Origin of the sequence: Brevundimonas halotolerans (assembly GCF_003730275.1) — a bacterium.
Classification (GTDB): Bacteria; Pseudomonadota; Alphaproteobacteria; order Caulobacterales; family Caulobacteraceae; genus Brevundimonas; species Brevundimonas halotolerans.
In genome coordinates this window covers 1-57,671 of record NZ_QTTA01000016.1, presented here as the reverse complement: position 1 = coordinate 57,671, position 57,671 = coordinate 1, and the positions used below count along the sequence as shown (strand labels likewise).

The 57,671-nt window shown below is 66.8% G+C and carries 50 protein-coding genes (1 of these 50 running past the window's edge); 32 read left to right on the top strand and 18 right to left on the bottom strand.

Annotated elements, in window-relative coordinates; all coding sequences use genetic code 11:
• From EG854_RS06325 to EG854_RS06320, 3 genes are all read left to right on the top strand, one after another.
• On the top strand, positions 1-475 hold the 3' portion of the coding sequence (locus EG854_RS06325) for a TrmH family RNA methyltransferase (RefSeq protein WP_123287003.1). Its footprint begins 326 nt before the window's first position; the window shows 475 of its 801 coding nt (coding positions 327-801); its start codon lies beyond the left edge, outside the window; the stop codon is at positions 473-475.
• A gap of 93 nt (positions 476-568) precedes the next feature.
• The gene (locus tag EG854_RS13360; protein WP_260155315.1) at positions 569-691 is read left to right on the top strand and encodes a hypothetical protein; all 123 of its coding nucleotides are present in this window, start codon (positions 569-571) and stop codon (positions 689-691) included.
• An 88-nt stretch (positions 692-779) separates the two neighbouring features.
• Positions 780-2,414 carry an alpha-D-glucose phosphate-specific phosphoglucomutase gene (locus EG854_RS06320; protein ID WP_123287438.1) on the top strand — a complete coding sequence of 545 codons (1,635 nt, stop codon included), beginning with the start codon at positions 780-782 and terminating at the stop codon, positions 2,412-2,414.
• 76 nt (positions 2,415-2,490) lie between these two features.
• On the opposite strand, the gene EG854_RS06315 is transcribed toward EG854_RS06320, so the two are convergent.
• Positions 2,491-4,185: an amino acid permease gene (locus EG854_RS06315; protein ID WP_123287001.1), complete on the bottom strand. Its 1,695-nt coding sequence runs from the start codon at positions 4,183-4,185 to the stop codon at positions 2,491-2,493.
• 236 nt (positions 4,186-4,421) lie between these two features.
• On the opposite strand from EG854_RS06315, the gene EG854_RS06310 reads away from it, so the two are divergent.
• Complete coding sequence (locus tag EG854_RS06310) at positions 4,422-5,852, top strand: sodium-dependent transporter (protein ID WP_123286999.1); 1,431 nt, start codon at positions 4,422-4,424, stop codon at positions 5,850-5,852.
• A gap of 20 nt (positions 5,853-5,872) precedes the next feature.
• Positions 5,873-8,329, top strand: a complete 2,457-nt coding sequence (gene hrpB / locus EG854_RS06305) for an ATP-dependent helicase HrpB (protein ID WP_241153156.1) — start codon at positions 5,873-5,875, stop codon at positions 8,327-8,329.
• Here the strand turns inward: hrpB and EG854_RS06300 are convergent.
• From EG854_RS06300 to EG854_RS06290, 3 genes are read right to left on the bottom strand one after another with little or no spacing between them, the layout of a single operon-like run.
• Complete coding sequence (locus EG854_RS06300) at positions 8,326-9,123, bottom strand: TrmH family RNA methyltransferase (RefSeq protein WP_123287432.1); 798 nt, start codon at positions 9,121-9,123, stop codon at positions 8,326-8,328. The genes hrpB and EG854_RS06300 overlap by 4 nt on opposite strands.
• Positions 9,120-10,016: a class I SAM-dependent methyltransferase gene (locus EG854_RS06295; protein ID WP_123286998.1), complete on the bottom strand. Its 897-nt coding sequence runs from the start codon at positions 10,014-10,016 to the stop codon at positions 9,120-9,122. Before EG854_RS06295 ends, EG854_RS06300 begins: the two co-directional genes overlap by 4 nt.
• Positions 9,988-11,475, bottom strand: coding sequence for a glycosyltransferase family 2 protein (locus tag EG854_RS06290; protein WP_123286996.1), 1,488 nt, complete (start codon positions 11,473-11,475; stop codon positions 9,988-9,990). The genes EG854_RS06295 and EG854_RS06290 overlap by 29 nt, the downstream gene beginning before the upstream one ends.
• A gap of 129 nt (positions 11,476-11,604) precedes the next feature.
• Here EG854_RS06290 and EG854_RS06285 point away from each other — a divergent pair, with 129 nt between their 5' ends.
• The 4 genes from EG854_RS06285 to EG854_RS06270 are packed head-to-tail and all read left to right on the top strand — an operon-like array spanning position 11,605 to position 14,817.
• Positions 11,605-12,231 (top strand): TetR/AcrR family transcriptional regulator, encoded by a 627-nt coding sequence (locus EG854_RS06285; RefSeq protein WP_123286995.1) that lies wholly within the window; start codon positions 11,605-11,607, stop codon positions 12,229-12,231.
• Between the two features lie 14 nt (positions 12,232-12,245).
• Positions 12,246-13,070 carry an ABC transporter substrate-binding protein gene (locus EG854_RS06280; RefSeq protein WP_123287430.1) on the top strand — a complete coding sequence of 275 codons (825 nt, stop codon included), beginning with the start codon at positions 12,246-12,248 and terminating at the stop codon, positions 13,068-13,070.
• On the top strand, positions 13,067-14,053 hold the full coding sequence (locus EG854_RS06275) for a FecCD family ABC transporter permease (protein WP_123286993.1): 987 nt from the start codon (positions 13,067-13,069) through the stop codon (positions 14,051-14,053). Before EG854_RS06280 ends, EG854_RS06275 begins: the two co-directional genes overlap by 4 nt.
• A 2-nt stretch (positions 14,054-14,055) precedes the next feature.
• Positions 14,056-14,817 carry an ABC transporter ATP-binding protein gene (locus tag EG854_RS06270; RefSeq protein WP_123286991.1) on the top strand — a complete coding sequence of 254 codons (762 nt, stop codon included), beginning with the start codon at positions 14,056-14,058 and terminating at the stop codon, positions 14,815-14,817.
• Here EG854_RS06270 and EG854_RS06265 read toward each other — a convergent pair.
• Positions 14,814-16,889, bottom strand: coding sequence for a lytic transglycosylase domain-containing protein (locus EG854_RS06265; protein WP_123286990.1), 2,076 nt, complete (start codon positions 16,887-16,889; stop codon positions 14,814-14,816). The two genes, EG854_RS06270 and EG854_RS06265, sit on opposite strands and share 4 nt — an antisense overlap.
• A gap of 105 nt (positions 16,890-16,994) precedes the next feature.
• Here EG854_RS06265 and dapA point away from each other — a divergent pair, with 105 nt between their 5' ends.
• Together dapA and smpB are read left to right on the top strand one after the other, a co-directional pair.
• Positions 16,995-17,879 carry a 4-hydroxy-tetrahydrodipicolinate synthase gene (dapA, locus tag EG854_RS06260; protein ID WP_123286988.1) on the top strand — a complete coding sequence of 295 codons (885 nt, stop codon included), beginning with the start codon at positions 16,995-16,997 and terminating at the stop codon, positions 17,877-17,879.
• On the top strand, positions 17,879-18,382 hold the full coding sequence (smpB, locus tag EG854_RS06255; protein ID WP_123286987.1) for an SsrA-binding protein SmpB: 504 nt from the start codon (positions 17,879-17,881) through the stop codon (positions 18,380-18,382). The genes dapA and smpB overlap by 1 nt, the downstream gene beginning before the upstream one ends.
• Before the next feature lie 3 nt (positions 18,383-18,385).
• Here smpB and EG854_RS06250 read toward each other — a convergent pair whose 3' ends face one another.
• The 3 genes from EG854_RS06250 to EG854_RS06240 form a co-directional block, all read right to left on the bottom strand.
• The gene (locus EG854_RS06250) at positions 18,386-18,574 is read right to left on the bottom strand and encodes a hypothetical protein (RefSeq protein ID WP_123286985.1); all 189 of its coding nucleotides are present in this window, start codon (positions 18,572-18,574) and stop codon (positions 18,386-18,388) included.
• A gap of 127 nt (positions 18,575-18,701) precedes the next feature.
• The gene (locus EG854_RS06245; RefSeq protein WP_123286983.1) at positions 18,702-19,349 is read right to left on the bottom strand and encodes a uracil-DNA glycosylase; all 648 of its coding nucleotides are present in this window, start codon (positions 19,347-19,349) and stop codon (positions 18,702-18,704) included.
• Positions 19,346-19,894, bottom strand: a complete 549-nt coding sequence (locus EG854_RS06240; RefSeq protein WP_123286982.1) for a LabA-like NYN domain-containing protein — start codon at positions 19,892-19,894, stop codon at positions 19,346-19,348. The genes EG854_RS06245 and EG854_RS06240 overlap by 4 nt, the downstream gene beginning before the upstream one ends.
• A gap of 52 nt (positions 19,895-19,946) precedes the next feature.
• Between EG854_RS06240 and folK the strand changes: the two genes are divergently transcribed.
• The 11 genes from folK to EG854_RS06180 all read left to right on the top strand — a co-directional run bounded on the left by folK (position 19,947) and on the right by EG854_RS06180 (position 29,895).
• Complete coding sequence (folK, locus tag EG854_RS06235; RefSeq protein ID WP_241153155.1) at positions 19,947-20,447, top strand: 2-amino-4-hydroxy-6-hydroxymethyldihydropteridine diphosphokinase; 501 nt, start codon at positions 19,947-19,949, stop codon at positions 20,445-20,447.
• Between the two features lie 84 nt (positions 20,448-20,531).
• Positions 20,532-20,891 carry a DNA-directed RNA polymerase subunit omega gene (gene rpoZ / locus EG854_RS06230; protein ID WP_123286978.1) on the top strand — a complete coding sequence of 120 codons (360 nt, stop codon included), beginning with the start codon at positions 20,532-20,534 and terminating at the stop codon, positions 20,889-20,891.
• Between the two features lie 128 nt (positions 20,892-21,019).
• Entirely contained in the window at positions 21,020-23,176 is a 2,157-nt protein-coding gene (locus EG854_RS06225) for a RelA/SpoT family protein (protein WP_375782301.1), read from the top strand.
• A complete protein-coding gene (locus EG854_RS06220; protein ID WP_123286976.1) occupies positions 23,176-23,934 on the top strand; it encodes an LOG family protein in 759 nt (252 codons plus the stop codon). The genes EG854_RS06225 and EG854_RS06220 overlap by 1 nt, the downstream gene beginning before the upstream one ends.
• 51 nt (positions 23,935-23,985) lie before the next feature.
• Entirely contained in the window at positions 23,986-24,573 is a 588-nt protein-coding gene (gene pyrE, locus EG854_RS06215; RefSeq protein WP_123286974.1) for an orotate phosphoribosyltransferase, read from the top strand.
• Positions 24,574-24,576: 3 nt separating this feature from the next.
• On the top strand, positions 24,577-25,317 hold the full coding sequence (locus EG854_RS06210) for a pyridoxine 5'-phosphate synthase (protein WP_123286972.1): 741 nt from the start codon (positions 24,577-24,579) through the stop codon (positions 25,315-25,317).
• A complete protein-coding gene (gene acpS / locus EG854_RS06205; protein ID WP_123286970.1) occupies positions 25,314-25,715 on the top strand; it encodes a holo-ACP synthase in 402 nt (133 codons plus the stop codon). The genes EG854_RS06210 and acpS overlap by 4 nt, the downstream gene beginning before the upstream one ends.
• Before the next feature lie 386 nt (positions 25,716-26,101).
• Complete coding sequence (gene lepB, locus EG854_RS06195) at positions 26,102-26,998, top strand: signal peptidase I (protein ID WP_123286961.1); 897 nt, start codon at positions 26,102-26,104, stop codon at positions 26,996-26,998.
• A gap of 3 nt (positions 26,999-27,001) precedes the next feature.
• Positions 27,002-27,718, top strand: a complete 717-nt coding sequence (gene rnc / locus EG854_RS06190) for a ribonuclease III (RefSeq protein ID WP_123286959.1) — start codon at positions 27,002-27,004, stop codon at positions 27,716-27,718.
• On the top strand, positions 27,715-28,671 hold the full coding sequence (gene era / locus EG854_RS06185; RefSeq protein WP_123286957.1) for a GTPase Era: 957 nt from the start codon (positions 27,715-27,717) through the stop codon (positions 28,669-28,671). Before rnc ends, era begins: the two co-directional genes overlap by 4 nt.
• 6 nt (positions 28,672-28,677) lie before the next feature.
• On the top strand, positions 28,678-29,895 hold the full coding sequence (locus EG854_RS06180; RefSeq protein WP_123286956.1) for a serine hydrolase domain-containing protein: 1,218 nt from the start codon (positions 28,678-28,680) through the stop codon (positions 29,893-29,895).
• On the opposite strand, the gene rsmA is transcribed toward EG854_RS06180, so the two are convergent.
• From rsmA to EG854_RS06150, 6 genes are all read right to left on the bottom strand, one after another.
• On the bottom strand, positions 29,896-30,705 hold the full coding sequence (gene rsmA / locus EG854_RS06175) for a 16S rRNA (adenine(1518)-N(6)/adenine(1519)-N(6))-dimethyltransferase RsmA (RefSeq protein ID WP_123286954.1): 810 nt from the start codon (positions 30,703-30,705) through the stop codon (positions 29,896-29,898).
• A complete protein-coding gene (gene pdxA / locus EG854_RS06170; RefSeq protein ID WP_123286952.1) occupies positions 30,702-31,697 on the bottom strand; it encodes a 4-hydroxythreonine-4-phosphate dehydrogenase PdxA in 996 nt (331 codons plus the stop codon). The genes rsmA and pdxA overlap by 4 nt, the downstream gene beginning before the upstream one ends.
• Positions 31,697-33,016 carry a peptidylprolyl isomerase gene (locus tag EG854_RS06165; protein ID WP_241153154.1) on the bottom strand — a complete coding sequence of 440 codons (1,320 nt, stop codon included), beginning with the start codon at positions 33,014-33,016 and terminating at the stop codon, positions 31,697-31,699. The genes pdxA and EG854_RS06165 overlap by 1 nt, the downstream gene beginning before the upstream one ends.
• A 123-nt stretch (positions 33,017-33,139) precedes the next feature.
• Positions 33,140-35,569 (bottom strand): LPS-assembly protein LptD, encoded by a 2,430-nt coding sequence (locus EG854_RS06160; protein WP_241153153.1) that lies wholly within the window; start codon positions 35,567-35,569, stop codon positions 33,140-33,142.
• A 74-nt stretch (positions 35,570-35,643) separates the two neighbouring features.
• Positions 35,644-36,765, bottom strand: a complete 1,122-nt coding sequence (lptG, locus tag EG854_RS06155; RefSeq protein ID WP_123286948.1) for an LPS export ABC transporter permease LptG — start codon at positions 36,763-36,765, stop codon at positions 35,644-35,646.
• Positions 36,762-37,901 carry an LptF/LptG family permease gene (locus EG854_RS06150; protein ID WP_123286946.1) on the bottom strand — a complete coding sequence of 380 codons (1,140 nt, stop codon included), beginning with the start codon at positions 37,899-37,901 and terminating at the stop codon, positions 36,762-36,764. Before EG854_RS06150 ends, lptG begins: the two co-directional genes overlap by 4 nt.
• Positions 37,902-38,041: 140 nt before the next feature.
• Here EG854_RS06150 and EG854_RS06145 point away from each other — a divergent pair, with 140 nt between their 5' ends.
• The 6 genes from EG854_RS06145 to rpoC all read left to right on the top strand — a co-directional run bounded on the left by EG854_RS06145 (position 38,042) and on the right by rpoC (position 49,434).
• Complete coding sequence (locus EG854_RS06145) at positions 38,042-39,517, top strand: leucyl aminopeptidase (RefSeq protein ID WP_123286944.1); 1,476 nt, start codon at positions 38,042-38,044, stop codon at positions 39,515-39,517.
• Positions 39,518-39,551: 34 nt separating this feature from the next.
• Positions 39,552-40,013 (top strand): DNA polymerase III subunit chi, encoded by a 462-nt coding sequence (locus EG854_RS06140; protein WP_123286942.1) that lies wholly within the window; start codon positions 39,552-39,554, stop codon positions 40,011-40,013.
• Between the two features lie 50 nt (positions 40,014-40,063).
• Positions 40,064-40,354, top strand: a complete 291-nt coding sequence (locus EG854_RS13280) for a hypothetical protein (protein ID WP_241153152.1) — start codon at positions 40,064-40,066, stop codon at positions 40,352-40,354.
• 51 nt (positions 40,355-40,405) lie between these two features.
• Positions 40,406-40,687 carry an I78 family peptidase inhibitor gene (locus EG854_RS06130; protein WP_123286940.1) on the top strand — a complete coding sequence of 94 codons (282 nt, stop codon included), beginning with the start codon at positions 40,406-40,408 and terminating at the stop codon, positions 40,685-40,687.
• A gap of 300 nt (positions 40,688-40,987) precedes the next feature.
• Positions 40,988-45,103, top strand: coding sequence for a DNA-directed RNA polymerase subunit beta (gene rpoB / locus EG854_RS06125; RefSeq protein ID WP_123286938.1), 4,116 nt, complete (start codon positions 40,988-40,990; stop codon positions 45,101-45,103).
• A gap of 134 nt (positions 45,104-45,237) precedes the next feature.
• Positions 45,238-49,434, top strand: coding sequence for a DNA-directed RNA polymerase subunit beta' (gene rpoC, locus EG854_RS06120; RefSeq protein ID WP_123286936.1), 4,197 nt, complete (start codon positions 45,238-45,240; stop codon positions 49,432-49,434).
• Positions 49,435-49,491: 57 nt separating this feature from the next.
• Here rpoC and EG854_RS06115 read toward each other — a convergent pair whose 3' ends face one another.
• The 4 genes from EG854_RS06115 to EG854_RS06100 all read right to left on the bottom strand — a co-directional run bounded on the left by EG854_RS06115 (position 49,492) and on the right by EG854_RS06100 (position 53,890).
• Positions 49,492-50,283, bottom strand: a complete 792-nt coding sequence (locus EG854_RS06115; RefSeq protein WP_123286935.1) for a hypothetical protein — start codon at positions 50,281-50,283, stop codon at positions 49,492-49,494.
• Between the two features lie 69 nt (positions 50,284-50,352).
• Positions 50,353-51,633 (bottom strand): ABC transporter permease, encoded by a 1,281-nt coding sequence (locus tag EG854_RS06110; RefSeq protein ID WP_206423382.1) that lies wholly within the window; start codon positions 51,631-51,633, stop codon positions 50,353-50,355.
• On the bottom strand, positions 51,623-52,303 hold the full coding sequence (locus tag EG854_RS06105) for an ABC transporter ATP-binding protein (protein WP_123286932.1): 681 nt from the start codon (positions 52,301-52,303) through the stop codon (positions 51,623-51,625). The genes EG854_RS06110 and EG854_RS06105 overlap by 11 nt, the downstream gene beginning before the upstream one ends.
• A gap of 9 nt (positions 52,304-52,312) precedes the next feature.
• Entirely contained in the window at positions 52,313-53,890 is a 1,578-nt protein-coding gene (locus EG854_RS06100) for an efflux RND transporter periplasmic adaptor subunit (RefSeq protein ID WP_123286930.1), read from the bottom strand.
• 425 nt (positions 53,891-54,315) lie between these two features.
• Here EG854_RS06100 and rpsL point away from each other — a divergent pair, with 425 nt between their 5' ends.
• From rpsL to EG854_RS06080, 4 genes are all read left to right on the top strand, one after another.
• Positions 54,316-54,687, top strand: a complete 372-nt coding sequence (gene rpsL / locus EG854_RS06095) for a 30S ribosomal protein S12 (protein ID WP_123286928.1) — start codon at positions 54,316-54,318, stop codon at positions 54,685-54,687.
• A gap of 65 nt (positions 54,688-54,752) precedes the next feature.
• Complete coding sequence (rpsG, locus tag EG854_RS06090; RefSeq protein ID WP_123286926.1) at positions 54,753-55,226, top strand: 30S ribosomal protein S7; 474 nt, start codon at positions 54,753-54,755, stop codon at positions 55,224-55,226.
• A 148-nt stretch (positions 55,227-55,374) separates the two neighbouring features.
• Entirely contained in the window at positions 55,375-57,453 is a 2,079-nt protein-coding gene (gene fusA, locus EG854_RS06085; RefSeq protein WP_123286924.1) for an elongation factor G, read from the top strand.
• A gap of 91 nt (positions 57,454-57,544) precedes the next feature.
• A partial coding sequence (locus EG854_RS06080) for a GTP-binding protein (protein ID WP_231492570.1) occupies positions 57,545-57,671 on the top strand: 127 nt, incomplete at its 3' end.

Sequence of the window (57,671 nt, the reverse complement as noted above, 5' to 3'; positions counted from 1 at the left end):
CGCTGATGCGTTTCTGGCGACGCGACCGGAGCGTTCTGTGCTGGTCGGGGCGGTGGGCATCGGCAATGCTGACAATATGGGCGGCATCTTCCGCAATGCGGCGGCGCTGGGGGCGTGCGGGGTGATGATCGATCCCGGCTGCTGCGACCCCTTCTACCGCAAGGCCATTCGGGTGTCGGTGGGGGCGGTGTTGAGGACGCCGCTGATGGCCGGCCTGTCGGCCCTGACGATGGTCGAGCAGGCGGAGGCCTATGGCTATGTGCCGCTGGCGCTGACGCCGGGGGATGGCCCCGATCTACTGGAGCTGGAGCCGCCCGCGCGGTCGCTGGTGCTGCTGGGGGCGGAGGGTCCGGGGCTGTCGCCAGAGGTACTGGCCCGCGCCCGGCCGGTGCGCATTCCCATGGCGTCGGGCTTTGATTCGCTGAATGTGGCGGCAACCTCGGCGATCGTTCTGCATCACCTGATTCGCCGCTGAGGCGAATCACGCAGTTGTTAGGGCGTTAACCCTTTGTACACCTTGCTGAACGGCCCGGATTGTGTCGATATTGGGGCGTCCGGGGAGACTGCCATGTTCAGTGATGTCTTTGGTTTCGTAGTGCGTAACGCCCGTCTGGCGGTGACCGTCGGCGTGGTGACAGGTGCCGTGAGTGCGGCCAGTCTTCTGGGATGGTTGACGGCGCCCATCGCCTGAGTGCGGCCTGACCTTCGCCTGAAGCTCAAAACGCTCTAGACACATGGCTTTCGGGTGGCCGGGTGCCGCCGCAGGCCAAGGATATTTCGTGTCCATCCAGAGCGTCAGCATTACCCCGTGGCAGGATCAGGAGCCGGGCACGTCCGGCTTGCGCAAGTCCACGCGCGACTTCATGCGGCCCGGCTATCTGGAAGCCTTTCTGCAGTCTGTGTTCGATGAAGCGGCGCCGCAGCCGGGCGACGCCCTGTTAGTCGGCGGCGACGGGCGTTTCTTCTGTCGTGAGGCGGCCGCCATCGTGGTGCGGATGGCGCTGGCCAATGGCTTTTCCCGTGTCATCGTGGGCCGTGACGGCCTGATGTCGACGCCGGCGGCCTCACACCTGATCCGCAAGCGCGGGGCGAAGGGCGGGGTGATCCTGTCGGCCAGCCACAACCCGGGCGGCCCGGACGGCGATTTCGGCGTCAAATACAATACGGACAGCGGAGGCCCGGCGCCGACGACCTTCACCGCCGGCGTGTTCGCGCGCAGCAAGGCGCTGACGGCCTATCGCATCCTGCAGGACGAGGCGCCCGACCTGTCCGTGGTCGGTGAGACCCGGCTTGGCGACGGCGTGGTCGAGGTCGTCGATCCCATCGCCGACTATGCCGGTCTGATGGAGACGGTGTTCGACTTTGACGCCATCCGGGCGCTGGTCTCGCAGCCCGGCTTCCGCATGGCGTTTGACGCCATGAATGCGGTGACCGGCCCCTATGCGACCGAGATTCTGGAGCGGCGGCTGGGGGCGCCCGCGGGCACAGTGCTGCGGGGGGAGCCCTTGCCTGACTTTGGCGGCGGGCATCCCGATCCGCATCCGGACCACACGCCCGAACTGACGGCCCGGATGTTCGGCGAGGATCCGCTGGATTTTGCCGCCGCCTCGGACGGAGACGGGGACCGCAACATGATCATGGGGCCGGCGATGGTGGTGTCGCCCGGCGACAGTCTGGCGATCCTGGCGGCCCATGCCGACTGTGTGCCGCGCTACCGGGACGGTCTGAAGGGGCTGGCGCGCTCCATGCCGACCAGCCGCGCGGCGGACCGCGTGGCCGCAGCGCTGGGGATCGAGATGCACGAGACGCCGACCGGCTGGAAGTTCTTCACCAATCTGCTGGATGCCGGGCGGATCACCCTGTGCGGCGAGGAGAGCTTTGGCACCGGCTCCGACCATGTGCGTGAGAAGGACGGTCTGTGGGCCGTGCTGTTCTGGCTGAATGTGCTGGCGGCGACCGGGAAGGGCGTGGGCGAGGTGGTGGTCGGCCACTGGTCGCGATTCGGCCGGGACTACTATCAGCGGCACGACTATGAGGGGCTGGAGGTCGGCCCGGCGCAGGATTTCATGAAGGGGCTGCGCGAGGCGGCCGCCGGCGCAGAGGGGCGGCAGATCGCCGGCTATCTCGTGCAGTCGGCCGAGGACTTTGCCTATAGCGATCCGGTGGACGGCTCAGAGGTGAAGCACCAGGGCGTGACCGTTCGGCTGAGCCCGGACGCCCGCGTCACCTATCGCCTGTCGGGCACCGGGTCGTCGGGGGCGACGCTGAGGGTCTATCTGGAGCGGTTCGAGGATCCGGCCGGCGACCTGCACCGCGATCCGGCCGAGGCGCTGGCCGCTGTGGCCGAGGTCTCGCGCGCCTTTGCCGGCATCGAGGCCCGCCTGGGCCGGACGGAGCCTTCGGTCATCACCTGAGGCGACGCGGCCTCCCGAATACGAAAAGGCCCGGAGAGTGATCTCCGGGCCTTCGCGCGTCTGACGGAAAGGGTCGTCAGTCTTCCTTGATGTTGTCGACACCGTGGCCGAAAGCGTCGGCCGGAGAGTTGATGGTCGTCTCTTCGGTGATGTCGATGCCCTTGGCCAGCTTGGAGTGCCAGAAGCCGTAGGCGGCGTAGATGACCGCGCCGATGACGGCATAGCCGGCCAGCAGCTGCAGCGTCAACGGGTCGGAAACCGCCCCGTTTGCAATCTGCTCCTGCGTCGGGAAGGCCTGTTCGACCATTGGCTTGAAGTTGTTCCAGGCCAGGAAGAGACAGGCAGCGATGCCGAGGCAGGCGGTGATGATGCCGCCCGGCACCTTGAACGGACGCTCCAGCTCCGGGTGTTTGACCCGCAGATAGATGACCGACAGGCAGACGATCGAGAAGGCGACCGCCGTTCCGAACGACACCAGCTGACCCAGCAGGCTGATCGGCAGGAAGGCCGCTGCGATGGCGATCAGGACGCCCAGCACGATCGTCCCCATCCACGGCGTGCGGAATTTCGGGTGGATCTGCGAGAACACCTTGGGCAGCAGGCCGTCGCGCGACATCGTGTAGAAGATGCGCGTCTGGCCGTAGCAGAGCACCAGCATGACCGAGGACAGGCCGGTGATGGCGCCGATCTTGATCAGGAAGCTGATCAGGTTCAGCTGTCCCCCCGGCGCGGCGGCCAGCGGGACGTCGGCCCAGGTCAGGTTCATCCGGTCGATGGCCACGGCCACGGGGGCGGGGCTGGACAGCTCCATATAGGGCACCACGCCGGTCATTACGGCGGCCACGGCCATATAGATCAGCGTGCAGATGAACAGGGCGCCGAGGATGCCCACCGGGACGTCCCGCGACGGATTCTTGGCCTCGGCGGCAGCGGTCGAGACCGCTTCGAAACCGACGTAGGCGAAGAAGATGATCGCGGCCCCGCGGAAGATTCCGTCGACGCCATAGCGGCCCGGCTCGGCCGGGTCTGCAGGCGGGATGAAGGGCACCCAGTTGTCCGGGTTCACATAGGTGATGCCTACAGCGATGAACGTCAGCAGCACGATGATCTTGATGACCACGATGATGTTGTTGACGTTCGCCGATTCACTGACGCCCAGCACCAGCAGGGCGCAGACGGCGGCGATGCCGACGGCCGCGACCAGGTTGAAGGTGCCGGTCGCCTGCAGCGCCGTGCCGGCATCTCCGCGAACCGCTTCGATCATCGGGGTGGCCCAGCGGGCGCCCTCCTGTCCGGCGTAGGTCAATGAGGGGAAGAGGTTATCGGCCAGGCCGAAGTCGCCCATGATCGAGACGACATAGCCGGACCACCCCACCGCGACCGTGGAGGCGGCGATGCCGTACTCCAGTACCAGCAGCCAGCCCATGATCCAGGCGAAGACTTCGCCCAAGGTTCCGTAAGCGTAGGTGTAGGCCGAACCCGACACAGGCATGGTCGAGGCCAGTTCTGCATAGCAAAGTCCGGCCAGCGCGCAGGCAATGCCCGCCGCCACGAAGCTCAGCATTATGGCCGGACCAGCATAGTCTGCGGCTACCTGACCGGTCAGAACGAAGATGCCAGCACCGATGATGGCGCCGACGCCGAGACTCATAAGGTTGATGGGACCCAGGCTGCGCTTCAGCTCGCTCTTGGCGGCTTCATTCTGAATCTGGGCAATCGATTTCTTCAGGAACAGGCGGTTGCCGCCTCCCGAAACAGGGGGTGTACTCATGGGTGAACGTCGCCTCCAGCGGGCGGTCCGAAGGGGCCGCCACCGCTCCGGGGCGGAAGCTAGATCGGCCCCGGTCTTCACGCAATCGTCATCTTGAGGGTCGGTGAGAGTTATTTGGTAACGCCAAGGTCAGGGCCTGCGGGGTTGATTCAAGGGGGGGGCGCCTTCAAGGTCGCCGCAACGGTAACCAAACAGCGACGGGGCCGAGCCGGTCACCGACGCGGGGGAGTGTTTATATGGTCTCGTCTTCGCCCGCCGGTCAGGCGCAATGGTCGTCCAAGGCCGCCTTTATTCTCGCAGCGACGGGGTCTGCCGTCGGTCTCGGCAACCTCTGGCGCTTTCCGACCGAGGCGGGGACCAATGGCGGCGGCGCCTTTGTCATCCTGTACATTCTGTGCGTGGTGCTGATCGCCCTGCCGCTGCTGCTGGCCGAGAGCCTGATCGGTCGCCACGGCCAGCGTTCGACCATCGGCAGCGCCGTCCACCTGGCGCGCCAGTCGGGGGCCAGCCCGGCCTGGAGCCTGCTGGCCATCGTCGGCCTGATCGCCAACACCGCCATCCTGACCTTCTACGGCGTGGTGGCAGGCTGGGTGATCTACTTCGTCGGGACCAGCGCCGCCGATCTGGCCGGTGCCATCGGAGCCGGGGACCCGCTGAGGGGCGCCTATGCCGAACAGTCGGTCGCGCAGATCCAGGAGATGATGCCGACCCTGTTCGCCAACCCCGTTCTCCTGGTTGGGCTCCAGCTCGCCTTTGTGGTCCTGACGGTCTGGATCGTCGCCCGGGGCGTCAAGGGCGGCATCGAGGCGGCCGCGACCTGGCTGATGCCCGCCTTCTTCTTCCTGTTGATCGGCATCACCGTCTATGCCGCCATCATCGGCGACTTCGCTGCAGCCCTGACCTTCCTGTTCACGCCCGACTTTGAGCGAGCCTTGCAGCCGGGCGTGCTGAGCGCGGCGCTTGGCCAGGCCTTTTTCTCACTGAGCCTCGGCGGCGGCGCCATGATCGCCTATGGCGCCTATGCCTCGCGCGAGACCAACCTGGGCCAGACCTCGGGTATGATCGCCTTCGCCGATACCGGCGTGGCCATTATCGCTGGTCTCGCCATCTTCCCGATCGTCTTCTTCGTCGGGATGGAGCCGAATGCCGGCCCGACCCTGATGTTCCAGACCCTGCCGGCCGCCTTCAACGCCATGCCGGGCGGCGCCATCGTCGGTCTGGCCTTCTTCGTCCTGGCCCTGTTTGCGGCGCTGACGTCCTCGGTGTCGCTGCTCGAGATCTCGGTCGGCTGGGTGATCGAGAAGTTCGGCGTCGGGCGTGCCAAGGCCGCCATCGGCATCGGCGTGCTGGTGTTTCTGGTCGGTCTGCTGTCGGCCCTCTCGTTCAATGTGCTGGCCGACCAACGCCCCATTCCCTTCATTCCGGGATTTGAGAACGCGACCTGGTTCGACGCCATCGATGGGGTCACCGGAAAGCTGCTGCTGCCGCTGTCGGGCCTGATCACAGCCATCTTCATTGGCTGGGTCGCGGACCGCAAACTGGTCAACGCCGAGACCGGCCTGAAGGGCGGCGGCCTGGGCGCCTGGCGCTTCCTGATCGCCTGGGTGTGTCCCCTGGCGGTGACGGCCATTCTGGTGCTGGGCCTGTTCCCGCAACTGCTGGGCTGACGTTGGAGTAGCCGGACGCCGTGACGACCACGCCTGGCCGCCCTGCGGCGTCCGACCTGCCCATCCATGAGGTTCTGGACCGCCTGATTGCGGCGGTCCGGGACCACCCGGCCGTTGTGCTGGGTGCCCCGCCGGGCGCGGGCAAGACCACCGGCGTGCCGCTGGCCCTGCTGGACAGCGAGATCGGCCGGGCCGGGACCATCCTTGTACTCGAACCGCGACGGCTGGCTGCCCGGGCAGCTGCCGAGCGCATGGCCGACATGCGCGGTGAGCCGGTGGGCGAGACCGTCGGCTATCGCACCCGCCTGCAAAGCCGGGTCGGTCCGAAGACCCGCATCGAGGTCATCACCGAGGGCATCTTCACCCGCCGGATCATCGCCGATCCGGGGCTCGAGGGCGTGTCCGCCGTCCTGTTCGACGAGTTTCACGAGCGCAGTCTCGACGCCGATCTGGGACTGGCCCTGGCCCGCCAGACGCAGGAACTGCTGCGGCCTGACCTGAAGCTGGTGGTCATGTCGGCGACGCTGAATGTGGCATCGATGGTGCGGGTGCTGGACGGCCCGCCGGTGATCGAGGCCGAGGGCCGGGCCTTTCCGGTCGAGACTGTGCATCTGGGCAGCACTCCTTCGGAACGGCTGGAGGTGGCGGTGGCCCGGGCCGTGCGCCGGGCCTTGGGCGAGACGGGCGGGTCCGTGCTGGTCTTCCTGCCCGGCCAGTCGGAAATCCACCGGACCGGGCGGGCACTGTCCGAAGCGAAGCTGCCGTCGAATGTCGAGGTCGTGGCGCTGTACGGCGGGTTGGAGCGCGCGGCGCAAGACCGGGCCCTGTCCGCGCCACCGCCCGGCCAGCGCCGGGTGATCCTGGCCTCGGCCGTGGCCGAGACCAGTTTGACCCTGCCGGGGATTACAGCCGTGGTCGACAGCGGCCTGTCGCGGGTGCCGCGCTTTGATCCAGCCAGCGGACTGACGCGGCTGGCGACCGTGAGGGTCAGCCGCGCCTCGGCCGATCAGCGCCGGGGCCGGGCCGGGCGCGTCGGGCCGGGCACCTGCTACCGCCTGTGGGACGAGGAACAGAGCCGGGGTCTGATCCCCGAACAACCGGCAGAGATTCTGGAGGCCGACCTGACCGGGTTGGCGCTGGATCTGGCTCGGTGGGGGGCACGGTCGGCCGAGGGGCTGGCGCTGATCGACCCGCCGCCCGCGGGGGCCTTTGCCGAGGCGCGGGCGGTGCTAACCCGACTGGGGGCGCTGGACGACCGGGGCGATCTGACCCCGCATGGGCGGCGGATGGCCGAGCTGCCGATGAGCCCGCGGCTGGCGCATATGGTGGCGGTGGCGTCCGACCGGGGGGATGCCCTGACGGGTGCCCGTATCGCCGCGATCCTGGGGGAACCGGGTCTCGGCGGGACCTCGACCGATCTGCGCGACCGGCTGGAGGCGCTGGACCGCGACCGCTCGCCACGCGCCCGCGACGCGCTGAAGCTGGCCGACCGCTGGGCGCGGCTGGCGGGCGGCGGAAAGGGGGGCGAGGTTGATGCTGGCCTTCTGGTCGTCGAGGCCTTTCCCGAGCGGGTGGCGCGGGCGCGCGGCAAACCGGGCGAGGTGCGGTTGGCCTCGGGCCGGGGCGCCTTTCTGGAGCCGACCGATGCGCTGGCTGGGTCCCCCTGGCTGGCGGTGGCGGAGCTGAGCGGCGGGATCAGCGGCGACCGCATCCGTCTGGCCTGTCCGGTGGAAATCGCGGCGCTGGGCCACCGGATGATCGAGGAGGAGCGGATGGTCCGCACCCCGTCCGGCCGGATGGAGGTGCGCCGCCTCAAGCGGATCGGCGAACTGGTGGTCGAGGAGGTGTCGCTGGGTGCCCCCGACAAGGCGCAGATCGCGGACCTGCTGAAGGGCGAGATCGAGCGGGACGGCCTCAAGGGCCTGCGCTGGGGCGAGCGGGCCTCGGCGCTGCGGGCGCGGCTGGCCTTTCTGCGGGGGCTGGATGACGGCTGGCCGGATGTGTCGGATGAGGGGCTGCTGGCCGCGCGCGAGGTGTGGCTGTGGCCGCTGCTGGCCAGCGTGCAGGGGCTGGAAGGCATTGCGGATGGCGCGTTGGAAACAGGTCTGCGGACGCTGATCCCGTGGGACCGACAGCGCGACCTTGACCGGCTGGCCCCCGCGCGCCTCGAGACGCCGCTGGGCTCGACCGCCATCGACTATGCCGCCGAGGGCGGACCTCGCGTCGATATCCGCGTGCAGGAGCTGTTCGGGGTCAAGACCCATCCGACGGTCGGCGAGGGCCGGGTGCCGCTGACCCTGGCCCTGTTATCACCCGCGCGGCGACCGGTGCAGGTGACGAAGGACCTGCCCGGCTTCTGGAAGGGCTCATGGGCCGCCGTGCGCGCCGAGATGCGGGGTCGCTATCCCCGCCACCCCTGGCCCGAAGACCCCGCCGCCGCCCTACCCACGACCCGGGTCAAGCCGAGGGGGACCTAGCGGTCCTCCGTCGCGGCATAGGCCATGATGCCGGTGGCGACGGCGAGGTTCAGGCTGTCGGCGCGGCCGCGCATCGGGATTTTGACATTGACGTCACAGGCGGCGGCGAGGGCGTCGGTCAGGCCGGCCTGTTCATTGCCCATCAGCACCAGATTGGGTCGGGTGAAATGGGCCGAACCCGGGGCCTCGGTCGCGTCCAGCCGGGTACCGATGACGCTGCCGGGCCAGGTCTTTCGCCATTCGAGGAAGGCCTCGGGCGTGGTCCGGCTCAGGGTCACGGCGAACACCGAGCCCATGGTGGCCCGCACGGCCTCGACCGAATAGGGATCCACGCAGTCACCGATCAGGATGACGCCGCCACAACCGGCCGCATCGGCGGTGCGGATGATGGTGCCCAGATTGCCGGGGTCGCGGACCTGTTCCAGCGCGATCCAGGCCGGAGCCGAACTCGGGTCAATGGCGTCCAGCGGGGTATAGACCTGATCGAAGACGGCCAGCACGGTCTGGGGGTTATCGCGGCGGCTGATCTTTTCGAGGATGGGGTGGGTGACGACGACGATCTCGCCGCCGGCGGCCTCGGTGGCGGCGCGGGCCCGGTCGAGCAGGGCGTGGGGGCGGGCCTCCATCCCGACCATAAGCAGGCGGGGTGTGCGTCCCATATCAAGGGCTTCGCCGATGAACTTCAGGCCCTCTGACAGGAACTGACCGGTGAACTCGCGCTCCTTGCGCATGTGCAGGGCGCGGACCGACTTGACGGTGTCATTGGTCAGGGAGGTGATCAGGCGCTCGGTCATGTCGCGGACCACCGGGAAAAGAAGCTGAGACCGATGGCACGGCCGTTCTCGCCGGTTTCGGCCAGCGCCAGCTCGCCCCAGTCGATGCGGCCCTCGCGGCCGGCGGTCGCCTGATCCATCAGATGGGCCAGCGACAGGCCCGAGATGCGCGCGGCATAGGCATTGAGCAGCAGGAAATCGGCCTGCGGCTCCAGAATAGCAGCGCAGTCCGCCAGCAGGCCCGGCAGGTCCTCGAACAGGCGCCAGACCTCACCGGTCGGGCCGCGTCCGTATTTGGGCGGGTCGAGGATGATCCCGTCATAGAGCGAGCCGCGCTTGCGCTCGCGGGCGACATAGCGGCGGGCGTCCTCCACGATCCAGCGGATCGGCCGGTCGGCAAGGCCCGACAGTTCGGCATTCTCGCGCGCCCAGGCGACCGACTTCTTCGAGGCATCCACATGGGTGACTTCGGCTCCGGCGGCCGAACAGACCAGCGAGGCGACGCCGGTATAGCCGAACAGGTTCAGGATGCGGGTCGGCTGTTTGCGGGCGCGGATCCGCTGGTCCAGCCATTCCCAGTTGGCGGCCTGCTCCGGGAAGAAGGCGAGGTGGCGAAAGGGGGTGAAGCGGGCGGTGAACCGCGTCTCGCCCCAGCCGAGCGGAAAGGCATCGACCGGCTTGCCCGCAAAGCGCCAGCGGCCGTCGTCATCCTCGTCCTGCGGATCAAAGACGGCATCGGCCCGGTCGAAGGCCGAGGCATCGCGCGGCTCCCACACGCACTGGGGCTCGGGCCGGACCACGGTGTAGCGGCCATAGCGTTCCAGCTTGCGGCCATGTCCGGAGTCGAGCAGGGCGTAGTCGGCCCAGTCGCGCGTCATCAGGACATCAGGGTGGGGGGACAGTCTCGAGGCCATGGGGGCTGGTTAAGCGCACCGGCGGCCCTGCGTCCAGCGGGGCGGCCCCGGTTTCGGGCGTCAGGTCAGGCTCCGGGTCCGGTCGATGGCGGGTCTTGTCCCAGGCAAAGGGCTGGGTCACCAGCCGCCACGCCGCGTGGGCAAAGGCCAGGCTGAGCAGAGACCAGTAGGCCGGCGCCTGGATGATATCGATCAGGCTGTAGGGAATCCCGGCACGTTTAGCCCCGACAAAGGCCGAGACCCAGGCCATGCCCGCGCCGAGCATCAGGACACTGACCGCAGGGATCGGGGTCGAAGGCGAGATGCCAGCGACCGCGGCCACCAGAACCGAGGCCACGACCCAGGCGACCGAGGGGGCGTGCACGGCCGCCGAGGCCAGCGACACGCCGAGGGTCATGACCAGGGCCAGCAGCCCGCGCGGCCCCAGCGACAGGGGCTGGCGCGTGTGCACGCCCCAAGTCTGCATATAGCCCTTCATCCACCGGTTCCTTTGGGGCAGCCAGGCGTGCAGGCCTCCCGGCGGTGTCTCCCACGTCGGACGCGTCAGGACGCCCAGGCGATAGCCGGCGCGCCACAGGCGAAAGCCGAGGTCGGCATCCTCTGTGACGTTCCAGGCGTCCCAGCCGCCGACCTGTTTCAGGGTGTCGACGCGGAAGTGGTTGCTGGTGCCGCCCAGCGGAAAGGGCAGGCCCAGCCGGGTCATGCCGGGCAGGACGACTTCGAACAGGGCGGCATATTCGACGGCAAATTGGCGGTCGAGGAAGGGGGAGGCCTCCGGACTGCGGGCACGTCGACGAATGCGCAGGGGGGCCTGAAGACAGGCGAGGGTGCCGGTCGTGTCGTGCGCAAAGCGGGCCGCGGCCTCGCGCAACTGCAGGGAGTCGGGGTGATCCTCGGCGTCATAGACGGTGATCAGCCGGCCGGTCGCCCGGGCCAGGGCATGGTTCAGGGCGCGCGGCTTGGTGCGCGGCTCCCCCGGCGGAACGATCAGGATCGACAGCCAGTCGGGTCGGTCGGCCGCATAGGCGGCCTCGATGGTGGCGTGATCGTGGGCCTCGAGCGCCAGAAAGCCCTCCAGCCGGTCGGCGGGATAGTCGAGCGCCGCCAGATGCTCCACCAGCTGGGGCATGACCTCGGCCTCGTCATGGAGGGCGGCGACCACTGTATAGCGGGGCAGTGGACCGGGACCGGGCGTGGGACACGGCGGCCGCCTTGAGGTGAGGAGGAGCGCAAGGCGCCACAGGGCGCAGATCAGAAAGCCTGCGGGAACCACGACGGACACTGTGGTCTGAAAGCCGGCAGGATCGCGCCAGGCCCAGGCCGCCAGCCCTGTGCCCAAAGCGACCAGTCCAAGCCCCTGACCCCAGGTGAGGGATCGTCGCGCAGCGCTCAGCGCGCGAGCCGGGCCGAAATCTGCGCCCGGACCGGTTCGCTGCTCCTCGGTTGCATGGGCGTCCATGTTCCCTCCCCGGTATACGGGTAAACCATCCTGATCTCTCTGGACAAGCCGGAGGGCGCGACCGGACCGCGAACTGGCGCCCGGCGACAAGAGTCAGTATGGCTGGCCGCAACCGCATGGAGGACAGGTTTGCCTGCGACAGCCCCCCGTTCCAGATCCCGGCGCAAACCCAAGGGCGAGGGGCATTTCCGGCGCGAGGAGATCCTGACGGCCGCCGAGGGCATCTTCGTCGATCACGGCTATGAGGGCGCGACGATCCGCAAAATCGCCGATGCGGTCGGCCTGTCGTCGACCGCTCTGTACATGCACTTCCCCGACAAGGCCGCGATCCTGCACGAGATCTGCAAGGAGGCGTTCCAGGCCCTGACGCGGGCGCAGGACGTGATCATGGAGGCCGACCTGCCGCCCGAGCAGCGCCTCCGGCGGTTGATCGAGTCATACATCGCCTTTGGCTTTGACAATCCCAATGCCTATCGCCTGATCTATCTGACCCGCCCGCAGGAGGCCGAGGGGGCCCAGTCGGCGGCCCAGGAGGTGGGTATCGGCCTGTTCCGGGCGTTTGAGACGGTGGTCCGTGAGGTTGACGCCGCCGGGCGGCTGAAGGTCTCGCCTCGCACGGCGGCCCAGGTGATCTGGGCCGGAGGGCACGGCGTCGTGTCGCTGCTGATCACCAAACCCTATTTCGACTGGGTCGAGCGGGAAGCGCTGGTCAAGGCCATGCTGGACACCGTGTTCGACGGCCTGATCCGCGCGTGAGCCGGGATCCGCGCGTGAGACGGGCGGCCGCGTCGGTCATTGCGACGGTCCTGCTGCTGGCGGGATGCGGGTCATCCTTCGACGAGCCGGAGGGTGATGCCCTGCGCGTCCTGTCGCTGGACCAGTGCGCGGACCAGTATGTGCTGGCGCTGGGCGAGGGGCATGAGCTGGCCCTGTCGCCGCGCGCGGATGACCCGGACTCGTGGCTGCGCGCCGAAGCGGCGGGGCACAGGATGCTGCGGCCGACGCTGGAGACGGTGGTGGCCTGGGCCCCCGATGTCGTCGTGCGCTACTGGGGCGGCGATGCCCGGCTGCTGGCCCAACTGGAGGGGCAGGGGGTGACGGTCGTAACGATCGCCGATGCCGCTGATTTCGCCTCGGTCGAACAAAGCATCGCCGAGGTGGCGGAGGCGCTGGACCGCCAGACTGAGGGTGAGGCCCTGATCGGCCGGATGCGGACGACGCTCAGGGACGGGGCGCCGTCGGACGGGGCGCGGCCTCTGACCGCCCTCTACCTGACCGCCGGCGGGTTCACGAGTGGCTCCGGCACCCTGATCGATGCCAGCCTGAGGGCCGCGGGGCTTGAGAACGCGGCAGGGCATGCCGGCTTTGGCGCGGTGCGAGTCGAGCGGTTGGCCTTGGACCCACCCGAGCGGTTCGCGCTCGGCTTTTTTGACCAGACGCGCGCCGACCGGCGCGGTCAGGGCCGGCACCCGCTGGTGAAGCGTCTCGTCGAGGATCGTCCCGACGTCCGGCTACCGGCCGCCATGCTGACCTGTCCGGCCTGGTTCATGGCCGAGGCCGTGCCGGTGCTGGCCGGGCTGCGGGACGCGCGATGACCGTGGCGCGGATCAATCTGATGCTGGCGGTGGCGCTGGCAGTGGCCCTGATCGCGGCGTTGACGCTGGGCGAGGTCGGGCTGAGCGGGGCACAATATGCGCAGGCGTTCAGCGACCCCGGGTCGGGACCGGGCCTGATCCTGTGGCAGGTGCGGGCGCCGCGGGCGATCTGTGCCGTGGCCGTGGGCGCGGCGCTGGGCCTGTCGGGGGCGTTGATGCAGGGCCTGCTGCGCAATCCGCTGGCCGAGCCGGGGGTGTTGGGCGTGTCGGCGACGGCCAGTCTGGGCGGGGCTCTGGTTCTGGTCGCCGGGGCCGGAATGGTCACCGGGGCGGTCGAGCTGGCCGCCATGGCGGGCGCGGGCATCGGGGCGGCAGCCCTGGTCGCCTTTGCCGCGCGCATCCGGGCGCCCGAGGCGCTGATCCTGTTCGGGGTGGCCCTGTCCAGTTTCGCCGGGGCCGCGACCGCGCTGATCTTCAACCTGTCGCCGTCGCCGATCGCGACCGCCGAGGTCATGGCCTGGCTTCTGGGGTCGGTGCAGAACCGGGGCTGGGCCGACGTGCTGTGGGTTTCTGCCGCGCTGGTGCCAGCAGGTATCCTGGCAGGCCTCAGCGCGCCGGGTCTGAAGGCCCTGTCGCTGGGCGACGAGACGGCGCGGACCCTGGGCCTGCCGCTCGATCGGTTGAGGCTGCTGGCCCTGCTCGCCGCCAGTCTGGCCGCAGGAGCGGCCGTGGCGACCGCAGGAGTGATCGGCTTTGTCGGACTGGTTGCGCCGCATCTGGTGCGGGCATCGGTTCGCGCGGATCCGGGGCGGGTGCTGCTGCCGTCGGCGCTGGCGGGGGGACTGATCCTCGTCGTCGCGGACCTGATGACGCGCATCACCCCGACGGATCAGGAACTCAAGCTGGGCGTGTTCACCGCCCTGGTCGGCGCGCCGCTGTTCGCCCTGATCGCCTGGCGCGCTGCCCGCGCTTGGAGGGTCTGAGTATGAGCGCGACACCTCGCCTGAAGATCGAAGGCCTGAGCCTGTCGCGGGGCAAGCGGGCGGTGGTGCGCGACGTCAGCCTGTCGATGATGCCGGGTGAACTGGTGGCGCTGGTGGGGCCGAACGGCGCCGGCAAGACCAGTCTGATCCAGGCCGTCTGCGGCCTGCTGAAGCCGGATGCAGGAAGGGTCTGGCTGGAAGGAGCGGAACTTGTGACCCTCGGTCCGCGTGATCGCGCCAGAGCTCTGGCCTATCTGCCGCAGGACGGGACCGTCGCCTGGAACCTGCCGGCGCTTGAGGTCGTGGCGCTGGGCGCGGGGTTCCTGCAGACCGACGGTGCCCGGCCCCGCGCGATGGCGGCGCTGGAGGAGGTCGAGGCGAGCGCGCTGGCGGATCGCGGGGTGGCTGAGTTGTCCGGCGGCGAGCGCGCCCGGGTGCTGCTGGCACGGGTGCTGGCGTCAGATGCGGGGCTGATTCTGGCGGACGAACCGGTCGCCGGTCTCGATCCGGAGGGTCAGCTGCTGGTTCTGGAAAGGCTGAAGGCACGGGCCGGTGCGGGCCAGACTGTGGTGGCCAGTCTGCACGACCTGTCGCTGGCGGCGCGCTTCGCCGACCGGGTGATCGTCATGGATCAGGGCGAGGTCCGTGCTGACGGTTCTCCCGCGGGGGCGCTCGACACCGCCGTCCTGCGCGACGTGTTCGGCCTCGGCGGTCGTTGGCTGGACAGCGAGGACGGCCCTGTCCTGACCCTGGCTCGCCTCTAGTTGGCCAGCGACAGATAGGGGGTCGGTCCGGAGCCACCGCGCGCCAGATCGGCCGAGAGGGTCAGCTCGCCGGTGCCGTCGCCCAGTCGCGCCTTGTAGATCTGCATATTCTCCATGACCCGCATCATATAGTTGCGCGTCTCGGTGAAGGGCGTGCACTCGATGAAGTCGACGGGGTCCACGATACCTCCGCGCGGATCACCGCAGCGTGCCACCCACTGCGGCGCGCGAGCCGGACCGGCGTTATAGCCCACGGCTGCCAGAATCATGGACCCGCCATTGGCCACCATCAGCTCGCCGAGGTGATAGCTGCCCAGCGTCATATTATAGTCGGGATCCCACAGGCGATCGAGCGAGTAGGGCATACCCAGACGGCGGGCGACGCCCGAGGCCGTTGATGGCAGGAACTGCATCATGCCACGCGCCCCGGCACTCGACACCACCAGCGGGTCATAGCTGGATTCCTGACGGGTGATGGCCAGGGTGAAGGGCAGGGGGGCGGCGCCCGCGACCTCGGGCGGGATGCGGATCGGGTATTGGCGCACGGGCATCAGCCAGCCGCGCTGGCTGGCGGCACGTCCGACCATCATCGAGCCGAACCGGTCGCCAAAGCCCAGCACCATATCCATCAACTGGGCGACATCGGTGGCGGCCGGCAGGGTGTCGTCGAGATGATAGGCAAAGGCCCGGAGCAGGCCCATCTCTCCGGCTTCACCCGACATACGGGCCGCCTGGACCACTTCATTGCCTTCGAAGGCCGCGCGGGCCTCGGGCGTGATCTCCGGGTCGGCGGGCAGGATGATCTGCGTCTGGCCTGCCTTTTCGGCGGCCAGCTGGCCATAGAAGGACTGGATGTGAATGGCGCCGGCGCCATAGTAGCCTCGGGCGGCGCCCATATCGCCCTGGGCCTCGGCGGCCCGACCCAGCCAGTAGAGCGCCCGCCCCTGGGTGATCGGGGTCTCGGACATCTGGCGCAGGGACTCGAAATGGCGGCCGGCCCGGGCCGGATCATTCAGCTTCACCAGGGCGACCCAGCCGGCAAAGAATTCGGCATCGACCATGCGCTCGCCGCCGGGGAAGCCATGACCGGCCATGGAGTCATAGGCGGCCTGCCAGTTCCGGACCTCCAGCGCGTCGAGGAAATAGTTGCGGCGTTCGCTCCACAGGGTGTTCTGGCCATCGGAATGGGTGGGGGCGGCGGGCAGACCGGCCAGCAAGGCAAAGCCCTCGGATCTCCGGCCCTGCGAGCGCAGGATGCGGACCCGTTCGAGGACCACGGCGGGGTGACCGGCCTGGGCCGGAGTCAGTCCGGCAACGATGGCGTCGGGGGCATAGGCGGTGCGGAGCGCCAGCACGGCCTCTGCGATCGTGCGCTGTGCGGGGCTGACCCGGGCGATCATGGCGCGGGTGGCGGGACCGTGCGGCCCCAGCAGCAGCATGTTCAGTCGCGCCTCATCATCGGCAGGCGCGATCCAGTTCGGCCAGATCGACAGGATGCGGCTCTGGGCGTCGAACTCGAACGACTGGTTCCGCCACCAGTCGCGGATGATCGGGCGGGCCTCGTCCGCCCGACCCGAGGCTTCGAGCGCCAGCGCCAGCCCGATGGCCCCGTCGATGGTCAGGGGCGGGTGGCCGTCGAAGAAGCCGATGACTGCTGCGGGGCTGGCCGAGCTGCGGCCAATGGCACGCTCACCGGCCATGATGCGGCTTTCGGCGCGGGGCCAGTCGGCGAAGGTGACTCGGGCGCGGGCCAGTTCCTCGAAGCTCATCAGATCGGCCGAGGTGTCGACAAGGGCCCAGTCGACCAGCTTGCGCGCGGTGGCGTTGTCGATTCCGGCTGCAAGGCTGCGGGCCCGGTCGATGTCGCGGGCGCGGGCGGCCTCGAGGGCCTGGTTGAGCAGGCGAGCCTCGGTCTCGTTCAGCAGGCGGACCGTGGCGCCATAAGGCACTTCCTGCGCGTTGGCGTCAGACTTCGACGACGAGAACCAGTTCACCGATGACAGGTTCGAGACCAGCACCTCGGGCGCAGGGGCACTGAGGGCCAGGATCGTGGCCAGGATCGATGTCAGCATGGTTTGTCCTAACCCCATCATCTCGGTTGCGGCAGCACGAGGCGCCCCTTACGTTCGAAACCTTCCGCAGACTCGGTAAAGCCCACGCGAAGGACCATCGTTCCCATGACCGGCCCGACTTTCAAGGGCGTGATCACCGCCTTGATCACACCTCTTCGTGACGGAAACGTGGACGACGACGCTTTGAAGGCGTTGGTCGAGCGCCAGATCGCGGCTGGCGTGCACGGCGTGGTGCCCATGGGCACGACCGGCGAGAGCGCGACCCTGACGGCGGAAGAGCACGCCCATGTGGTCGAATCCGTGGTTTCGACCGTGGCCGGACGTATCCGCGTGATCGCAGGCGCAGGCTCGTCCTCGACCGATGTCGCCATCGACAAGGTGCGTCACGCCAAGACGGTCGGCGCTGACGGGGCGCTGGTTGTGACCCCCTATTACAACCGGCCCTCGCAAGAAGGGCTGGCCCTGCATTTCGAGGCGATCGCCGAGGCCGTGCAGCTGCCGGTGCTGCTCTACAATGTGCCCGGTCGCACGGGCGTGGACCTGTCGAATGACACGGTGGCGCGGCTGGCGAAGCACCCCAACATCGTCGGCATCAAGGACGCCACGGCGGACCTCGCCCGCGCCAGCTGGATGCGGACCCATGTCGACGGGCGTTTTGACCTGATCTCGGGCGATGACCCCAGTTTCCTCGGCTATCTGGCGCATGGTGGGCACGGGGTGATTTCAGTGACGTCCAACGTCGCGCCCGAGGCCATGGTCGCCCTGTACGACGCGGTTCAGGCCGGCGATCTGGAGAGCGCTCGTCTGTGGCAGGATCGGCTGATCGACCTGCACAAGGCGCTGTTCATGGACAACTCGCCCGCGCCGACGAAATACGCCCTGGCGAGCCTTGGTCTGTGTGGTGAGGAGGTTCGGTTGCCGCTGGCGCCGACGGCGGACGCGGTCAAGCCCGCGATCGATCGCGCCATGAAGGCGGCGGGCGTTCAATAATGGCGCAAGCACCCGCCCAAAGGCGTCCTCAGTCGGACAAGAAGAAGTATGAGCCGAAGATCATCGCCGAGAACCGGCGCGCGCGCTTCGACTATTTTCTGGACGCGCCGGTCGAGGCCGGCATCATCCTGGTCGGCACCGAGATCAAGGCGCTAAGGGCCGGGCGGGCCAATATCGCTGAAAGTTATGCCGCCATCGAAGGGCGCGAGATCGTGCTGATCAATGCCGACATTCCGCCCTATGCCCAGGCCAACCGGTTCAACCACGAACCGCGGCGCCCGCGAAAGCTGCTGCTGCATCGCCGCCAGATCGACCGCATGATCGGGGCTGTGCAGAAGGACGGCCAGACGCTGATCCCACTCAAGCTGTATCTGAACGAATCGGGCAAGGCGAAGGTGGAGCTGGCGCTGGCCAAGGGCAAGAAGCTGCACGATAAGCGCGAAACCTCCGCCAAACGCGACTGGCAGCGCGACAAGGCCCGCCTGCTGCGCGACAAGGGCTGAGCCTTAGCCCAGAGGCTGCGCCTCGATGACGCCGACCAGTTGGGTCTGGCCCATACGCTCATACAGGCCCAGCGACGGCCCCTGGGCCCAGTCCCAGGCAAAGCCGGCTGCGGACAGCGCGACAGCCGCGACAACCGCCCAGAGAGCGGCTTTTCGTTCGCCGCGGGAAAAGAAGTGAGTGTTTGTACGCATGACAGCCTCCTGTGGGCCGAAACGCGGGCTCTCGCGGAGATGTTCCCGCGAAAGTTAGTCTACACGTGCGAGGGGAAAAGGATGTGTCCGGCCCGCCACATTCGCCTGCCAGGCGAACAATGTTCGATCACATTTCGATGAGGATGCGAGCCCGCTCGAAAATCTCCCGGAACATCAGGGGCGTGAGCCGCCCTGTATTCGTGTTCAACCGGGAGCAGTGATAGCTGTTCAGCAGGACGTAGGGGCCGACCCGGGCCTCGGACCCATGCCCCGGCGCCATGGCCGAGGCAGGCTTGCCCAGCGCCTTCAGCACATTGCGGCGCGAGACATCGCCCAGGGTGACGATCACCTTCAGCTGCGGCAGGGTCTGAAGGCGGGCGGTCAGGAAGGGCCGACAGGTCGCCTCTTCGGCCGGCAGGGGTTTGTTGCCGGGCGGGGCGCAGCGGACGGCATTGGTAATCATGCAGTCGAGCAGTTCCAGCCCGTCATCGGGCCGGGCGTCATAGGTGCCGCGCGCAAAGCCGGTCTCGATCAGCGTCTGATATAGCAGCCAGCCGGCGTGATCGCCGGTGAAGGGTCGACCCGTGCGGTTGGCCCCGGTGCGACCAGGGGCGAGGCCCGCCACCAGCAGCCGGGCCTGCGTGTCGCCGAACGAAGGTGCGGCGCCATTGAACCAGTCGGGTTCGCGCCGCGCATTCTCGGCGCGATAGGCCACCAGCCGGGGGCAGAGTGGACAGTCGGCGGGCGGCTCGGCGACCGGAGCAGGCGTCGTCATGCGTCTTCGCGGACCGTGCGGGGGCGGCCGTACAGAGTCTTGAGGTCGGCCAGCTCGACGAAGTCGTCAGCCTGACGGCGCAGTTCGTCGGCGATGTGCGGGGGCTGGGTTTTGAGCGTCGAGACCACCGACACCCGGCAGCCCTCCGCCTGAACCGCCTGCACGAGACGGCGGAAGTCGCCATCGCCCGAGAACAGCACGGCGTGGTCGAGCCGAGGGGCCATCTGCATCATGTCGACGGCGATCTCGACATCCATATTGCCCTTCATGCGGACATGGCCCGAGGCATCGGTAAAGCGCCGGACCGGTTTGGTCACGGTGGAGAAGCCATTGTAGCCCAGCCAGTCCACCAGCGGACGCACGGGTGAGAATTCCTCCCCCTCGACCACGGCGGTGTAGTAGTAGGCGCGGACGAAACGCGATCGTTCGCGCACGTCGTCCAGCATGGCCTTGAAGTCCAGATCGAAACTCAGCGACCGGGCCGCGGCGTGAAGGTTTGAGCCATCGATGAACAGCGCCAGGCGCTCGTCGGGATAGAGGTGCATCGTCGATGTCCTTTGAAATATGAGGGGGCGGAAGGACGCCCCCGGAGAGAATATGAGCACATCCGTCATCATCGCTCTGGGCAGCAATGACAAGGGGGCCTGGCCGGATATCAGCGCCTTGCTGGACGCCGCTGTTCACGATCTGGAGAGCGCGGGACTGGGCGACGTTCGCCGCTCGCGCTGGTGGCGGTCGGCCGCCTGGCCCGACCCGACCGATCCGCCGTTTCTGAATGGCGTGGCGCAAGGCGCGTGGGCCGGGACAGCGCTTGAACTGATGACCACGCTTTCCGGCATTGAGGCGCGCTTTGGGCGCGAACGGTCGGTGAAAAATGCGCCCCGGATGCTGGACCTCGACCTGATCGACTTCAGTGGACAGGTGTTGAACTTGCCCGATCTGATCCTGCCCCACCCGCGGGCCGTCGATCGCGTCTTCGTCATGGGCCCGCTGGCGGAGTTGGTGCCGGGCTGGAGGGATCCTGTCTCCGGACGCCCGGTCACCGCGCTGGTCGAGACCGCCCGCGTCGGACGCGACGCGGTGCCGCTGGATCGCTAGACGCCTCATTCCTGCCGATGTGGCGTTGCACAATGGGCGGGAAGTCTCTATTTTGTCTGGTTCTCCCAGAGTTCGAGGAAATTCATGGCTCGCGTCACTGTCGAAGACTGCATCCAAAGGGTGCCGAACCGTTTTGGTCTGGTCCTGCTGGCCGGTCACCGCGCCCGCAACATCGCCAAGGGCGAGGCGCTGACCATTGATCGCGACAATGACAAGAACCCGGTCGTCGCCCTGCGCGAACTGGCTGACGACACTGTGTCGCCGGATGAACTGAGCGAGAACCTGATCACCACCCTGCAACGGGTTGATGAGCGCACCGAGGCCGAGGATGAGGCCGAGACCCGCGCCCTGCTGGCCGAGCCGCAGCACATGAACATGGCCGAGGCCGAACTGATCCGCGCGCTGCAAAGCGACCGTGACGGCGGCCAGGAGGAGCGCTACTGACAGCGGAACCGAACACGGTTGTTCCACTCCGCCCGAAGCGGTCCCGTACCGCCCCGGTAGCCAAACTTGCCGAAGCTGAAACGTCTTCCCCTGCGGCCGCTGAGCGGCCGCAGGTCGAGCGCGTGCGCGTGTTGCGCCAGTTCGAGCTGGTCGAGATGGTCAAGGCCTATGACCCGTCTGCGGACGAGGGGCTGATCAACAAGGCCTATGTCTATGCAATGAAGATGCACGGCTCGCAGCTGCGGGCCTCGGGCGATCCCTATTTCGCCCATCCGATCCAGGTCGCGGGCATCCTGACCGACTACAAGCTCGACACCGCCACCATCGTCACCGCCTTGTTGCACGATGTGGTCGAGGACACTTCGGCGACGCGCGACGACATCGCAGCCATGTTCGGCGAAGAGGTCGCGGAACTGGTCGAGGGCGTGACCAAGCTCAGCCGCCTCGAGCTTCAGGCCGAGCATACCCGTCAGGCCGAGAACCTGCGGAAATTCATCCTCGCCATTTCCCGCGACGTCCGGGTGCTGCTGGTCAAGCTTGCCGACCGGCTGCACAACATGCGCACCCTCCATTACGTGAAGCCCGAGAAGCGCGAGCGGATCAGCCGCGAGACGCTGGAGGTCTATGCGCCGCTGGGCCGGTCGATCGGCATCCATTCGATCGCCCTCGAGCTTGAGGAACTGGCCTTCGAGCATCTGAACCCGATCGCGCACACCGCCATCAAGCGGCGGCTGGAGGCGCTGAAACAGGAGCAGGGCACAGCGCTGGAAGACGTCGCCCAGGAGGTCCAGGACTTGCTGGGCGCCAGGGGCGTCGAGGCCGAAGTCATCGGCCGGCAGAAGACGCCGTATTCGATCTGGCGCAAGCTGCAGCGCAAGTCGGTCGGCTTTTCGACCCTGTCCGACATCTATGCCTTTCGCGTGATCGTGGACAGTGAGGACGACTGCTACCGGGCGCTGGGCGTGATCCACCGCGCCTGGCCCATGGTGCCGGACCGGTTCAAGGACTTCATCTCGACGCCCAAGTCGAACAACTATCGCTCGCTTCACACCACGCTGGTCGGTCGCGGTGGCGTGCGTATCGAGACCCAGATCCGGACGCGGGAGATGGACCGGATCGCCGAGGACGGCGTGGCCGCGCACTGGCGCTACAAGAACAAGTCCTACGGGTTTGATCGGGAGGCGATGGAGCGGTCTGGCGGGCGCGATCCGCTGGAGAACCTGCGCCGCCTGGTCCAGATCATCGAGACCGGCGAGGGCGGCGACGACTGGGTCGAACATGCCAAGCTGGAGATGTTCCTCGATCAGGTGTTCGTCTTCACGCCCAAGGGGCAGCTGATCACCTTGCCGCGCGGGGCGATGCCCCTGGATTTTGCCTTTGCTGTCCACACCGAGGTCGGCGAGACCGCGGTCGGGGTGAAGATCAACGGCGAGCTGAAGCCGATGCGCACCCAGCTGACCAATGGCGATGTCGTCGAGATCATTCGCGGGTCCAAACGCGAGGTGCCCGTCGACTGGCGCTCGCTGACGGTGACGGGCCGCGCACGGTCGTCGATCCGGCGTACGATCCGCAGCTCGGAGCGCGAGGAATTCTACAAGCTGGGCCGCACCACGCTTGAGCAGACCCTGTCACGCGCAGGCAAGAGATTGAGCGATCTGGCGCTGGCGCCGGTGCTCGAAACCCTGTCGATCGAAACCGAGGACGCCCTGTTCGAAGCGATCGGACGGGGCCAGGTCCAGGCGACCAAGGTCGTGGAGATGCTGTTTCCGGCGCTCAAGGGCCAGGTCAAGGTGGCCCACGACCGGCGGCGGATCGAGGAGAGCGAGGCCCAGCTGTATGTGCGAGGCAGCGGCCTGACGCCCGGCATCAGCATTCATTTTGGCCACTGTTGTTCGCCGCTGCCGGGGGACCGCATCGTCGGCATCCTCGAGCCGGAAAAGGGCCTGACCGTCCACACCATCGACTGCGGGCGACTGGTCGAGTTCAGCGACGACGACAGCCTGTGGCAGGATCTGCAGTGGACTCCGCGCGCCGAGATGAACGCCACGGCGGCCTCGCGGCTGAAGGCCACCATTCGCAACGCCCCGGGCGTTCTGGGTCAGGTGGCCACCCAGATCGGCGAGGCGGGCGGCAATATCCTGAACCTGGTCATGACCCACCGTCAGCAGGACTTCTTTGACGTCGAGATCGACGTCGAGGTCCGCGATGCGCGCCACGCCACGACGCTGATGGCGGCCCTGCGCGCCAATGCCTTTGTCGATTCCGTCGAGCGCGTGCGCGGCTGATGGCGGATCGGCCGCCCGATAATTCGGCCCAGAGGGACTCGCCGTCCTATCGCCTGCCGGCGCTCGATCAGGACTTCCTGCTGGGCGACTCCATGCGGGGCGTGCGTTTCCTGCTGGAATACGCCAAGGCCGAGGAGGCGCTCAGGGCATGGGGCGTGCGCTCGACCATCGTTGTGTTCGGCAGCGCCCGCGTGAAGCCCGGCACGCCCTGGTACGACACGGCGCGCGCGTTCGGCCGCCTCGCCTCCGAGCGGGGCGGGGCCCTGGACGGCGAGGTCGGGGAACTGCGCAACAACGTCATCGCCACCGGCGGCGGGCCGGGGATCATGGAAGCGGCCAACCGTGGCGCGACGGACGTGGGCGCCCCTTCCGTGGGTTTCAACATCACCCTGCCGCACGAGCAGGAGCCCAACGCCTGGTCGACGCCGGAGCTGACATTTCGCTTTCACTATTTCGCCATGCGCAAGATGCATCTGGCCATGCGCGCCAATGCGCTGGTGGTCTTTCCGGGCGGCTTTGGCACCTTTGACGAGTTGTTCGAGCTGCTGACCCTGCGCCAGACCGACAAGGCCCCGCCCATCCCGATCGTTCTGGTGGATCGGGCGTACTGGAGCTCGATCATCAATTTCGAGGCGATGGTCGAGCACGGCGTGATCGCCGCGAGGGATCTGGACCTGATGGGATTTGCCGATGACGCCGGGGGCATCTGGCGTGAACTGCTGGCCCGTGGCCTGAAGCCGCACCAGAACCTGGAATAAGGCCGCGCTTCGGCCTTTCCTCCGGCCGCCTGTGGGGGCTAGAAACAGCGCATGAACACCGAAGACGTCCTGACCGAATTCCGTGATGCCGGCGCCCTGCGCGAGGGCCATTTCGTCCTGTCCTCCGGGCTGCACAGCCCGGTCTTCCTGCAGAAGAATCTGGTGTTTATGGACACCGCCCGCTGCGAGCGGCTGTGCAAGGCGCTGGCCGACAAGATCACGGCTACGGTCGGGCCGGTCGATGTGGCCATCTCACCGGCCGTAGGCGGGATCATCCCCGGCTATGAGACCGCGCGGCATCTGAAGGTCCGCTCCCTCTACGTCGAACGCGAGGGCGGCGAGTTCAAGCTGCGGCGCGGCTTTACGGTCGAGCCGGGCGAGCGCGTCGTCATGGTCGAGGACATCGTCACCACCGGCCTGTCGTCGCGCGAATGCATCGAGGCGATCCGCAAGGCGGGCGGCGAGGTCGTGGCGGCCGCCTGCATCGTCGACCGGTCGGGGGGCAGGGCGGACGTGGGCGTGCCGCTGATCGCGCTGGCGACGCTGGATGTGCCCGCATACCCGGCCGACGCCCTGCCGCCCGAACTGGCAGCCCTGCCGGTCGAGGACCCGGGCAGCCGCAGACTGGCAAAGGGATAGACCATGGCCGAGCGGGTGCGTCTGGGGGTCAATATCGACCATGTGGCCACTGTGCGGAATGCCCGGGGCGGCCTGCATCCCGATCCGGTCCGCGCGGCCGAGCAGGCGCTCGCCGCAGGGGCCGACGGCATCACCGCCCATCTGCGCGAGGACCGCCGCCACATCACCGATCCCGACATCGAGGCGCTCAGCGCGCTGTGCGCGCGGGCCGGGCGACCGCTGAATTTCGAGATGGCCCTGACGCAGGAGATGCTGGACATCGCCCTGCGCCACAGGCCCCACGCGGTCTGCATCGTGCCGGAGCGTCGCGAGGAGGTCACGACCGAGGGCGGGCTGAACGTGCAGGCCCACATCGGGCCGCTGTTCTTTGCTGTGCAGCAGCTGAAGGAGGCCGGCATCCGCGTCTCCCTTTTCATCGATCCGTCGAAACAGCAGGTGATGGCCGCGACCGGTGTCGGCGCCCAGGTGGTCGAGTTTCATACGGGTCGGTACTGCCACGCCGAGGGCGAGGCGCGTCAGGCGGCCTTTGCCGAGCTGTCGGCCGCAGCAGCGATGGCGCACAGCGTCGGCCTTGAGGTCCATGCCGGGCATGGGCTGGACTATGAGACCGCCGCCGAGGTCGCGACCCTGCCGCAGATCCGCGAGCTCAACATCGGCCATTTCCTGATCGGCGAGGCCATCTTCATCGGTCTGGACGAGGCCATTGCCCGGATGCGGTCCGCCATCGACGGAGCGGCGTTTTGATCGTCGGGGTCGGCGCCGATCTGTGCGATATCCGCCGCATCCAGACCTCGCTGGACCGCTTCGGCGACCGCTTCAAACAGCGCTGCTTCACCGAGCTGGAACGCACCCGCTCCGACCGCAAGCCGGACCCGGCCTGGAGCTATGCCAAGCGGTTCGCGGCGAAAGAGGCGTGCGCCAAGGCACTGGGTACCGGCATGCGGGCCGATGTCTACTGGCGCGACATGGGGGTAGTGAACCTGCCGAGCGGTCGGCCGACCCTGATACTGACCGGACATGCCGCCGAGCATCTGGCGCGACTGACACCGTCAGGCCACACTTCCAGCATCCACTTGACGCTCAGCGATGAGCATCCCTATGCGCTCGCCTTCGTGGTGATCGAAGTCTTGCCCGTCACATAATCAGGCTATAGGCCTGTCACGCTTGCGCGCGGCACACCGGGGGTTCTGCAATGACCGAAGAGAACAAGACGACCGAGACGGACGATCACGCCGCGCCCGACGCGACGCCGACGCCCGAGCCGGTCGAGACGGACACGGCTCACGTTGAACCGGCTGCGGCCGAGCCCACGACGCACGAGACCGAAGGATCCGTATCGCACGCCGAGCCTGAGCCCGCCGTCGAGGTGACGCCGGACGTCGAGCCCGTCGTGGTCCCGGAAGAAGCGGCTGAGCCTGTGGCTGCAGCCGAGCCCGAACCCGATCATTCGCCCGAGCCCGAGCCCGAGCCCGAGCCCGAGCCCGAGCCCGCCCCTGCGCCAGAGCCTGAGCCGACCCCGGCCGAGGCCATGACGCCGCCGCCCGAGCCGATCGCGGCTGCGGCAGCGCTTGCGGCCGCCTCATCCGGAGCCGGGTCGGAGTCCTCGCGTCGCCCGGTGTGGAGCGATGAGGGCGATGCCCACGACGGGGATGACGGCGACGATGGCGGTGACGATTCCGACGGCGGGAAAAGCGACAAGAACGAGTGGGTCGAGATCATCAAGACCGTTGCCATCGCCCTGTTCATCGCCATTCTGCTGCGAATCTTCCTGTTCCAGCCCTTCACCATTCCGTCGGCCTCGATGGAGCCGAACCTGTACGAGGGCGACTACATCGTCGTGTCCAAATGGACCTACGGCTATTCGAAGCACGCCATCCCTTACAGCCCGCCGCTGTTCGAGGGCCGCATCATGGACAATGCGCCGGAGCGCGGTGACATCGCCGTCTTCAAACTGCCGAGCGACAACAAGACCGACTACATCAAGCGCGTGATCGGTGTGCCCGGCGACCGGGTGCAGATGATCAACAATGTCCTGCACATCAACGGCGAGCCGGTCGAGAACGTCGTCGTCACCGGCGAACAGGTGGCTGACATGTTCAACGGCCAGACGGTCACCACCCTGCGCGAGACCCTCCCGAACGGCCGTAGCTACCAGATCCAGGACTTCGGCCCGAACTACAGCCTCGACAACACTCCGGTGTTCGAGGTGCCCGAGGGCTACTACTTCATGATGGGTGACAACCGCGACAACTCCATCGACAGCCGCGAACAGTCGGCCATGGGGGTCGGCCTGGTCCCCGCAGAGAACCTGATCGGCAAGGCCGAGATGATCCTGTTCTCGTGGAACGAGGGGGCGTCGCTCTGGAACCCGGTCAGCTGGTTCAGCAAGGTTCGCCTGGACCGCTTCTTCACCGTCCTGAAATAGGGGATGGCGGATCGCCGGAATGAGGCTGTCCGGGCGCTGGCCCAGACGCTGGGATATGAGTTCCGCGATCCGTCCCTGCTGGAACGCGCCCTGACCCACCCCAGCGTGGGTGAGGGTGCGGCCCACGACGCCGTCGGGCGTCCCATTCTGGATAACCAGAGGCTGGAGTTCTTCGGCGACCGGGTACTGGGCCTGCTGGTCGCCGAACGGCTAATGCGCGACTTCCCCCAAGCGGATGAGGGTGAGATGTCCTCGCGCCTGCACGGTCTGGTCGACAAGGCCGCCTGTGCGCGGGTGGGTGAGGCCGCCGGCGTGGGACCGGCCCTGCGCATGTCCCCCGGCGAGAGCAAACAGGGCGGGCGGCGCCGCGACGGCATTCTGGCCGACGCCATGGAGGCCATTCTGGCGGCGATCTATTTCGACGGCGGCCTGGATGCGGCCCGCACGGCATTCGATCACCTGTGGCGGAACGAGCTGGAGAATCCTTCCTCACGCAGCCTCAGCAACCCGAAATCGTCTCTGCAGGAGTGGTCGCTCAAGGTCGGCCGGGGGCTTCCGGCCTATCGCGTGGTCGAGCGAACCGGCAGCGATCACGCTCCGACCTTCCGCGTCGAAGTGACGATCAGCGGCACGGATGCCTTGACCGCGACCGGTCGTTCGCGTCAGGAGGCGGAGAAAGCGGCCGCCCTGGCCCTGATGATGCGTGAAGGCGTGATTTGACCTCAGATACCTCCCAGACCGGAACGCGGGCCGGCTTCGTCGCCGTGATCGGCGCGCCCAACGCCGGCAAATCGACGCTGGTCAACCGGCTGACGGGCTCCAAGGTGTCGATCGTCACCCAGAAGGTGCAGACCACGCGCTTTCCCGTGCGGGGCATCGTCATGGACGGCCAGACCCAGATGGTGCTGGTGGATACGCCCGGCATCTTTAACCCGCGACGCAGGCTGGACCGCGCCATGGTCGCCTCGGCCTGGGAAGGCGCAGAGGAGGCCGACGCCGTCGTGCATCTGGTCGACACCTCGGCCCAGATGGCCATCGGGGAGGGCAAGGGCTCGCCCGCTGACCGTCGCTCGGTCGAGGATGTCGAGACCATCATCCAGGCCCTGAAGGGCCGCGACAGCAAGGCGATCCTGGCGCTCAACAAAATCGACGGCCTGAAGCGCGAGTCGATGCTGGCCGTGATGACCGAGCTGTTCAACACGGGTGTTTACAGCGACGTCTTCCTGATTTCGGCGGCGACCGGCGACGGGGTGCTGGATCTCAAGGCCCACCTCTCGGGCCTGATGCCGGAAAGCCCCTGGCTGTATCCCGAGGACCAGAGCGCGGACCTGCCGCTGCGGGTTCTGGCGGCCGAGATCACGCGGGAAAAGGTGTTCCTGCGGGTGCACGAGGAACTACCCTACTCGGCGGCGGTCGAAACCACAGCCTTCGAGGAGCGCGACGACGGATCGGTTCGGATTGAGCAGACCATCTATGTCGAGCGCGAGAGCCAGCGTCCGATCGTTCTGGGCCGCTCGGGCCAGACCCTGAAATGGATCGGCCAGAAGTCTCGCGAGGAGCTGACCCTGCTGATGGACCGGCCCGTTCACCTGTTCCTGACGGTCAAGGTTGATCCGAAATGGCAGGACTCACGCGCTCTTTATGCCCAGTTCGGCCTGACTTTCGATATCTAGGGTCGAATGAGACCCTTACCGATTCTCGCAGGGCTGGCGGCCCTGGCTGTGCTGATCTCGTCCGCTTGGACGGTGACGTCACGAACCGACACCGGTCAGGACGAGGCCGAGGCTGTGTCCGGCCCTGTCGTCCGGGCCCGCCCACCGGTTGTCGTGGTCGAGCACCTGCCGCAGCTGAAGGCCTCGCTCGATGATCTGGCGGCTCGCGACAGGTTTACCGGCGCTGTGCTGGTTGCGCGCGGGGATCAGGTGTTGTTCCGGCAGGTCTATGGCATGGCCGACCGCGAGGCCGGTCGCCCGTTCGAGCTCGACACCCCCCTGCGACTGGCCTCGGTCAGCAAGATGTTCACCGCGACCGCCATCCTGCGCCTGCAGGACGAGGGCGTGCTGAGCGTCGGTGATCCGGTCTGCGACTGGATCACCGACTGTCCGGAGGCCTGGGCCGACATTCGCATCGGCCATCTGATCTCGCACCAGTCGGGCATCCCCGACCTGATGGCGCGGCCCGGCTGGGGCACCCGACGCGTCACCCCCGCGACGCTCGATGAACTGACACGCGACAGTGCCCTCTATAATCTGCAGTTCGAACCAGGCACCGACCTGCGTTACAACAACGCGGGCTTCAACCTGGCCGCCGCCGTGGTCGAGGCCGCGACGGGCGTGCCCTTCCAGACCTACCTGGATCAGACCTTCTTTGAGCCGCTGGGCATGACCCGGACGGGCCATGACGCCTTGCCGGACCTGGCCATGGGCTATGCTCATTTTCCCGCCGGGATCACGCCCCAGCCCGAGGCCAATGTCAGCATCATCCCGGGCGCGGGCGCCCTGTCCTCGACCATGGACGACCTGCTGGCCTGGGCCTGGGCCCTGCATCGGGGCGGACTACTGAGCCCGGAGGCCTATGCGGCATTGATCGCGGACCATGCGCCGGTCGATACGCCTGATGAGCGCCGGGGCGGACCGCGTCGCCACTGGGGCTATGGCCTGTTCAGCCGGGCGCTGGGACAGCAGGTTGAGCCGGCCTTCGACGACCGCCAGATCTATCACACCGGCAGCTGGTCCGGCTTTCGCAACATGGTCGTCTGGCAGCCCGACGCCGGGATTGTCGTGATCGTCCTGTCGAACAACTATCACCGGCGCGAAGAGGTGTTCCTGATCAGCCAGCAGGCTGTGGCCGAGGCGCTGGGACGCCCCTTTCCCGAGCGCCTGGCCCCGCGCACCTGATCAGGTGAGGGCGTCGGCGAGGCGCAGGAAGCCGGCGACGTCGATGGTCTCGGCCCGGGCGTCCGGTTCGATCCCGGCGGCCTCGCACAGGGCCGCTCCACCCAGAGGTTTGAGGCTGGAGCGCAGCATCTTGCGGCGCTGGCCAAAGGCGGCGGCGGTGACCCGCTCCAGCTTGCGGATGCGGGCCTCGGCCAGCCGCTCGGCATGGGGCACCAGATGCACGACCGCCGAGGCCACCTTGGGCGGCGGTGTGAAGGCTGCGGCAGGCAAGGACATGACCATCCGCGCCTCGCACAGCGCCTGGCTGATGACCGCGAGCCGGCCATAGGCATCCTCACCCGGTTGAGCCACGACGCGCTGGGCGACCTCTTTCTGAAACATCAGCGTCATGGAGGCGGGCGTCCACGGTCCGGTCAGCCATTTGATCAGCAGCGCCGTGCCGACATTGTAGGGCAGGTTCGACACCAGATGGGCCGGGCCATCGACCAGTGACCGCTCATCAACCTTCAGGGCGTCGCCCTCGACCAGCCGCAGGCGACCGCTGCCGTCGTCCAGTTCCCGCAGCAGCGGCAGGAAGCGGGCGTCTTTTTCGATGGCGATCACCCGCCCGGCGTCGCTTTCTATCAGGGCGCGCGTCAGACCGCCGGGGCCGGGGCCCACCTCGATCACGGCGTCACCTGCAAACGGTCCGGCCAGCCGGGCGATCTTGCGCGTGACATTGAGGTCCAGCAGGAAATGCTGGCCAAAGCTCTTCTTCGCCATCAGCCCATGGGCATCCAGCGACTCGCGAAGGGAGGGCAGATCGGTCATACGGCGGCGGCCCTGCGGTCGGCCATGGTTCGCGCCAGATGGAGGGCGGCAATCAGACTGTCGGGGCGGGCAATGCCGCGCCCGGCGATGTCGAACCCGGTGCCGTGGTCGGGCGAGGTCCGGACCACGGGCAGACCCAGGCTGACGTTCACCCCGCCCCAGAAGTCGAGGGTCTTGACCGGGATCAGCGCCTGATCGTGATACAGGCACAGGACGGCGTCATAGGTGGTGCGCGCCTCGTCATGGAACAGGGTGTCGGCCGGGCGGGGGTCACTGATGTCAAGTCCCTCGGCCCTGAGTGCGGTGGCGGCGGGGATCAGCACTTCCTGTTCCTCCAGACCGATGGAGCCGCCTTCGCCTGCATGCGGGTTCAGCCCCGCCAGCGCCAGGCGGGGACAGGCGATGCCGAAATCGCGGATCAGGGCCTCATGGACCACGCGGGCCACGCGGCTGACCCGCTCGGCGGTGACCATTTCGGGGACCTGCGACAGCGGCGTGTGGATGGTGACCAGACAGGCGCGAAGGTCTTTGGCGGTCAGCATCATCACCGGGCCGCGTGTCTGGCCCCACGGGGCGTCGGCGGTCAGTTCGGCGATGAACTCCGTATGGCCCGGAAAGCGAAAGCCGGCCTGATACAGCGGTGCCTTGGCGATCGGGGCGGTGACCATGCCCGCGACCGCGCGGTCGAGGCACAGCCGGACCGCGGTTTCAATCCAGCCGGTGATGGCCGAGGCATGCGCCGGATCGGGCTGTCCCGGTGTGACGGGTGCACTGAGAGGTTGGTCCAGAACCGGGATGGCACGATCGAACACAGCCGAAGCCGACGCAGGGTCCGTCACAACCTCGACCGGGGCATGCGTGGCCATAAGCCGGGCGTCACCGACCACCACGAACGGTGACAGGTGAGCCTTCCACGCTGCGGCGATGATCTCGGGGCCCACGCCGGCCGGTTCGCCCATGGTCAGGGCAAGCGGCGGCACAGGCCGGGTCATCACTTCATCTCGATGAGGGCGTCGGCGCGCAGGTCACGCATATAGCGACGGCCCAGCATGGCCAGATTGGCACGCAGCAGTTGCGATTCGACGTCGCGATAGGTCGGCATGTCCGCCGATCCGACACGGCGTCCGCAAACGCCGACCAGGTGCAGACCCAGAGGCGTGCGGATCGGCTCGCTGACCTGTCCGACTTCAGCGGAGCGGGCGAAGGGCTGGAACTGCGGCGCAAGGTTCAGCACGTCGCTTTCGCCGAGGTCAGACCCCAGCAGGCCGGGCTCGGAGGCTGCACGCGCGACCATCGTCTGGCAGGTCAATTCCGGACGAACGGCCATCAGGCGCCGGGCGGCGGCCTCGACCTCTGCTTCGCTCGCGGTTTCAGGCAGTTCGACCATGATCTGGCTCAGCTGCACCAGGCTGGTGCCCGACCCCTCACGCTTGTCGCGCATATAGATGATGTAGACCCCACCCTCGACGACGATGGGGTTGGACAGCTGGCCGATGTCCAGATTGTCGAACGCTTGCTGCAGGGCAGGGGCGACAGTACCCTCGATCACCCACCCGGCATCTCCGCCGCGCACGGCCGTCGGTGCGGCCGAAAACTGCTGGGCCACGGCCTGGAAGGGCGCGCCCTGGATCATCTGCTGGATCAGTTGCTGACCGCCGGTGATGGCGGCCTGCATGCCCCCGACCCGGTTGGCGTCGATGTAGATCTCGCCGATCAGGTACTGCTTCTTGGTGGCGGCTTCCTCGTATTTGCGGAGGCTTTGTTCGACCTGGCTGCGACTGACGCGAGCCCGGCTGGCAAAGCGGCCGCCGACCAGTTCGCGCCAACCGATGGCGGTGCGGATCTGTTCGCGGATGGTACGCGCGTGAATGCCGGCCGAGGCCAGGGCCTGCATATACTGGTCGGGCGCCATGCCGGCCTGTTCGGCCATGGCGGCGATTTCGGCATCGACATCCGCATCTGTAATGATCAGCGTCGGAAATTTGGCGATCTCTTCGGCCTGAAGGTGCTCCTCGATGAGCATGTCCAGGGCTTCGCGCTGGATCTGGGCGACGTTCTCGGCGGTCGGCTGGACCTCGCTCATGATGATGATCAGCAGCATCCGCTGACGCAGATCAAAGCCGGTTATAATCCGGTCATTCACCGTGGCGACAATGCCGTCGGCCAGGACGAACTGAGGCTCAGCCACCGCACGCGGCTGGGCCGGACGGTTGGCTGCCGGGTCGAGGGTGCCTGCCGAGGTCGGCGCAGTCTGGGCGAGGGCCGGGCTGGCCACGGCCAGAAGCGCCGCAACCGCGATCACTGTACGCATGAAACGCATGGTTCGTTCTTAGTCCTCATACCGGTTCGGCGCAGGAGCCCCGTATCAACTCAGCCCCGTATCAACGTAGATCGGCGCGAGGTCAAACTCGCTGGCGCGTGTCCAAGCCCCCGCCTACCAGCGCCTTTCATTCCGGTCATAGCCTGACCCTCCAAAAGTGGCGAGGTTTAGGCGGATGTAGACGCCGTCGGACGGACCGCTGGGTCTGACCCGGGTGTTGTCGCGTCGATAGCCGACTTCGAACCGGAAACAGTCGTCGTCAAACAGCAGGCCGATTTCCGAACGCGTGATCAGGTCGCGCTCCAGATCCATCACCCCCGCGCCGGCAATGCCCCAATTGCCCCAGATGAACTGCTGGCCGCGCAGTTCGACGAACTCATAGTTGCGGTTCAGGGGGCCGCCGAGGGGGTTCGAGCGATCAACGATATAGGTGACCGAGGCCCGGTCCCGGCGACGCCAGGTCGCCTCGACCGACGCTTCTGCCCGGCGGATATTGCCCGAGTCGTCGATCGTGGCATGGGCCCAGCCGCGCACGCCTTCAGACGGCGCGAAACTGCCCTGCACCACCCAGTCGGACGATGCCGAGACCAGGCCGCTCGGATCGTAAAAGGCCGGGGGTGCCAACGGGTCCGGGTTGGGGATCAGGGCCCTGAGACCGGGCTCATCATCGTCGCGCCAGCTCTTGCCGATGAACAGCGAAGCTTCGCGCGCCTCGCCCCAGCGATAGGTGGCCCGCGTGCCCAGGGTCAGGCGCACGCCGCCCTCATAGAAGTCGTATCCCGGGAAGCGATCCATCCGGAACAGGGAGCTTTCGTCCAGCTCCAGCGTCTGGCTGTCCTCGTTGGGAATGCGGGGGTCGAGGTCGGTCGCGGTGGAGACAGACAGCTGGGCCTGGGGCTCCACGATCAGGTCTCCGCCTCCGGCAAAGGACCGTACCAGCGGATAACGGACGTCCAGACCCGCGCTGAACCGGCCCCGGCTGAGGGTTTGCGTGCCAGCCTCGAAGGGTGCGGGCAAATCGTCGAGCGAATACAGGTCCACCCGTCCGTCGACAAACGGCTCCCAGATCACCCCGGCCCGGCTGACGAAGGCCCGGCGCCAGTCGAGCTGCCCGCTGACCCGGCGACTGTCGACGCCCGACAGGCCGGCCGGCACCGGATCAGGGACGATCTCGGGGCGAAGGACAGGACTGCCGACGAAATCGTCGCGGAACAGCGCGACCGACGAACCGCTCAGGCGCAGACGTCCGCCCATCACCTCGCCGCGCGGCTCCCACCGGGCCGTGATCAGGGGCGCGACCACCGGCAGGCTGCTGTCGGACTCGAACACATTCAGGCCGGGCGCGGCCTCATTCGGAATGGCAACCCTCAGGCTCTGGATGTCGAAGGCTGCGAGCGAGACATAGCTGCGCCGCGTCTGGTGCTCAGCATAGATCTGGCTGATCAGGCGGCGCTCGTCGCCATAGTAGAGGCCATTGTCCGGATAGGGATTGCGCACGTCATAGCGGTCGAACAGCGTCTTGTCGGAGACCCGCTCGACCGTGAAACCCCAGCGCCAGGGTCCGTCCGGATCAAAGCGCCCATAGGCAAGAAGATAGCTGCGATGCTCCCGATCCAGCGGCGTGGCGACATCGTCAATGCCGTCGCCGTCGATATCGAAATCCCCGAAGGTCCGCTCATAGGTATAGCCGCTGCGGACTTCGACGGTGCCGTCCGCAAAGCGCCTGCGCCACTGCACATTCAGGAGGGGGGCGACGCTGGTATTCAGTTGCGGGCTGATCAGCCAGTCCTCTGAGGGCGAGACGACGATCAGATAGGGCTGTTCGTATGAAACGCCCCGTTCCTCGTCGAAATCGATGATCGGCACCAGAAAGCCGCTGGCCCGCTCGACCGTTGGATCCGGGTGACCGAAGAACGGCAGGTAAAGAACCGGCACGCCACCGATCTTGAAGACGGCATTTCGATACAGAATGGCCCGCAGGGCTTCGTCCTGGACCACGCGCTCGGCCTGAATGGAAATGCTGGGTGTCTTGGGCCGGCCCTCCTCGTCGCAGATCGGGCAGGGGGTGAAGAGGGCGTAGTTGAGCTCGTTCAGCGTATCCGAACGGCGCACGGCCGTGGCCGCCATCAGGCTGGCGCCGTTCTCGAGGCGCGTGGCGAAATCGACGGCGATACCGGTCTGCAGGTCGTCTTCCAGTTCGAGAAGGGATGCAAAGACGACCGTTCCATCCGGGGCGGTCAGCTCAACCTCGCCCGAGGCGCTGGCGGTCTGGTTCGCCAGGTCATAGTCGATGCGACGCGCCTGCAGCGTGTGATCGCGGAACCGGGCGAACACGCGGGCGCCATCGGCTGGGCCCTCGGCCGTCAGCACATCGCCGTCGCGGGAGACCGATCCTGCATCCATGTAGACGGCCTCGGCGGCAAGGCCATCCGCCGAGCCAGCAGCAGGAGCGGGTGGCGTGGCGTCCTGTGCGAAAGCCTGACCGGCCAGAAACAGGGGCCCGCACGCCAGCGTCGCGACGCCCGCCAGCAGACGCCCGCGCAAATGGCGGTGTCGCGGGGCCCCTTGGCCGGACGAAATCCTGTCTTGCTTCACGTCAACCTCAAGCGGGGGCGGGCTCAGCCGTCCTCGGTATAGAACAGCAGGGTGAAGGCCGCGAGCCCGGTCAGCACCGGAGGCAACCATGCGGCCAGGAACGGCGGAATCACCTCTGCCGTCCCGAACGCCGCGAAGGTCTGATTTACGAAGAAAAAGGCGAAACCGAGGATGACGGCCGCAATCGACATGCGCGCCAGATCACCAAGCCGCATCAGGCGCAGGGAAAATGCCGCCGCCAGAATCGACATTGCGGCGAACATCAGGGGCGTGGCCAAAAGCTGGTGCAGCCGCAGCCGATAGGCTGTCGACGAAAAGCCCGCCTGCTCGACGCGCCGGATCTGGGTCGGCAGGGCCCACAGGGAGGTCGACTGGGGGCGGGCGAACCGGGCGAACGCCTCATCCCGCGCCAGGCTGGAGGGCAGGTCCAGCCGGGCATAGGACACAGCCCGCTGGCCGGTCTGGGCCCCGACCGCATCGGTCAGACGCCAGCTGCCCGAGGTCAGGGCCGCCGAGGCCGCATCAATCCGCTCGACGAAGCTCAGCGCGCCGCCCTCGCCGACAGTATAGATGAAGACCGTTACGTCCTGCAGTTGGGCCGTGGCGCTGTTCTGCCGCGCCGCGCGGATGATCATCTGGCGCTGGCTGTCGCCCTCGCGGATCCAGACGGCCTTGGGCTGGTCGACTTCCACCGGGGCTGAGGACAGCCGAGTGCGCTCCCGCTGGAACAGGCCATCGCCCCAGGCGGCGACGGGGCCAAGTACGGTGATGGTCAGCACACCGAAGATCAGTGCGGTTCCGGCCGCCGGCAGCACGAATCGCCAAGCCGAAAGCCCGGCGGCCCGCATGGCGATCAACTCGCTGCGTCGGTTGAGGCCGACATAGGCCGCCAGCGTCCCGAACAGGAAGACGAACGGCATCAGCTGCAGGATCACCGCCGGAGACTTCATCCCCATCAGGCCGAGGATACGCAGGGCCGACAGGTCAACGTCCGAGCCAACGCCGCGAGAAATCTCGACGAAATCGATCAACATGATCAGGCTGGCGATCACCGCCAGGGCCACCGTCAGGGCGCGGGCCTGCTGGATCAGGACGTAGCGTTCGATACGCCCGAGGCTGAGTATGCGGGTGGCCCTGAAACTCATGCGCCGGCACCCCGCGGCAGCAGCGCCCGGATGTCGAACAGGGCCAGGCGTCGACCGCGCCTCGGCGTGCGGAACAGCATGGCGGTGGCGAGCCCTGCCACAACCAGCGGGAAGGCGTATTGCAGGATGTTCAGCCAAGGGGTCCATGCCGCCGCTGCGACAAGGCCATAGCCAAAAATGCGAACCAGCAAAAAGACCGCCGCCGCCTTGGCGACCCGTATGCCGTAGCCCGTACGGCTGAACGATCCGGCCAGGATCGCCGCCAGCGCCAGCGCCATCGCCGTCAGGGCATAGAGCGGCGAGGCCAGCCGCGAGTGCCCCTCGGCCATCAGCTCATTGCGGGTCCCGACCGAGGGAATCATCTCGGGCCGGGGCATGAACAGGTCGCTCAGCCCAAGGTCGGCCGGCTTGAAGCGCGGTTGATCGGCCACCTCGGCAAAGGCGCCCAGCGGAAAGACATAGGTGTCGAACGACAACAGGTTCAGCACTCCCGCCGACGAATAGCGCTGGCTGGATCCGCCGATCAAGGTCAGCATCGGCTCCCCGTCCACCCGGCCGAACCGGGCCTCGCTGGCATTCCAAGTCTCGGTGGTTCCGTCGTTCTCAATATAGATGAACAGGTTTTTCAGCAGGCCGTTCTGCTCGATTTCCTGCACATAGACGGTCAGCCCGTCGGGGCCCTGAACGAATTCGCCTTCCTCGACCAGCAGGGCCGCAAGATCGGACCGCACGGCAAAGGCTTCGGTGCGCGCCGTCGTCTGCGACCAGGGCTGCACCACGGCATTGATCAGCAGCCCGAGCGCTACGACGATCAGGGCCAGCCGCACGGCCGGGCGGATCAGGGCGGTGCGGGTCAGGCCTGCGGCCTGCGCCGCTGTCAGTTCCTGTTCGCGCTGCAAACGCGTCAGGGCGATCAGCGCGCCGACAAACAGGCCGATCGGCAGGACGACCCCCAGCAACTGGGGCACGGCCAGCAGGGTCAGCTTGAGCATCAGCCACAGGCTCTGGCCGCGCTCGACCACGAATTCCAGCTGTTCAAGACTCTGACTCAGCACGCCGATTCCCACCAGCGCACCGCACGCCCCGGCGACCGGCAGAAGCAGCTGGCGAAAAAGGTAGCCTTGAATCAGGGTCATGCGTGGGAAATTTTCGCCCGGTTGCAGGCTGTGTCGATAACGCCCATCTATTACACACGGAGGCGCGCGGACGAAACGGAACGTCGCCATTTGTATTTGTGTTTGAAACCCGGAGTGACCGCTCCGGCTGGGAGTGTTCTATGAAAATCGCCTTCGTCGCCGATCTCGGAAGCCCGCAGGCCCTGGCCCTGGTGGTGGGTGAAGGCCGGAAGCTGTGCGACGGGGGTAAGGCGTTCGATACCCAGACGGGCGGCGCGTTCAGCCGCGCCATGCAGTCGGGCCGCTTCACCGGTGGCAAGGGCAAGACCCTGGTCGTGACCGCGCCGCACGGGCTGGACGCTTCGGTCGTGGTTCTGGCCGGGCTGGGGGATCGCGAGGCCCTGACCGATCTGGCGATCGAGGAGGCGGTCGGGGCCGCCTATCACGCCGTGAAGATGAGCGGTGCGGAAAGCCTGACCGTCGATGCTCGGTCGCTCAGCGCCGAACAGGCCGCGCGCGTGGCCTTCGCCATCAAGCTGGCCGCCTACCGGTTCGACAAATATCTGACGCGTCAGAAGCCGGAAAAGGTTCCGTCAGTGACCGCCCTGAACATCGTCTGTGCTGACGCGAAGGCCGCCGAATCCGCGTTCGCCCCGATGTCGGCCGTGGCGGATGGCGTGATCTTCGCTCGCGACCTCGTGTCCGAGCCGGCCAACGTCCTCTATCCCGAAGAATTCGCCAAGCGCTGCAAGGCGCTGGAAAAGTTGGGCCTTGAGGTCGAGGTTCTGGACGAGAAGGAACTGGAAAAGCTGGGTTTCCGCACCCTGCTGGCCGTGGGCATGGGCAGCCGCCGGGAAAGCCAGGTCGCCATCATGAAGTGGAACGGCGGCAAGGCGGGCGATGCGCCCCTGGCCTTTGTCGGCAAGGGCGTCTGTTTCGACACCGGCGGCATTTCGCTGAAACAGCCCGAGGGCATGGAAGACATGAAGTGGGACATGGGCGGCGCCGCCGCTGTGTCCGGCCTGATGCATGCACTGGCGGGCCGTAAAGCCAAGGTCAATGCGGTCGGCGTTATCGGCCTGGTCGAGAACATGCCGGACGGCAATGCCCAGCGCCCGGGTGATATCGTCAAATCCCTGTCCGGCCAGACGGTCGAGGTGCTGAACACCGACGCCGAGGGTCGCCTCGTCCTTGCCGATTGCCTCTGGTACACGCAGGACCGCTTCAAGCCGAAATTCATGATCGATCTGGCGACCCTGACCGGGGCGATGATCGTCGCTCTCGGCATGGACTATGCGGGGGTTTTCTCAAACGACGACGCGGTCGCCGGCCCCATTCTCGACGCCGGCCTGAAGGTGGACGAGAATTTCTGGCGCATGCCGATCCCGGAGCAGTACGACCGCCACATCGATTCTCCGGCGGCGGACGTCAAGAATATGGGCAATGGCCGCGCCGGCGGCTCGATCACTGCGGCCCTGTTCCTGAAGCGCTTCGTTAACGACACGCCCTGGGCGCACATCGACATCGCGCCGACCGCCTGGGTCAGCAAGAGCCAGCGGTCGACGGTGCCGGACGGCGGTGTCGGCTTCGGCGTGCGCACGCTGGATCGCATGGTCGCCGATACCTACGAGGGCTGAGGCGAGCGGCAAGGGCAGGGAGCCGGGGTCGGCCATGACCGCAGCGGGACCACAGATCTGGTTCTATCACCTCGAACGGTCGGGTCTGGAGCAGGTGCTCCCGACCCTGCTGGACAAGGTGCTGCAGGCTGACCTCAGGGCCCAGGTGCGGGTCGCCGATGCCGATCTCGCTGCCCGACTGGCCGAGGCGCTGTGGACCTGGCGGGACGACAGCTTTCTCGCCAACGGCCACACTTCCGGCCCGCATCCCGAGCGACAACCGATCCTGTTCACGTCAGGAACCGACAATGTGAACCAGGCTCAGGCCCTGTTCATTGTCGATGGCGCAGGCTTTGAGCCGACGGAGGATTTCCAACGGTGTTTCATTCTATTCGACGGTCAGGACGAGGACGCGCTCACGGCGGCGCGCGCGCGCTGGAAGGCCCTCAAGGGCACGGGCGCGGACATCAGCTACTGGCGGCAAACTCTCGAAGGTCGCTGGGAAAAGGCGGGCTGATTGTCGGCGCCTTGGCGGTCGCGTTAAGCGCCTGTGCTGCGCCTGAGCCCATGCCGACCCGTCCGGTCGGGGTGGTGGTTCTGCCGCAAGCCAGTGCCGAGGGACGCACGCCTTATGCCAGCGCGCCGGTCGAGGTCGAGGATCCCAATGACCTGTGTCACGCCACCCCGCTCCAGTGGCTGGTGGGGCGGGATCGCAGCGAGATCCCGGTCCCGGTTGATTTGACCAACCGGCGGGTCGCCTGCACCACCTGCCCGCGGACCGAGGCCCATTCGCCCTATCTGCTGAACATTCTGTACGACGCGGGCACCAACCGGGTGACCGAGGTCAGCTGTGGCTAGGGAACCGGCCATGGTGCCCACGGTTTATTTTTAGAATGAAGGAGCCTTCCGATGTTGCTGCGTAACGTGATCCTGAGCGGAGGACTGGCCCTGCTGGCCGCCTGCGCCGCCAATCCCGAGATGCCGGCGCCGGACGGCATGGCCGACACCTGTGGTGCGGCCGGGTCCCAGAGCCTTATCGGACGCAATGTGGCGGCGGTCAGCTTTGCCTCGGACGCCAATGTGCGGGTCGCCTGCACCACCTGCGCGGTCACCATGGACTACAACCCCGACCGCATGAACGTGTTCTTCGATCAGGACACCGGCGTCATCGAGCGGGTCACCTGCGGCTGAGGCGGCAGGAATTTTTCCACAGGCCTTTATTTCGTCGGAAAAGCGAGTATATCACCGCGTTCCGCACAACTCTGTAACGAGTCCGCGCGACAGCGCCGAGGCCCGGTCCGTTGCCCTCCGACCGGTGCGAAGGCGCGCTCCTCCCCAAGGGAGCCGACATGACTGGTGTCCTGATCGCAGAGGCCCGTGGCCCGCGATCGAGGGTGGACACCGACAACCGTAAGGCCCGGGACCGCCGTCGGCGGCCGCGGGTCGTTGCTTTGAATGCGGGCCGCCCGGCCTGCTGATTGGGAAACAGGAATGGCCAAATCCTTCGACGGTCTCGCCCTCACGGCTCAGATCGCCTCCGCCACGTCGTTCACCGGCAAAAAGCGTATCCGCAAATCCTTCGGCCGCATCCCGGAAGCGGTGCAGATGCCGAACCTGATCGAGGTGCAGCGCGCCTCGTACGAGCAGTTCCTGCAGCGCGAGACGCGCGCGGGCGACCGTATCGATCAGGGCATTGAGGCGGTGTTCAAGTCCGTCTTCCCGATCAAGGACTTCAACGAACGCGCCGTGCTGGAATACGTCTCGTATGAGTTCGAGGCGCCCAAGTATGACGTCGAGGAATGCATCCAGCGCGACATGACCTATGCCGCGCCGCTCAAGGTCAAGCTGCGCCTGATCGTGTTCGAGACGGATGAGGAGACCGGCGCCCGCTCGGTCAAGGACATCAAGGAGCAGGACGTCTACATGGGCGATATCCCGCTCATGACGGACAAGGGCACCTTCACCGTCAACGGCACCGAGCGCGTGATCGTCTCGCAGATGCACCGTTCGCCGGGCGTCTTCTTCGACCACGACAAGGGCAAGACGCACAGCTCGGGCAAGCTGCTGTTCGCCGCCCGGGTCATTCCCTATCGCGGGTCGTGGCTGGACTTCGAGTTCGACGCCAAGGACATCGTGTTCGTCCGTATCGACCGCCGTCGCAAGCTGCCCGCCTCGACCTTCCTGATGGCGCTGGGCATGGACGGCGAGGAGATCCTCAAGACCTTCTACGAGACCGTGCCCTACGAGAAGCGCGGCGATACCTGGGTCACCCCCTACAAGCCCGAGCGCTGGCGCGGTGTGAAGCCGGAGTTCGACCTGGTCGACGCCGACACCGGTGAAGTCGTGGCCCCGGCCGGGACCAAGATCAGCGCCCGTGCGGCCAAGAAGCTGGGTGACACGACCAAGGCTCTGTCGCTGACCCCGGATGCCCTGGTCACCAAATATCTGGCCGCCGATGCGGTCAATATGGAGAACGGCGAGATCTACGCCGAGGCCGGTGACGAGCTGGACGCCGCCACCATCGACCTGCTGGTCGAGAACGGCTTCACCACCCTCGACATCCTGGACATCGACCACGTCACGGTCGGTGCCTACATGCGCAACACCCTGCGCGTGGACAAGAACAGCAGCCGCGAAGAAGCACTGTTCGACATCTATCGCGTGATGCGCCCGGGCGAGCCGCCGACCCCGGAAGCCGCCGAAGCGATGTTCAACTCCCTGTTCTTCGACTCGGAGCGCTACGACCTCAGCTCGGTCGGCCGCGTGAAGATGAACATGCGCCTCGAAACCCCGGAAGTCGGCGACGAAATCCGCGTGCTGCGCAAGGACGACGTCCTCAAGGTCCTGCAGATCCTGGTCGGCCTGAAGGATGGTCAGGGTGAGATCGACGACATCGACAACCTGGGCAACCGCCGGGTGCGTTCGGTCGGTGAGTTGCTGGAGAACCAGTACCGCGTCGGCCTGCTGCGGATGGAGCGCGCCATCAAGGAGCGCATGTCCTCGGTCGATATCGACACGGTCATGCCGCACGACCTGATCAACGCCAAGCCGGCCGCCGCCGCCGTGCGCGAGTTCTTCGGTTCGTCGCAGCTGTCGCAGTTCATGGACCAGACCAACCCGCTGTCGGAAATCACCCACAAGCGTCGCCTGTCGGCGCTTGGACCGGGCGGTCTGACGCGTGAGCGCGCGGGCTTTGAGGTCCGCGACGTGCACCCGACCCACTATGGCCGGATCTGCCCGATTGAAACGCCGGAAGGCCCGAACATCGGCCTGATCAACTCGCTGGCGACGCACGCCCGGGTGAACAAGTACGGCTTCATCGAAAGCCCCTACCGTCGGATCAAGGACGGCAAGGCCACGGACGACGTCGTCTATATTTCGGCGATGGAAGAGGCCAAGCACGTCATCGCCCAGGCCAACATCGAGCTGAAGGACGGCGAGATCGTCGATGATCTGGTCCCGGGCCGGATCAACGGTGAATCGCAGCTGCTGCCCAAGGCCGACGTCGACATGATGGACGTGTCGCCGAAGCAGGTCGTGTCGGTCGCCGCCGCCCTCATTCCCTTCCTCGAAAACGATGACGCCAACCGCGCGCTGATGGGCGCCAACATGCAACGTCAGGCCGTGCCGCTGGTACAGTCCGACGCGCCGCTGGTCGGCACCGGCATGGAGGCGGTCGTGGCCGTCGACTCCGGCGCCGTTGTGGTCGCCAAGCGCGACGGTATCGTCGAGCAGATCGACGGCACCCGGATCGTGGTGCGCGCCACCAACGAGGCCGATGCCGGTCGTTCGGGCGTCGACATCTATCGCCTGTCCAAGTTCCAGCGTTCGAACCAGTCGACCTGCATCAACCAGCGCCCGATCGTGCGCGTGGGTGACGAGGTCAAGGTCGGCGACGTGATCGCGGACGGTCCCTCGACCGACCTCGGCGAACTGGCTCTGGGCCGCAACGCCCTTGTCGCCTTCATGCCGTGGAATGGCTACAACTTCGAGGACTCGATCCTGATCTCGGAGCGCATCGTGCGTGACGACGTCTTCACCTCGATCCACCTCGAGGAGTTCGAGGTCATGGCCCGCGACACCAAGCTCGGGCCGGAGGAAATCACTCGCGATATCCCGAACGTCGGTGAGGAAGCCCTGCGCAACCTCGACGAGGCGGGCATCGTCGCCATCGGCGCCGAAGTCCAGCCGGGTGACATCCTGTGCGGCAAGGTCACGCCCAAGGGCGAAAGCCCGATGACCCCGGAAGAGAAGCTGCTGCGCGCCATCTTCGGCGAAAAGGCTTCGGACGTGCGGGACACCTCGCTGCGCCTGCCGCCCGGCGTCGCCGGCACGGTGGTCGATGTACGGGTCTTCAACCGCCATGGCGTCGACAAGGACGAGCGCGCGGTCGCCATCGAACGCGCCGAGATCGAGCGTCTGGGCAAGGACCGTGACGACGAGCTGGCCATTCTGGAACGCAACGTCTACGGCCGCCTCAAGCCCCTGCTGCTGGGCAAGAATGCCGTCTCGGGTCCGAAGGGTCTGGGCCGCGGCGAGGTCACCGAGGACAAGCTGGGCAACCTGTCGCGCGGCCTGTGGTGGCAGATCGCCCTCGACGATGAAAAGGCCATGGCCGAGCTTGAGGCCATGAAGAAGCAGTTCGAGGACGCCCGCAAGGCGCTCGATCGCCGCTTCGAGGACAAGGTCGAGAAGCTGCAGCGCGGCGACGAACTGCCCCCGGGCGTGATGAAGATGGTCAAGGTCTTCGTGGCCGTGAAGCGCAAGCTGCAGCCCGGCGACAAGATGGCCGGTCGTCACGGCAACAAGGGCGTCATCTCCAAGATCCTGCCGATCGAGGACATGCCGTATCTGGAAGACGGCACTTCGGTCGACATCGTGCTGAACCCGCTGGGCGTGCCCTCGCGCATGAACATCGGCCAGATCTTCGAAACCCACCTGGGGTGGGCGGCTGCGGGCCTTGGCAAGCAGATCGCCGGCCTGCTGGATGACTGGCAGCACGGGGGTCAGAAGAAGGCCCTGATCGAACGCCTGACCGACATCTACGGCAAGGAAACCCCGCTGCCGCAGGATGAGGACGACCTGATCGAACTGGCCCGGAACCTGTCGAAGGGCGTGCCCTTCGCCACGCCGGTCTTCGATGGGGCCAACATCGGCGACATCGAGCGTCTGCTGGTCGAGGCCGGTCTGGAGAAGTCGGGACAATCGATCCTGTACGACGGCCAGACGGGCGATCGCTTCAAGCGTCCGGTGACCGTCGGCTACATCTACATGCTGAAGCTGCACCACCTGGTCGATGACAAGATCCACGCCCGCTCGATCGGCCCGTACTCGCTGGTCACCCAGCAGCCGCTGGGCGGCAAGGCGCAGTTCGGTGGACAGCGCTTCGGTGAGATGGAGGTCTGGGCGCTGGAAGCCTATGGCGCCGCCTACACCCTGCAGGAGATGCTGACGGTCAAGTCCGACGACGTGGCCGGCCGCACCAAGGTCTATGAAGCCATCGTCCGCGGCGACGACAGCTTCGAGGCCGGCATTCCCGAGAGCTTCAACGTGCTCATCAAGGAAATGCGCTCGCTGGGTCTGAACGTGGAGCTGGAGAACAGCTGAGTTCGAAGTGGCGAGTGACGTGTGGCGAGTGACGAGAAATCGTCGCCGCCGTTCAGACCTCACTCGCCACTGACCACTCGCCTCTCGCCACTCTTCATTAATTTCGCGGGCTATCCCGCAGCAAGGAACTCAAGATGAACCAGGACGTCCTGAACATCTTCAACCCGGTCCCGGTCACCCCGACCTTCGACCAGATCAAGATTGCCCTCGCCTCGCCGGAAAAGATCCGGTCGTGGTCGTTCGGTGAGATCAAGAAGCCGGAAACCATCAACTATCGTACGTTCAAGCCCGAGCGTGACGGCCTGTTCTGCGCCCGTATCTTTGGTCCGACCAAGGACTACGAATGCCTGTGCGGTAAGTACAAGCGCATGAAGTACAAGGGTATTATCTGCGAGAAGTGCGGCGTTGAGGTCACCTTGGCCCGCGTCCGTCGCGAGCGGATGGGCCACATCGACCTGGCCGCTCCGGTCGCCCACATCTGGTTCCTGAAGTCGCTGCCGTCGCGCATCTCGCTGATGCTCGACATGGCGCTGAAGGACGTTGAGCGCGTCCTGTATTTCGAGAACTATATCGTCACCGAGCCGGGCCTGACCCCGCTGAAGCAGAACCAGCTGCTGACCGAGGACGAATTCTATCGCTATCAGGAAGAGTTCGGCGATGACGGCTTCACCGCCGAGATCGGGGCCGAGGCTGTCCGCAACCTGCTGATGGGTATCGACCTGCACGCCGAGGCTGAAAAGCACCGCGCCGAACTGGCCGACAGCCCGTCGGAAATGAAGGCCAAGAAGGCCTCCAAGCGCCTCAAGCTGATCGAGGCCTTCCTCGACAGCGGCAACAAGCCCGAGTGGATGGTGCTGACGATCGTGCCGGTCATTCCGCCGGAACTGCGCCCGCTGGTGCCGCTGGACGGGGGGCGTTTCGCGACCTCGGACCTGAACGACCTGTATCGCCGGGTCATCAACCGGAATAACCGCCTGAAGCGCCTGATGGAGCTGCGTGCGCCGGACATCATCATCCGCAACGAAAAGCGGATGCTGCAGGAGTCGGTCGACGCCCTGTTCGACAACGGCCGCCGCGGTCGCGTCATCACGGGTGCCAACAAGCGCCCGCTGAAGTCTCTGGCCGACATGCTGAAGGGCAAGCAGGGCCGCTTCCGCCAGAACCTGCTCGGCAAGCGCGTCGACTATTCGGGCCGTTCGGTCATCGTCGTGGGTCCCGACCTCAAGCTGCACGAGTGCGGCCTGCCCAAGAAGATGGCGCTCGAGCTGTTCAAGCCGTTCATCTATGCGCGCCTGGACGCCAAGGGCCTGTCGGGCACCGTCAAACAGTCCAAGCGCATGGTCGAGCGCGAACAGCCCCAGGTCTGGGACATCCTCGAAGAGGTGATCCGCGAGCACCCGGTTCTGCTGAACCGCGCGCCGACGCTTCACCGTCTGGGCATCCAGGCGTTCGAGCCCAAGCTGATCGAGGGCAAGGCCATCCAGCTGCACCCGCTGGTCTGCGCCGCCTTCAACGCTGACTTCGACGGCGACCAGATGGCCGTGCACGTCCCGCTGAGCCTCGAGGCGCAGCTGGAAGCGCGCGTCCTGATGATGTCGACCAACAACATCCTGTCGCCGGCCAACGGCAAGCCGATCATCGTGCCGTCGCAGGACATCGTGCTGGGGCTCTACTACCTGTCGCTGGTCAAGGACGGTGAGCCGGGTGAGGGCAAGCTGTTCGCCAACATCGGCGAGATCGATGCCGCGCTCGACGCCGGTGTGGTCAGCCTGCACACCCGCATCAAGGCCCGCTGGACCGAGATGAATGCCGAGGGCGAACTGATCACCAAGGTGATCGATTCCACCCCGGGCCGCATGAAGCTGGGCGCCATCCTGCCCAAGAATCCGAACGTCGGTTACCGGCTGCTGGAAAAGAACCTGACCAAGAAGGAAATCGGCAATCTGATCGACGTGGTCTATCGCCACTGCGGCCAGAAGGCGACGGTGATCTTCGCCGACCAGATGATGGGCCTGGGCTTCCGCGAGGCGGCCAAGGCGGGCATCTCCTTCGGCAAGGACGACATCGTCATCCCGACCAAGAAGGTCGGCATCGTCGATGAGACCCGCACCCAGGTCGAGGAATACGAACAGCAGTACGCTGACGGCCTGATCACCAAGGGCGAGAAGTACAACAAGGTCGTTGACGCCTGGGCCAAGTCCACGGACCGGATCGCCGACGCCATGATGGCCGAGATCGCCCAGCCGCGCGTGCTGGCCGAGGGCGAACGCCCCGACATCAACTCGGTGTTCATGATGGCCAACTCCGGCGCCCGCGGTTCGCAGGCCCAGATGAAGCAGCTGGGCGGGATGCGCGGCCTGATGGCCAAGCCGTCCGGCGAGATCATCGAGACACCGATCGTGTCGAATTTCAAGGAAGGCCTGACCGTCCTTGAATACTTCAACTCGACCCACGGCGCCCGTAAGGGTCTGGCCGATACCGCGCTGAAGACCGCCAACTCGGGTTATCTGACCCGCCGTCTGGTGGACGTGGCGCAGGACTCGATCGTCACCGAGGAAGACTGTGGCTCGACCCGGGGTATCACCCTGCGGGCCGTGGTCGAGGGCGGTGATGTGCTGGTCTCGCTGGGTCAGCGCGTGCTGGGCCGTTACGCGGCCGAGGACATCAAGGAGCCGGGTTCTGACACCGTGCTGCTGCCCGCCGACACCTATCTCCAGGAAGAAGAAGTCGAGATCCTGGACGCGGCCGGTGTGCAGGCGGTCAAGGTCCGTTCGGCCCTGACCTGTGAAGCCGAAGCCGGCATCTGTGGCCACTGCTATGGCCGTGACCTGGCGCGCGGGACCAACGTCAACATCGGCGAAGCGGTCGGTGTTATCGCCGCCCAGTCGATCGGCGAGCCGGGCACCCAGCTGACGATGCGGACGTTCCACATCGGCGGCACGGCCCAGGTGGCGGAAACCTCCTTCATGGAGGCGACCAACCCGGGGACGATCAAGATCACCGGCCCGACCGTCAAGGCGGCGCACGGCGATCTGGTGGCCATGAGCCGCAACGTCGTCGTCACCATCGTCGTCGACGGCAAGGACCGCGAAACGCACAAGGCGCCTTACGGGGCCCGTATCCGGGTGACCGAGGGCACGGAAGTCACGCGCGGCCAGCGTCTGGCCGAGTGGGACCCCTACACCACGCCGATCCTGACCGAAGTGGGTGGCACCATCCGCTTCGAGGATCTGGTCGAGTCCCTGTCTTTCCGCGAGGAAACTGACGAGGCGACCGGTATCGCCCAGCGCGTCGTGGTCGACTGGCGTGCCAATCCGCGCGGGTCCGACCTGCGTCCGGCCATGGGCATCACCAACGGTGATGAATATGCCAAGCTGGCCTCGGGCTCTGACGCCCGTTACCTGCTGCCGGTCGGCGCGGTTCTGTCCGTGTCGAACGGGGATGTGGTCAAGCCGGGCGAGATCATCGCCCGCGTCCCGACCGAAGGCGCCAAGACGCGCGACATCACCGGCGGTCTTCCGCGGGTGGCCGAGCTGTTCGAGGCCCGTCGTCCCAAAGACTGCGCCGTCATCGCCGAAATGGATGGCCGCGTGGAATTCGGGCGCGACTACAAGAACAAGCGCCGCATCAAGATCACCCCGGAAGTGGATGCCGACGGCAACCAGGCCGAGGCGGTCGAGTTCCTGATCCCGAAGGGCAAGCACATCTCCGTCCACGACGGCGATCTGATCCAGAAGGGCGACTACATCATCGACGGCAACCCGGATCCGCACGATCTGCTGCGCATCCAGGGCGTCGAGGCGCTGGCCGAGTATCTGGTGAACGAAGTGCAGGAGGTTTACCGACTGCAGGGCGTGCCGATCAACGACAAGCACATCGAGGTGATCGTTCGTCAGATGCTGCAGAAGGTCGAAATCCTGGATTCGGGTGAAACCACCCTGATCAAGGGCGACCACGTCGACATCCCCGAGGTCGATATCGAGAACGCCAAGGTCATCAAGCGCAAGGGCCGTCCGGCCATCACCCAGCCGGTCCTGCTGGGCATCACCAAGGCGTCGCTGCAGACCCGCAGCTTCATCTCGGCGGCGTCCTTCCAGGAAACCACCCGCGTGCTGACCGACGCCTCGGTCAACGGCAAGGTCGACAACCTGGAAGGCCTCAAGGAGAACGTCATCGTGGGCCGCCTGATCCCGGCGGGCACCGGTGCCTATCTGCGCGCGCTGCAGAAGGTCGCCAACGAGCGCGACGCGGTCCTGACCGATGCCCGCGAGGCGGCGGTCGAGGCTCTGCCGGCCGACTTGGCCGCCGAGCTGGAAGAGACCGACGGTTGAGTTCAGCCTGAGCAATGAAATGAAACGGGGCGGTGTCGAAAGGCACCGCCCTTTTTCTTACTCCTCGGGGTCTCGCCGCCGGTCGCCGAGTCCCTCGTCGAGGGTGTCATTGGCATCCCGACGGAAGCCGGGGTCGAGGTGCGCACCGGGGCAGCCCATGCCGAAGTTCGAGCCGGGACAGTCGCCGACCCCGGTCACGCCCGTACCCCCTGCCAGCGGCCTGCGGCGGGCCTCATAGGCTTCCATCTCGCGACGGCCCTCGGCGGCGAAGCGGGCGTCGCGGGCGGCGTTGCCGCTGCCCGAGATGGGCCGGGCGAGGGCCGCACCTTCGTTGAAGGCCTCATCGCAAAGCGCTTGCTCAGCAGCGGGCATGCGACCGTTGCGGGCATTGCAGCCGAGCGTGCTGGTGCGCAGGCTGCGGGCGACAAGCGCACGCTCCTCCGCAGGTCGGGCCAACCAGGCCGGGTCGACCAGGTCGGAGCCGGGCGCCCCGGGCGCAGCCGGGCGGCTCTCGGTCTGAACGGCCTCGTCTTCCTCATCCTCCGGGCGGGTCAGCAGGTCGCGGGGCAGGGGCACACGATCCGACGGCACGGCGTCGGCTGAAGGTGAGGGGGGCGCAACGCGGGGGATGCGGGGCGTCTCACCCTCCAGCAGCGGGCGCGGCTCGATCTCGAGATAGATCGGGGGATTAAAGGGTTGGGCAGGGACCGTGGGATCGAAGGTGTTCAGGGCCAGCAGGCTCAGCACCAGACCGTGGGCCAGAACCGATCCGGCCACCACCAAAGGGTTGCGGACCCGCGGTCTGGCCACCGCCGCCGTGATCGCCTTCAGCCGTTCGGATGGGTTCACGTGTCGCAGCCTCCCCGGTCGGGGGAGACAAGCGGCCAACCGTGGCCGGGTTGGGGCCGAAATGAGGGCCTATTCGCGGCGAAGCGCCTCAATCGGGTCCAACTGGGCCGCGCGCCAGGCGGGATAGGCCCCGAACACCACGCCGACAAAGGTCGAAAAGCCGATGGCGAGCGGCGCGGCCCAGGCGGGAATGGCCGCCGGCCAGTCTCCGAATTTCGACATCAGCAGCGCCCCGCCGACGCCCAGCACCAGGCCGAGCAGGCCGCCGAGCAACGACAGGGCCACCGATTCGAGCGCGAACTGGGTCAGCACATCGCTGCGCCGCGCGCCGATGGCCATCCGCAGGCCGATCTCACGCGTCCGCTCGGTCACCGACACCAGCATGATGTTCATGATCCCGACCCCGCCGACCAGCAGCGACACCCCGGCCACTGCGGCCAGCAGGATGGTGAAGGTGGCCGTCGAGGACTGCGCCGCCTCCTGAATGGACGTCAGGTTCTGCACATTGAAGTCGTCGTCCTGACCCGGGCGGATCCGGTGCCGGTCACGCAGCAGCTCGGCCACGTCCTGCTCCAGCCGATAGAGGGCGTCTTCATCGACCGCCTTCACATAGATCTGGTTGACGCTGTTCCCGCGCGAGCCTGAACCCCGCCCGATCACGCGACTGCGCGCGGCATCCAGCGGGATCACGACAATGTCGTCCTGGTCCTGAAAGCCGGACTGGCCCTTGGCCCCCAGCACGCCCACGACCGTGAAGGGGATGGGCCCGATCCGCATCCGCTGGCCGACGGGGTCGACGCCTTCGCCGAACAGTTCGCGCACAACCGTCTGGCCCAGGACGGCGACCTTGCGACCACTGTCGGCGGCGGCCTGATCGAACATCTGGCCCGAGACGATTTCGAGGTCGCGCGCGACCAGATAGTCAGGGGTCACCCCCTCGATCCGGCTGGCCCAGTTGGCGCCGTCATAGACCAGCTGCGCCCCGCCATTGACCGCAGGCGATACCGCCCTGACGCCGTCGAGGGTGCGCATGGCCTCGGCGTCATCAACGGTCAGACTGTCGCCCGAGCCGCCGCCGCCACGCACAAAACCGCCGCCGGCGCCCCGCGGCGCGCCCGGCCGGATGACCAGCATATTGGTGCCGAGGCTGGACAGGGCTTCCTCGACCCTCTGCTGGGCGCCCAGACCGATCGAGGTCATCATGATAACCGCGGCCACGCCGATCACGACTCCCAGCGACGTCAGGGCCGAACGCATCGGGTGGGCGGCAATCGCGCCCACGGCAAAGCGCACCAGTTCAAACGGGCTCATCGTGCCGCCGGCGGTCAGGGGAGGGCGGTTATCCGACATTGCGGTCGTCCGATACGATATGGCCGTCGCGGAAGGCGATGCGGCGACGGGCGCGGGCCGCGACCTCATTGTCGTGGGTGACGATGCACAGCGTCAGCCCCTGACTGTTCAACTCGTCGAACAGGGCCAGCACCTCCTGACCGGTGGCGGTGTCCAGCGCGCCGGTCGGCTCATCGGCCAGCAGCAGGTCGGGGGCGTTGGCCAGCGCGCGGGCGATGGCCACCCGCTGCTGCTGCCCGCCCGACATCTGGGTCGGCTTGTTGGCCAGGCGATCGCCCAGACCGACCCGCTCCAGCAGGGCCACGGCGCGATCCCGACGCTCGGCCGCCGGGATGCCGGCATAGATCATCGGCAGTTCGACATTCTGCACGGCGGTCAGGCGGGGCAGCAACTGGAAGGACTGGAAGACGAAGCCGATCCGCCGGTTACGGAAACTGGCCAGTTCGTCGTCGTCATAGTCGGCCACGGGGTCGTCCTCGAACCGGTAGTCGCCCGCCGTCGGGCGATCCAGCCCGCCCAGCACATTCATCAGGGTCGACTTGCCCGAACCGGACGGTCCGACGATGGCCACATGCTCGCCGCGCCCGATGGTCAGCGACACGCCGCCGAGTGCGTGGATGACATTGTCGCCCATGACATAGGTCTTGGTCAGCTTCCGGATATCGATCATCGGTCGGTCCTAGAAGCCACGCGGGCCACCGCCACCGCCGGTGACGCGGGCGGCCTGTTGCTTGGCGCGGGCATCGGGCGCACGCGGGCCGCCGCCGGTGATGACCTGATCGCCGGCCTTGAGCTCCCCATCGATGATCTCGGTATAGGAGCCGTCGGTCGCCCCGGTCCGGACGGGCACGCGCACCGGCTTGCCGTCGCGCAGCACCCAGACCACGCCCCGGTTGCCACCGCCAGCGAGGCGTAGGCGCTGGGTCTCCATGATCGCCTGCTGGTCCGGGCGCAGCAGGGGTTTGATCTCGTCGAGGGCGGCATTCAGGATCGCCGCCGAGGCCGGATTGCCGCCCCGCTGTCGCTGGCCTCCGCCCGCGCCCCGCTGGGCCCGCATGTCCTGCTGGGCCTTTTCAAGGATCGGCATGACGGTGGTCCGCTGGGTGGCGTCCAGCTTCAGTTCCTCAACCAGGGTGGTGACGATATTGCCGCGTCCCGCGCCGCGCTGGCGATTGCCACCTCCCGCAGCCGGCCCGAACGGCGATCCCCCACCCCCAGCCCGACGCGCCTGCTGCTCGGCCAGCACATCGCCGGGAGTAAACCGCAGGGCCGCATTGGGCACGCGCAACACATTGCGCTTCTCTTCCAGAATGATGTCGGCATTGGCCGTCATGCCGGGCAGCAGCCGCTCGCCCGGATTGTCCGCCTCGACCACGACCGTATAGGCGACAACGCTGGATTCCGTGGTCGGCAGCACCCGGATCTGGGTGACTTGTCCGGTGAAATTGTCGTCGGCAAAGGCATCGACGGTGAAGCGCACTGTCTGGCCGACCCGCACGGCGCCGATGTCGGCCTCATCGACCGTCACCAGCGCCTGCACCCGCGACATGTCCTGGGCCAGGGTGAACAGGACGGCGACGTTCAGTCCCGAGGCGACCGTCTGGCCCGGCTCGATCTGGCGGTCGATGACGATGCCGTCGATCGGGGCGGTGATGGTGGTCCGGCCCAGGGTCGCCTGATTGGCGCGCAGCTGCGCCTGTTGCTGACGCACCTGGGCGCGGGCGCTCTGCTCATTGGCGCGGGCAGTCCGCAGCGAAGCCTCGGCCGTGTCCAGCGCGGCCTGGGCGATGATCTGCCGATCAAACAGGAATTTCTGGCGGTCATACTCGGCCTGGGCCAGGGCGACCTGGGCCTCAGCCTGGGCGATCCCGGCCTGGGCCGAGGCGATGGCGGCCTGCGACTGTTCGACCGACGACTGCTGGTTCTGCGGGTCCAGCCGCGCCAGCACCTGACCCCGCCGCACCCGGTCATTGTAGTCGACCAGCACGTCGGTCACCTGACCGGAAATCTGCGAGCCGACCTCGACGGTGACTAGGGCCTCCAGCGTACCCGAGGCCGAGACACTGCGCACGATCTCGCCCGTGCGGATCGCTTCGGTCCGGTAGGGATCGGCGTCGCTGCCGCCGCGCAGGAATAAGAACCAGACCGCCAAGGCGACCAGCAGGACACCGACGCCGCCGATGATCCAGCCGCGACGGTTTCGCCTGCGCGGACGGGGTTTGGACGGGGCAGGGCCGGTCGATAGGGTCGAGGTCATGCGGATCGGATCTCATCGGTCAGTGGGCGCCTGCCGGGGAGCAGGGACGTGAAGGCTTAACGCCGTGATCCGGCGTTTCCGTCGCAAACTCAGCACGAAACCCGCAGAACCGTAGATGAAGGTGGCCCGCCCCGGCTCTGCCCTGCCGCAACCCTTGACCCCGGCCCCTCCCGCGCGTAGAAGGCGCCACCTTCGAGACGGGCCCCGGTCCGGACCGGACGTGACAATCGAGATTGAACGGGCTGTGCCCGCCGGAACGTCCATAGCGCACGTTCCGGCTTTTGCGTTTGTCGTGACCGGGTGGCCCAGCCGCCTCGAACCCAAACCCGGGACGCCTTCAGGGGCGCTCCAAAAAGAAGGCCATGAGGGGCGCACCGGCCGACAGGCACACGCTCCCGCGATTTGAAAAAGAGAGACGCGTTCGAATGCCCACGATCAACCAGCTGATCCGCAAGCCCCGTCAGCCCAAGGTGGCCCGCAACAAGGTCCCCGCCCTGAAGGGTTGCCCCCAGCGCCGCGGCGTCTGCACCCGCGTGTACACCACCACCCCGAAGAAGCCGAACTCGGCTCTGCGTAAGGTCGCCAAGGTGCGCCTGACCTCGGGCATCGAGGCGGTGTGCTACATCCCCGGCGAAGGCCACAATCTGCAGGAGCACTCGGTGGTGCTGATCCGCGGCGGCCGCGTGAAGGACTTGCCCGGCGTTCGCTACCACATCCTGCGCGGCGTGCTCGACACACAAGGCGTCAAGGACCGCAAGAAGCGCCGTTCGCACTACGGCGCCAAGCGTCCGAAGTAAGCCTTCGCGCCCTCCGATACATGCCCGGCTGAGGCCGGCCCCCAGACAACCAAGAAGAGCAAGCCATGTCCCGTCGTCACCGCGCCCAGAAGCGTGAAGTTCTGCCGGATCCCAAATTCGGGGATCTGATCGTCACCAAGTTCATGAACTACGTCATGTACGAGGGCAAAAAGGCCGTCGCCGAAAACATCGTCTATGGCGCGTTCGACATCCTGGCCGACAAGAAGAAGGACATGGAGCCGGTCGCGACCTTCCATTCCGCGCTCGACAACGTCGCTCCGGCCGTCGAAGTTCGCTCGCGTCGCGTCGGTGGTGCCACCTATCAGGTGCCGGTCGAGGTTCGCCCCGAGCGCCGTCGCGCCCTGGCCATCCGCTGGCTGGTCAACGCCGCCCGCAAGCGCGGTGAAAACACCATGACGGAAAAGCTGGCCGCCGAGCTGCTGGACGCCGCCAACAACCGCGGTACCGCCGTCAAGAAGCGCGAAGACACCCACAAGATGGCTGAAGCCAACCGCGCTTTCAGCCACTATCGCTGGTAGGCGCCTTCAAAGCGTCACCTGCACTGACTATCTGAGGGTTCACGGCGCGGGCGGTTTCAGCTAAATCGCCCGCGCCGCTTATCCGCACAGACCGACTTTCCCGAGGGCGCTGAACGCGTCCTGATCTCACTTCAAGGCACGTTTTCCCATGGCCCGCATCAACAAGATCGAGGACTACCGCAACTTCGGCATCATGGCCCACATCGACGCGGGCAAGACGACGACGACCGAGCGGATCCTGTTTTACACCGGCAAGAACCACAAGATCGGCGAAGTGCACGACGGCGCGGCGACCATGGACTGGATGGACCAGGAGATGGAGCGCGGCATCACCATCACCTCGGCCGCCACGACCGCTTTCTGGCGCGAAAAGCGCCTGAACATCATCGACACCCCCGGTCACGTGGACTTCACCATTGAAGTCGAGCGCTCGCTGCGGGTGCTGGACGGTGCCGTGACCGTGCTGGACGGCAACGCCGGCGTTGAGCCGCAGACCGAAACCGTCTGGCGCCAGGCCGACAAGTACCGCGTGCCGCGCATCGTCTTCGTCAACAAGATGGACAAGATCGGCGCCGACTTCGACAAGTCGGTCGAGTCGATCCGCGACCGTCTGGGCGCCAAGGCCGTGCCGATCCAGTTCCCGATCGGTTCGGAATCGAACCTGACCGGCCTGGTCGATCTGGTCCGCATGAAGGCCGTGATCTGGGATAACGACAACCTTGGCGCCAGCTTCCGCGACGAGGAAATCCCCGCCGATCTGGTCGACAAGGCCAATGAAGCCCGCCAGTACCTGATCGACAACGCCGTCGAGCTGGATGACGAGGCGATGGAAGCCTATCTCGAGGGCAATGAGCCGTCGGAAGAGACCATCAAGAAATGCATCCGCAAGGCCGTTCTGACCGGCGCCTTCTACCCGATCCTGTGCGGCTCGGCCTTCAAGAACAAGGGTGTCCAGACCCTGCTTGACGCCGTCGTCGACTATCTGCCGTCGCCGATCGACATTCCGCCGACCCCGGGCATCGACTTCAAGACCGAAGAGCCCGTCGTCCGTCAGGCCTCGGACGATGAGCCCCTGTCGGTTCTGGCGTTCAAGATCATGGACGACCCCTTCGTCGGCTCGCTGACCTTCTGCCGCATCTATTCGGGCAAGATGGAAACGGGCATGGGCCTGCTGAACTCGACCCGCGACAAGAAGGAGCGCGTCGGCCGTATGCTGCTGATGCACTCGAACAACCGCGAGGACATCAAGGAAGCCTATGCCGGCGACATCGTCGCCCTGGCCGGCCTCAAGGACACCCGCACGGGTGACACCCTGTGCGACCCGATGAAGTCCCCGGTGATCCTCGAGAAGATGGAATTCCCGGCGCCGGTGATCGAGATCGCCGTCGAGCCCAAGTCCAAGGCCGATCAGGAGAAGCTGGGCGTCGCCCTGGCCAAGCTGGCCTCGGAAGATCCGTCCTTCACCGTCTCGACCGACCACGAGTCGGGCCAGACCATCCTGAAGGGCATGGGCGAGCTGCACCTGGACATCAAGATCGACATCCTGAAGCGCACTTATAAGGTCGAGGCCAACATCGGCGCGCCGCAGGTGGCCTATCGTGAATCCATCAGCCGCAAGGCCGAGATCGACTACACCCACAAGAAGCAGACCGGGGGTACGGGCCAGTTCGCCCGCATCAAGCTGGTGTTCGAACCCGGCGAGCCCGGCTCGGACTTCGTCTTCGAGTCGACCATCGTCGGCGGTGCCGTGCCCAAGGAGTACATCCCGGGCGTCGAGAAGGGCCTGAAGTCCGCCAAGGACAATGGTCTGCTGGCCGGCTTCCCGGTCATCGACGTCAAGGCGACCCTGGTCGACGGCGCCTACCACGACGTCGACTCCTCGGTGCTGGCCTTTGAAATCGCGGCCCGCGCCGCCTTCAAGGAACTGCGCGAGAAGGGTGGACCCAAGCTGCTCGAGCCGATCATGGCCGTCGAGGTGGTGACTCCCGAGGAATACCTGGGCTCGGTCATCGGCGACCTGAACGGTCGTCGCGGCATGATCCAGGGTCAGGACATGCGCGGCAACGCCACCGTCGTGAACGCCTTCGTGCCGCTGGCCAACATGTTCGGCTATGTGAACACCCTGCGGGGCATGTCACAGGGCCGCGCCCAGTTCACCATGCAGTACGACCACTATGAGCCGGTGCCGCAACACGTCGCCGACGAAGTGATCAAGAAGTACGCCTAAACCCCAACCCCTGCTTTCGGCGGACCCCGGTCCGCCGGGGGCCCTGAAACCCCAAGGACGAGCCCCCTGTTCAGGGGACGGAGAGAAGAGAATGGCCAAGGAAAAGTTTGAACGCACCAAGCCGCACTGCAACATCGGCACGATTGGTCACGTTGACCATGGCAAGACGACGCTGACGGCGGCGATCACGATGACGCTGGCGAAGGCCGGTGGAGCCA

Excerpts from the sequence above, each read along its gene's own strand:
- smpB (WP_123286987.1), top strand. The coding sequence starts at position 17,879 with ATGGCGCAAGCACCCGCCCAAAGGCGTCCTCAGTCGGACAAGAAGAAG.
- EG854_RS06220 (WP_123286976.1), top strand. The coding sequence starts at position 23,176 with ATGGCGGATCGGCCGCCCGATAATTCGGCCCAGAGGGACTCGCCGTCC.
- EG854_RS06275 (WP_123286993.1), top strand. The coding sequence starts at position 13,067 with ATGACCGTGGCGCGGATCAATCTGATGCTGGCGGTGGCGCTGGCAGTG.
- EG854_RS06300 (WP_123287432.1), bottom strand. The coding sequence starts at position 9,123 with ATGACCGAGCGCCTGATCACCTCCCTGACCAATGACACCGTCAAGTCG.
- pyrE (WP_123286974.1), top strand. The coding sequence starts at position 23,986 with ATGAACACCGAAGACGTCCTGACCGAATTCCGTGATGCCGGCGCCCTG.
- EG854_RS06105 (WP_123286932.1), bottom strand. The coding sequence starts at position 52,303 with ATGATCGATATCCGGAAGCTGACCAAGACCTATGTCATGGGCGACAAT.
- rpoB (WP_123286938.1), top strand. The coding sequence starts at position 40,988 with ATGGCCAAATCCTTCGACGGTCTCGCCCTCACGGCTCAGATCGCCTCC.
- folK (WP_241153155.1), top strand. The coding sequence starts at position 19,947 with ATGAGCACATCCGTCATCATCGCTCTGGGCAGCAATGACAAGGGGGCC.
- EG854_RS06245 (WP_123286983.1), bottom strand. The coding sequence starts at position 19,349 with ATGACGACGCCTGCTCCGGTCGCCGAGCCGCCCGCCGACTGTCCACTC.
- rpoC (WP_123286936.1), top strand. The coding sequence starts at position 45,238 with ATGAACCAGGACGTCCTGAACATCTTCAACCCGGTCCCGGTCACCCCG.
- EG854_RS06290 (WP_123286996.1), bottom strand. The coding sequence starts at position 11,475 with ATGGACGCCCATGCAACCGAGGAGCAGCGAACCGGTCCGGGCGCAGAT.
- EG854_RS06265 (WP_123286990.1), bottom strand. The coding sequence starts at position 16,889 with ATGCTGACATCGATCCTGGCCACGATCCTGGCCCTCAGTGCCCCTGCG.
- EG854_RS06140 (WP_123286942.1), top strand. The coding sequence starts at position 39,552 with ATGACCGCAGCGGGACCACAGATCTGGTTCTATCACCTCGAACGGTCG.
- dapA (WP_123286988.1), top strand. The coding sequence starts at position 16,995 with ATGACCGGCCCGACTTTCAAGGGCGTGATCACCGCCTTGATCACACCT.
- EG854_RS06165 (WP_241153154.1), bottom strand. The coding sequence starts at position 33,016 with ATGCGTACAGTGATCGCGGTTGCGGCGCTTCTGGCCGTGGCCAGCCCG.
- fusA (WP_123286924.1), top strand. The coding sequence starts at position 55,375 with ATGGCCCGCATCAACAAGATCGAGGACTACCGCAACTTCGGCATCATG.
- rpsL (WP_123286928.1), top strand. The coding sequence starts at position 54,316 with ATGCCCACGATCAACCAGCTGATCCGCAAGCCCCGTCAGCCCAAGGTG.
- rpoZ (WP_123286978.1), top strand. The coding sequence starts at position 20,532 with ATGGCTCGCGTCACTGTCGAAGACTGCATCCAAAGGGTGCCGAACCGT.
- EG854_RS13360 (WP_260155315.1), top strand. The coding sequence starts at position 569 with ATGTTCAGTGATGTCTTTGGTTTCGTAGTGCGTAACGCCCGTCTGGCG.
- EG854_RS06250 (WP_123286985.1), bottom strand. The coding sequence starts at position 18,574 with ATGCGTACAAACACTCACTTCTTTTCCCGCGGCGAACGAAAAGCCGCT.
- lepB (WP_123286961.1), top strand. The coding sequence starts at position 26,102 with ATGACGCCGCCGCCCGAGCCGATCGCGGCTGCGGCAGCGCTTGCGGCC.
- rpsG (WP_123286926.1), top strand. The coding sequence starts at position 54,753 with ATGTCCCGTCGTCACCGCGCCCAGAAGCGTGAAGTTCTGCCGGATCCC.
- EG854_RS06145 (WP_123286944.1), top strand. The coding sequence starts at position 38,042 with ATGAAAATCGCCTTCGTCGCCGATCTCGGAAGCCCGCAGGCCCTGGCC.
- EG854_RS06100 (WP_123286930.1), bottom strand. The coding sequence starts at position 53,890 with ATGACCTCGACCCTATCGACCGGCCCTGCCCCGTCCAAACCCCGTCCG.
- EG854_RS06240 (WP_123286982.1), bottom strand. The coding sequence starts at position 19,894 with ATGCACCTCTATCCCGACGAGCGCCTGGCGCTGTTCATCGATGGCTCA.
- lptG (WP_123286948.1), bottom strand. The coding sequence starts at position 36,765 with ATGAGTTTCAGGGCCACCCGCATACTCAGCCTCGGGCGTATCGAACGC.
- EG854_RS06180 (WP_123286956.1), top strand. The coding sequence starts at position 28,678 with ATGAGACCCTTACCGATTCTCGCAGGGCTGGCGGCCCTGGCTGTGCTG.
- pdxA (WP_123286952.1), bottom strand. The coding sequence starts at position 31,697 with ATGACCCGGCCTGTGCCGCCGCTTGCCCTGACCATGGGCGAACCGGCC.
- EG854_RS06110 (WP_206423382.1), bottom strand. The coding sequence starts at position 51,633 with ATGTCGGATAACCGCCCTCCCCTGACCGCCGGCGGCACGATGAGCCCG.
- EG854_RS06270 (WP_123286991.1), top strand. The coding sequence starts at position 14,056 with ATGAGCGCGACACCTCGCCTGAAGATCGAAGGCCTGAGCCTGTCGCGG.
- EG854_RS13280 (WP_241153152.1), top strand. The coding sequence starts at position 40,064 with ATGCCGACCCGTCCGGTCGGGGTGGTGGTTCTGCCGCAAGCCAGTGCC.
- EG854_RS06295 (WP_123286998.1), bottom strand. The coding sequence starts at position 10,016 with ATGGCCTCGAGACTGTCCCCCCACCCTGATGTCCTGATGACGCGCGAC.
- rsmA (WP_123286954.1), bottom strand. The coding sequence starts at position 30,705 with ATGACCGATCTGCCCTCCCTTCGCGAGTCGCTGGATGCCCATGGGCTG.
- EG854_RS06150 (WP_123286946.1), bottom strand. The coding sequence starts at position 37,901 with ATGACCCTGATTCAAGGCTACCTTTTTCGCCAGCTGCTTCTGCCGGTC.
- rnc (WP_123286959.1), top strand. The coding sequence starts at position 27,002 with ATGGCGGATCGCCGGAATGAGGCTGTCCGGGCGCTGGCCCAGACGCTG.
- EG854_RS06310 (WP_123286999.1), top strand. The coding sequence starts at position 4,422 with ATGGTCTCGTCTTCGCCCGCCGGTCAGGCGCAATGGTCGTCCAAGGCC.
- EG854_RS06210 (WP_123286972.1), top strand. The coding sequence starts at position 24,577 with ATGGCCGAGCGGGTGCGTCTGGGGGTCAATATCGACCATGTGGCCACT.
- EG854_RS06315 (WP_123287001.1), bottom strand. The coding sequence starts at position 4,185 with ATGAGTACACCCCCTGTTTCGGGAGGCGGCAACCGCCTGTTCCTGAAG.
- EG854_RS06130 (WP_123286940.1), top strand. The coding sequence starts at position 40,406 with ATGTTGCTGCGTAACGTGATCCTGAGCGGAGGACTGGCCCTGCTGGCC.